The organism is Mesorhizobium sp. BR1-1-15, assembly GCF_020165475.1.
In the GTDB taxonomy this organism is placed as follows: domain Bacteria; phylum Pseudomonadota; class Alphaproteobacteria; order Rhizobiales; family Rhizobiaceae; genus Mesorhizobium.
Genome location: NZ_JAIUIF010000008.1, coordinates 229,433 through 275,506 on the forward strand (window position 1 = coordinate 229,433; position 46,074 = coordinate 275,506).

General features: G+C 64.0%; 43 protein-coding genes and 1 pseudogene (1 of these 44 running past the window's edge). 23 read left to right on the forward strand and 21 right to left on the reverse strand.

Going from position 1 to position 46,074, the window contains the following annotated elements; all coding sequences use genetic code 11:
- Positions 1-1,080: the 5' portion of a DUF445 domain-containing protein gene (locus LB541_RS16495; RefSeq protein WP_224619000.1), read on the reverse strand. 216 nt of this gene lie to the left of the window's left edge; only the first 1,080 of its 1,296 coding nucleotides appear in the window; its start codon is at positions 1,078-1,080; its stop codon lies beyond the left edge, outside the window.
- 398 nt (positions 1,081-1,478) lie between these two features.
- Here LB541_RS16495 and rirA point away from each other — a divergent pair, with 398 nt between their 5' ends.
- Positions 1,479-1,940 carry an iron-responsive transcriptional regulator RirA gene (rirA, locus tag LB541_RS16500; RefSeq protein ID WP_140495713.1) on the forward strand — a complete coding sequence of 154 codons (462 nt, stop codon included), beginning with the start codon at positions 1,479-1,481 and terminating at the stop codon, positions 1,938-1,940.
- A gap of 60 nt (positions 1,941-2,000) precedes the next feature.
- On the opposite strand, the gene LB541_RS16505 is transcribed toward rirA, so the two are convergent.
- From LB541_RS16505 to hemP, 5 genes are read right to left on the reverse strand one after another with little or no spacing between them, the layout of a single operon-like run.
- A complete protein-coding gene (locus tag LB541_RS16505) occupies positions 2,001-2,789 on the reverse strand; it encodes a heme ABC transporter ATP-binding protein (RefSeq protein ID WP_140555097.1) in 789 nt (262 codons plus the stop codon).
- A gap of 9 nt (positions 2,790-2,798) precedes the next feature.
- Complete coding sequence (locus LB541_RS16510) at positions 2,799-3,899, reverse strand: FecCD family ABC transporter permease (protein WP_140555095.1); 1,101 nt, start codon at positions 3,897-3,899, stop codon at positions 2,799-2,801.
- 5 nt (positions 3,900-3,904) lie between these two features.
- Positions 3,905-4,813 (reverse strand): hemin ABC transporter substrate-binding protein, encoded by a 909-nt coding sequence (locus LB541_RS16515; RefSeq protein WP_140555093.1) that lies wholly within the window; start codon positions 4,811-4,813, stop codon positions 3,905-3,907.
- A 10-nt stretch (positions 4,814-4,823) separates the two neighbouring features.
- Positions 4,824-5,885, reverse strand: coding sequence for a hemin-degrading factor (locus LB541_RS16520; protein ID WP_224619001.1), 1,062 nt, complete (start codon positions 5,883-5,885; stop codon positions 4,824-4,826).
- A gap of 18 nt (positions 5,886-5,903) precedes the next feature.
- A complete protein-coding gene (hemP, locus tag LB541_RS16525; protein WP_023757683.1) occupies positions 5,904-6,110 on the reverse strand; it encodes a hemin uptake protein HemP in 207 nt (68 codons plus the stop codon).
- Positions 6,111-6,311: 201 nt separating this feature from the next.
- Between hemP and LB541_RS16530 the strand changes: the two genes are divergently transcribed.
- From LB541_RS16530 to LB541_RS16540, 3 genes are all read left to right on the forward strand, one after another.
- Positions 6,312-8,501, forward strand: coding sequence for a TonB-dependent hemoglobin/transferrin/lactoferrin family receptor (locus LB541_RS16530; RefSeq protein ID WP_224619002.1), 2,190 nt, complete (start codon positions 6,312-6,314; stop codon positions 8,499-8,501).
- A 2-nt stretch (positions 8,502-8,503) separates the two neighbouring features.
- The gene (locus LB541_RS16535; RefSeq protein WP_140495707.1) at positions 8,504-8,947 is read left to right on the forward strand and encodes a hypothetical protein; all 444 of its coding nucleotides are present in this window, start codon (positions 8,504-8,506) and stop codon (positions 8,945-8,947) included.
- A gap of 71 nt (positions 8,948-9,018) precedes the next feature.
- Positions 9,019-9,333 carry an antibiotic biosynthesis monooxygenase family protein gene (locus tag LB541_RS16540; protein WP_023763446.1) on the forward strand — a complete coding sequence of 105 codons (315 nt, stop codon included), beginning with the start codon at positions 9,019-9,021 and terminating at the stop codon, positions 9,331-9,333.
- Positions 9,334-9,361: 28 nt separating this feature from the next.
- On the opposite strand, the gene putA is transcribed toward LB541_RS16540, so the two are convergent.
- Complete coding sequence (gene putA, locus LB541_RS16545; protein ID WP_224619003.1) at positions 9,362-12,973, reverse strand: bifunctional proline dehydrogenase/L-glutamate gamma-semialdehyde dehydrogenase PutA; 3,612 nt, start codon at positions 12,971-12,973, stop codon at positions 9,362-9,364.
- 164 nt (positions 12,974-13,137) lie between these two features.
- Between putA and LB541_RS16550 the strand changes: the two genes are divergently transcribed.
- Positions 13,138-13,590, forward strand: coding sequence for an Lrp/AsnC family transcriptional regulator (locus tag LB541_RS16550; RefSeq protein WP_140517216.1), 453 nt, complete (start codon positions 13,138-13,140; stop codon positions 13,588-13,590).
- Position 13,591: 1 nt separating this feature from the next.
- Here the strand turns inward: LB541_RS16550 and LB541_RS16555 are convergent, their stop codons facing one another.
- Complete coding sequence (locus tag LB541_RS16555; RefSeq protein ID WP_140517218.1) at positions 13,592-14,791, reverse strand: cytochrome-c peroxidase; 1,200 nt, start codon at positions 14,789-14,791, stop codon at positions 13,592-13,594.
- Between the two features lie 7 nt (positions 14,792-14,798).
- The gene (locus LB541_RS16560; RefSeq protein ID WP_140495703.1) at positions 14,799-15,248 is read right to left on the reverse strand and encodes a FixH family protein; all 450 of its coding nucleotides are present in this window, start codon (positions 15,246-15,248) and stop codon (positions 14,799-14,801) included.
- Positions 15,249-15,399: 151 nt separating this feature from the next.
- On the opposite strand from LB541_RS16560, the gene LB541_RS16565 reads away from it, so the two are divergent.
- Positions 15,400-16,320, forward strand: coding sequence for a sugar kinase (locus LB541_RS16565; RefSeq protein ID WP_140495702.1), 921 nt, complete (start codon positions 15,400-15,402; stop codon positions 16,318-16,320).
- Between the two features lie 3 nt (positions 16,321-16,323).
- Here the strand turns inward: LB541_RS16565 and LB541_RS16570 are convergent, their stop codons facing one another.
- From LB541_RS16570 to LB541_RS16580, 3 genes are all read right to left on the reverse strand, one after another.
- A complete protein-coding gene (locus LB541_RS16570) occupies positions 16,324-17,346 on the reverse strand; it encodes an aldose epimerase family protein (RefSeq protein ID WP_140495701.1) in 1,023 nt (340 codons plus the stop codon).
- Positions 17,347-17,431: 85 nt separating this feature from the next.
- Complete coding sequence (locus LB541_RS16575) at positions 17,432-18,889, reverse strand: NAD-dependent succinate-semialdehyde dehydrogenase (protein ID WP_140564124.1); 1,458 nt, start codon at positions 18,887-18,889, stop codon at positions 17,432-17,434.
- A gap of 228 nt (positions 18,890-19,117) precedes the next feature.
- Positions 19,118-20,068: an AEC family transporter gene (locus LB541_RS16580; RefSeq protein WP_140564125.1), complete on the reverse strand. Its 951-nt coding sequence runs from the start codon at positions 20,066-20,068 to the stop codon at positions 19,118-19,120.
- Between the two features lie 263 nt (positions 20,069-20,331).
- On the opposite strand from LB541_RS16580, the gene LB541_RS16585 reads away from it, so the two are divergent.
- From LB541_RS16585 to LB541_RS16610, 6 genes are all read left to right on the forward strand, one after another.
- On the forward strand, positions 20,332-20,880 hold the full coding sequence (locus tag LB541_RS16585) for a histidine phosphatase family protein (protein ID WP_140517227.1): 549 nt from the start codon (positions 20,332-20,334) through the stop codon (positions 20,878-20,880).
- A 305-nt stretch (positions 20,881-21,185) separates the two neighbouring features.
- Positions 21,186-21,467: an acyl carrier protein gene (locus LB541_RS16590; RefSeq protein ID WP_010909964.1), complete on the forward strand. Its 282-nt coding sequence runs from the start codon at positions 21,186-21,188 to the stop codon at positions 21,465-21,467.
- A gap of 17 nt (positions 21,468-21,484) precedes the next feature.
- Positions 21,485-22,672, forward strand: a complete 1,188-nt coding sequence (locus tag LB541_RS16595; protein WP_224619004.1) for a beta-ketoacyl-ACP synthase — start codon at positions 21,485-21,487, stop codon at positions 22,670-22,672.
- A gap of 41 nt (positions 22,673-22,713) precedes the next feature.
- A complete protein-coding gene (locus tag LB541_RS16600; RefSeq protein ID WP_140495696.1) occupies positions 22,714-23,985 on the forward strand; it encodes a beta-ketoacyl-ACP synthase in 1,272 nt (423 codons plus the stop codon).
- A gap of 37 nt (positions 23,986-24,022) precedes the next feature.
- Positions 24,023-25,051 carry a zinc-binding dehydrogenase gene (locus LB541_RS16605; RefSeq protein WP_140521074.1) on the forward strand — a complete coding sequence of 343 codons (1,029 nt, stop codon included), beginning with the start codon at positions 24,023-24,025 and terminating at the stop codon, positions 25,049-25,051.
- 39 nt (positions 25,052-25,090) lie between these two features.
- The gene (locus tag LB541_RS16610) at positions 25,091-26,032 is read left to right on the forward strand and encodes a lipid A biosynthesis lauroyl acyltransferase (RefSeq protein WP_181165334.1); all 942 of its coding nucleotides are present in this window, start codon (positions 25,091-25,093) and stop codon (positions 26,030-26,032) included.
- 44 nt (positions 26,033-26,076) lie between these two features.
- On the opposite strand, the gene LB541_RS16615 is transcribed toward LB541_RS16610, so the two are convergent.
- The gene (locus LB541_RS16615) at positions 26,077-26,505 is read right to left on the reverse strand and encodes a L,D-transpeptidase (protein ID WP_224619005.1); all 429 of its coding nucleotides are present in this window, start codon (positions 26,503-26,505) and stop codon (positions 26,077-26,079) included.
- A gap of 217 nt (positions 26,506-26,722) precedes the next feature.
- Between LB541_RS16615 and LB541_RS16620 the strand changes: the two genes are divergently transcribed.
- From LB541_RS16620 to LB541_RS16640, 5 genes are all read left to right on the forward strand, one after another.
- A complete protein-coding gene (locus LB541_RS16620) occupies positions 26,723-27,997 on the forward strand; it encodes an acetylornithine deacetylase/succinyl-diaminopimelate desuccinylase family protein (protein ID WP_224619007.1) in 1,275 nt (424 codons plus the stop codon).
- A 158-nt stretch (positions 27,998-28,155) separates the two neighbouring features.
- A complete protein-coding gene (locus LB541_RS16625) occupies positions 28,156-29,634 on the forward strand; it encodes an ABC transporter substrate-binding protein (protein WP_140817468.1) in 1,479 nt (492 codons plus the stop codon).
- Positions 29,635-29,935: 301 nt separating this feature from the next.
- Positions 29,936-30,883 carry an ABC transporter permease gene (locus tag LB541_RS16630; protein ID WP_140555073.1) on the forward strand — a complete coding sequence of 316 codons (948 nt, stop codon included), beginning with the start codon at positions 29,936-29,938 and terminating at the stop codon, positions 30,881-30,883.
- Positions 30,880-31,749, forward strand: coding sequence for an ABC transporter permease (locus LB541_RS16635; protein ID WP_140517241.1), 870 nt, complete (start codon positions 30,880-30,882; stop codon positions 31,747-31,749). The genes LB541_RS16630 and LB541_RS16635 overlap by 4 nt, the downstream gene beginning before the upstream one ends.
- The gene (locus tag LB541_RS16640) at positions 31,746-33,368 is read left to right on the forward strand and encodes an ABC transporter ATP-binding protein (protein WP_224619010.1); all 1,623 of its coding nucleotides are present in this window, start codon (positions 31,746-31,748) and stop codon (positions 33,366-33,368) included. Before LB541_RS16635 ends, LB541_RS16640 begins: the two co-directional genes overlap by 4 nt.
- Before the next feature lie 95 nt (positions 33,369-33,463).
- Here the strand turns inward: LB541_RS16640 and LB541_RS16645 are convergent, their stop codons facing one another.
- Complete coding sequence (locus tag LB541_RS16645) at positions 33,464-33,895, reverse strand: TerB family tellurite resistance protein (protein WP_140495687.1); 432 nt, start codon at positions 33,893-33,895, stop codon at positions 33,464-33,466.
- A 185-nt stretch (positions 33,896-34,080) separates the two neighbouring features.
- Between LB541_RS16645 and LB541_RS16650 the strand changes: the two genes are divergently transcribed.
- From LB541_RS16650 to LB541_RS16665, 4 genes are all read left to right on the forward strand, one after another.
- Positions 34,081-34,866 (forward strand): TSUP family transporter, encoded by a 786-nt coding sequence (locus LB541_RS16650; RefSeq protein WP_140517245.1) that lies wholly within the window; start codon positions 34,081-34,083, stop codon positions 34,864-34,866.
- A gap of 56 nt (positions 34,867-34,922) precedes the next feature.
- Positions 34,923-35,090, forward strand: a complete 168-nt coding sequence (locus tag LB541_RS16655) for a hypothetical protein (protein WP_181169595.1) — start codon at positions 34,923-34,925, stop codon at positions 35,088-35,090.
- Between the two features lie 84 nt (positions 35,091-35,174).
- The gene (locus LB541_RS16660; protein ID WP_140559635.1) at positions 35,175-36,014 is read left to right on the forward strand and encodes a helix-turn-helix domain-containing protein; all 840 of its coding nucleotides are present in this window, start codon (positions 35,175-35,177) and stop codon (positions 36,012-36,014) included.
- 85 nt (positions 36,015-36,099) lie between these two features.
- Positions 36,100-36,516, forward strand: a complete 417-nt coding sequence (locus LB541_RS16665) for a VOC family protein (protein WP_140675723.1) — start codon at positions 36,100-36,102, stop codon at positions 36,514-36,516.
- Here LB541_RS16665 and LB541_RS16670 read toward each other — a convergent pair whose 3' ends face one another.
- A complete protein-coding gene (locus LB541_RS16670; protein WP_224619012.1) occupies positions 36,517-37,992 on the reverse strand; it encodes a cobyric acid synthase in 1,476 nt (491 codons plus the stop codon).
- Positions 37,993-37,995: 3 nt separating this feature from the next.
- Positions 37,996-38,610, reverse strand: a complete 615-nt coding sequence (locus tag LB541_RS16675) for a dimethylsulfonioproprionate lyase family protein (RefSeq protein ID WP_140685869.1) — start codon at positions 38,608-38,610, stop codon at positions 37,996-37,998.
- Positions 38,611-38,754: 144 nt separating this feature from the next.
- Here LB541_RS16675 and LB541_RS16680 point away from each other — a divergent pair, with 144 nt between their 5' ends.
- The gene (locus LB541_RS16680) at positions 38,755-39,921 is read left to right on the forward strand and encodes an isobutyryl-CoA dehydrogenase (RefSeq protein WP_140495680.1); all 1,167 of its coding nucleotides are present in this window, start codon (positions 38,755-38,757) and stop codon (positions 39,919-39,921) included.
- A 26-nt stretch (positions 39,922-39,947) separates the two neighbouring features.
- Entirely contained in the window at positions 39,948-40,832 is an 885-nt protein-coding gene (gene mmsB / locus LB541_RS16685; protein WP_140665284.1) for a 3-hydroxyisobutyrate dehydrogenase, read from the forward strand.
- Positions 40,833-41,102: 270 nt separating this feature from the next.
- Here mmsB and LB541_RS16690 read toward each other — a convergent pair whose 3' ends face one another.
- The 5 genes and pseudogenes from LB541_RS16690 to LB541_RS16710 all read right to left on the reverse strand — a co-directional run.
- Entirely contained in the window at positions 41,103-41,747 is a 645-nt protein-coding gene (locus tag LB541_RS16690; protein ID WP_224619015.1) for a cytochrome c oxidase assembly factor Coa1 family protein, read from the reverse strand.
- Between the two features lie 122 nt (positions 41,748-41,869).
- A complete protein-coding gene (locus tag LB541_RS16695; RefSeq protein ID WP_224619018.1) occupies positions 41,870-43,249 on the reverse strand; it encodes an aspartate aminotransferase family protein in 1,380 nt (459 codons plus the stop codon).
- Positions 43,250-43,298: 49 nt separating this feature from the next.
- Complete coding sequence (locus LB541_RS16700; RefSeq protein ID WP_140495676.1) at positions 43,299-43,439, reverse strand: capsid protein; 141 nt, start codon at positions 43,437-43,439, stop codon at positions 43,299-43,301.
- Between the two features lie 67 nt (positions 43,440-43,506).
- Complete coding sequence (locus LB541_RS16705; protein ID WP_224619020.1) at positions 43,507-45,567, reverse strand: prolyl oligopeptidase family serine peptidase; 2,061 nt, start codon at positions 45,565-45,567, stop codon at positions 43,507-43,509.
- A gap of 104 nt (positions 45,568-45,671) precedes the next feature.
- Positions 45,672-46,074, reverse strand: a pseudogene (locus LB541_RS16710) (MFS transporter); the annotation flags it as partial.

Here is a 46,074-nt window from a genome sequence, read left to right on the forward strand (position 1 = left end):
GAATCCCTGGTTCATGTCGGCCCTGATCTTGGCGTCTCCAGCCAGATGCCGGCCGACCTCGACGAACATGTTGGCAAGATGCGCGCGGATGATCGATCGCGGCGCCTTGGCATCCTGCTCGATGAACAGCCTGAGGCTTTCCCACATGTCGCCGGCCAGCGCCTTGACTTCCGGCCTGGCGAGGAAATCGCGCTTCAGCTTCTCGGCGCGCCTTGCATACGGCTTCGACGTTCTCAACCGCTCGACGAAGGCTTGCGCGAAACGGTCGAATTCGGTGCGCATCGGGTGGTCGGGATCGGCTCTCACCTCGTCGAGCAGCGAACCGGCCGAGGCGACGATCTTCTTCAGGAGATAGGCGTCGGCCCTGAACAGCTTGAACAGCGACGGCAGTTCCTCGCGGATCTTTTCGCGCATGGTCGTCAGCGCCTGTTCATCGTTGAGGAACCGGCCGATCACCTTGATGAACTCATCGAACAGCCTCTGGTGACGGCGATCGTCGGTCAGGGCCGAGAGCAATTCGGCCGCCAACGGCGCCAGCGGCACTTTTTCGATCTGCTCCAGCATCCGGCTGGTGACGAAGCCGCGCAGCCCCGATTGCTCGACGGCGGCAAGCGTCTGCGGAACCAGGCGCACGACGAAACGCGACAGGCCCGCGGCACGTTCGGAATCGGCCAGCCAGTCGGCTACGAGCGCCGAGAAATCGACCTCGGCCAACTTTTCGCGCACCGGCTCGGGGGCAAGGAAATTGGCTTCGATGAAACGGCCGAGATTATCGGCGATACGGTTCTGGTTCTCGGGAATGATCGCGGTGTGCGGGATCGGCAGACCGAGAGGCCGCTTGAACAGCGCGACCACCGCATACCAGTCGGCCAGGCCGCCAATGGTCGCCGCCTCGGCAAAGGCGGCGACGAAGCCGAGCCAGGGATAGGTGCTCTCGAAGGACTTGGCCAGAGCGAACACGGCGACGCAAAGCGCAAGTGCCGCCGTGGCGACGAATTTGGTCCGCCGCAGCATTGTAAGCTTGGCATGCGCGTCGGCATCGTATCCGCCGGAAGCCAGGGCCGTGGCTGATTGTGACATGTCAGAGCCGCTCCTCGTCGATCTCTGATCTATTTAGAGCATTCCAGGAAAGGTGTGTAACGCTGTTCTCTGGAAAAGCGCCTGGCGCTTTCCCCAGGGAATTGCGTGAAAACAAAGAGTTAGGGCGGTCGGCCATTCTGCCAATCACTGGACCGCTCTGGTGTTTCGCCCGAGAAAATGCGCGTGACAGCCGATTCGGCCCGCGTCTTGCCGCCTTGCGCACACAAAGTTGACGGGAATATTCAGCTATTAGGCGAAGCTAGTCTGGAATTATTCCAAGGTATAGGCCATATTCCGCCGAGGCCAGTGTGGCGAATCCGAAAGCTCGGAGCAAAGCCGCACCAGCAAAGTTCAAAATCTGGCGTGATCGCAGCTCGCCGGCGCTTTGTGAGGACAAGATGCGACTTACCCGCCAGACCAATTACGCCATGCGCATCCTGATGTATTGCGCGGCCAATACCGATCGGCTGAGCCGCATCCCCGAGATCGCCGCCGCCTATTCGGTGTCGGAGCTTTTCCTGTTCAAGATCCTCCAGCCACTGGTCGAGAATGGCCTTGTCGAGACGGTGCGTGGCCGCAATGGCGGCGTCAGGCTTGGCCGTGCCGCGGAATCGATCAACCTGTTCGACGTCGTGCGCGTGACGGAGGAAAGCTTCGCCATGGCCGAGTGCTTCGAGAACGACGCCGCGGAATGCCCTCTGGTCGACAGTTGCGCGCTGAATTCCGCGTTGCGCGAGGCGCTCAACGCCTTCTTCGCGGTCCTTGCCCGCTATACGATCGCCGATCTCGTGGCGGCGCGTCCGAACGTGCGCAACCTGCTCGGCATTGACCTGCTGGAGCGCCGCGCACCGGCGGCCTGATCCGGTTTGCCGCAGGCTGGACCTGCGGCGAACGTCCAGAATCTAGGCCGCTGCCAGAATCTAGGCCGCTGATTGAGGCAGCACGAACGGCATATTGCCGGCTGGCAGGACTCCAACCTTTAAGCGGCAACCGAATACCCTTTCGATCAGATCGTCGCTCAGCACATCCTGCGGCGAACCGGTGGCGGCAAGCCGGCCGCGGTGCATGACGAAAATCCGGTCGGCATACATCGCCGTCAGGTTGAGGTCGTGCAGGATGGCAACCACGCCGCCGCCCCTTCTGGCGAAGTCGCGGGCAATGTTCATGATGATCAGCTGGTGCTTGATGTCGAGGCTGGACACCGGCTCGTCCAGGAACAGATAGCGCGGCTTGCCGTCGAGCACCGGCGCCCAGATTTGGCACAGCACGCGGGCGAGTTGAACGCGCTGCTGCTCGCCGCCGGAAAGCTCCTGATAGAAGCGGCCGGCGAAACCGTCGAGGTCGACACGCGCCAGCGCCCGTTCCGGCAGGCGTTCGTCCTCGCCCGGCAGCACACCCGAGCAGCCTCCGACAAGGCCGAGCCTGACAATCTCGCGCACAGTAAAGGGAAACGACAAGGTCGTCGCCTGCGGCAGCACCGCGCGCAGCGTCGCCGCCTCGACTGGCGTTATCGTCGAGAGCTCGCGGCCGTTGATGGCAATCCGGCCGGTATGCGCGAGTTCCCCCGACAGCGCCTTGAGGAAGGTCGTCTTGCCCGACCCATTGGGGCCGACAATGGCCGAAATCTCACCCGGCCTGACCTCGAAATCGACGCCGGCGACAATGCCTTTCCTGCCGATCGCCACCGAAACATCGCGCGCTTCGATCATGAAACACCCCTACAGGTCGATGACGCCGCGCTTGCGCAGCAGGATCCAGAGGAAGAACGGCGCTCCGGCGATCGCCGTGACGATGCCGATCGGCAGTTCGGCGGGCGCCACGATGGTGCGCGCGACCGCGTCCGCCAAAAGCAGCAGCGAGGCGCCGAGCAGCGCCGAGGCCGGCAGCAGATAGCGATTGTCGGGGCCGATCAGCAGGCGCAGCAGATGCGGCACCACGATGCCGATGAAACCGATGCCGCCGCTGACGGCGACGGAGGCGCCGACCGCCGCCGAGACGCCGACGATGGCCGTGTACTTAAGCCGCTGCACCGGAATGCCGAGATGGCCGGCGGTCGCCTCGCCCAGCGCCAGCGCATTAAGGCCGCGAGCCAGGAACGGCATCGCCGCCAGCGAAAGCACGATGACCGGGCCGACAGAGCCGATCTTCTGCCATGTCGCACCGGCCAGCGAGCCGAGTTGCCAGAAGGTCAGGTCGCGCAGTTGCCGGTCGTCGGCCATGAAGATCAGGATACCGGTCAGCGCCATGGCAAGTGCGGCCAGCGCCAGGCCGGCAAGCAGCATGGTGGCGACGGATGTGCGGCCCTGCCGCGTCGCGACCTTGTAGAGCAGCAACGTCACCGACAAACCACCGCCGAAGGCCGCCAGAGGAAGGATCAGCGCGCCGAGCGAGGCGGTCACCGGCGACAGCACGGTCGTGCCGAGCACGATGACGGCCACCGCGCCGAGGCTGGAGCCCGCCGAAACACCGATAAGGCCGGGGTCGGCAAGCGGATTGCGGAACAGCCCCTGCATGACCGCGCCGGAGACCGCGAGCGCGGCCCCGATCAGCACGCCGAGCACGACGCGCGGCAGCCTTATGTCATAGACGATGAGGCGATCTCGCGCGCTCATCGCCACGTCGCCAGGCGCTGCGCCGAACAGCCAGTCGCCGACCACCTTGACGGCGGACGCATCCGAGGCGCCGGAGGTCAGCGACAGCAATACCGCTGCCGCAAGCATGACGCAGGCGAGCGCGATGACCAGACGGGCGCGCCCGGAACGGTCACCGGCGCTGGCCATCTTCCTCTCCGCCGGCCCGGCGATCGACTGGTCGACCATGCCGCTCAGTCCGTAATCTGCGTGCCATAGAGCGCGACGGCAAGGTCGTGGACGGCGTCGGCCGTACGCGGTCCGAAGCCGAGCAGATACCCGCCGTCGATGCGGATCAGCTTGCGCGCGGTTCCGGCCGGCGTCGAGGCGATCGATGCGTTGCCGAACAGTTCATCGTCCGATACCGGCGGCCCGGCATTGCTCATCATCAGGATCGCGTCCGGCCTGGCGGTGACAACAGCCTCGTCAGACAGTTGCTTGTAGCCGGAGAAGCCTTCGATCGCGTTGACGCCGCCGGCCAGCTTGATGATGCCGTTGGCAGCGGTATCGCTGCCGGCCGCCATGATCTTGCCGCCCTGCATCGACAGCACGAACAGAACGCGCTTGCGCTCCTCGATCGAGGCCGTCTGCTTTTCCGCCGCCTGCAGCTTGGCATCGATCTCCCTGGCCAGCGCTTCGGCCTTGGCGTCGGCGCCGAGCGCCTTGCCGACCACGCGGACCTTTTCGAGGATGCCCTCACGGTCGTACCGGTCAGGCACTTCGATGAAGGGGATGCTCGTCTTCTTCAGCACATCGAGCGCCTCCTTGGGGCCGCTACCGTGCAGCGCCAGCATGCCCGAAGGGTTTACCGACAGCACACCCTCCGGTGACAGCTGGCGCATGTAGCCGACATCTGGCAGGTCGAGAGCTGCTTTCGGATAGCGGCTGGTGGAATCGCGCGCCACAAGATGCTTTTCCTCGCCGAGCGCATAGACGATCTCGGTGATCGAGCCGCCGATGGACGCGATCCTGGCGGGATCGGCGAAGACGGAGACACCGTCGCCGGCGTCGGCCGGCTGCAGCGCGCCGAAAGCAAGGGAAAAGCTGAGCATCGGGCCAAGCATCGATCCGCGCACAGCCGTCAATCCGGTGAGAAGACCCATCGTTGTTTCCTCAGGCTGCGGTCGGGCTTGGAATGCGCGGCAGGTTCTCGGCCAGGAAGCGCCAGTCGTCGCGCTCGCCCTCTCCTTCATGGCGCTTACCGAAGAACTGGATGATCATGTTGCCGTCGGCGTCGTAGACCTCCAGCGACGTGACATGGCCGTCCTTGGTCGGCTTGCGCACGGCCCAGACTTCATGGATGTGGTCGGTGCGCAGGTGCAGATGGAAGGTCTCGTCCAGCACATTGATCCACGGCCCCATTGGCTTGACCGACTTGACCGGACCGGAATGGATTTGGATACAGCCACGGTTTCCCACAAAGCACATGATCGGCATCTCGCCCTCGGCGGCACGATTGAACATGGCTCTCACCGCATCATTGTCGAGCAGCCATGCATAGTCCTGGCCCACCATGCGCACTGCCTGGCGGCGGCTGAGCTTCAACGTCTTCAGCATGCCGAAGAACTGATGCACGTCGGTCAGCCGGCTCCAGCGATCGCGCAGATCGTCGAGATTCGCGGTCGTTGTCACCGCCTCGCCTTCGTTCTCGGCGGCTGGCCCCGAAATGGCGACCAGTGGCTCCTGGTTCGGCGATTCCAGCGAAGCGACCAGTTTCTGATAGGCATAGAGGTTTGACCCCGGCCGCAGATGCACCTTGTGCACCGCCTCGCCCGCCGCGTCGAAGAATTGCAGGCTGCGGCGGATATCGTCGCCGTCGCGTTTTTCCACGGCAAAGCCGTGCGCCCATATTTTCGGGAAAATGCGCAGGTCGATGTTCTCGCCCAGCACCATGGCATTGTGATTGCCGGTGACGACCTTGTCGTAGGCGCCGATCTTTTCATGCACGGCGCTTTCGTTGCGGGTGAGCGCCATCACCTCGCCGACGACTTCGAGGCCGGTCAGAAGATCGTTGACGCGTGGCTCGACGCGAACGACACCGTCGCCGCAATGCGCGGCCACCAACTCAGCCTCCGAAATGCCAAGCTGTGCGGCCAGATCGCGCTCGCGCGTTTTCGGATTGTCCGTCCGCGCCCGCCGGATTTCGTGCGGGGTGGGTTTTACGCGCTGGTCCATTGTCCTGCTACCTTACGCTTACTTGTTGAGGATGAGCTTGCCCTGACGGGTGATCTTGAGCCGGTAGAGCGCGCCGTGATGCTCGATGCCGATCTCGTGCTCACCTTGGAACAGCGTGTTGCTCGACAGCGTCCGCACCGCCAGCGGAACGCGGTCGAAGCGGGCGGAGGCATCGTCGGAACGGCGGACGCGATAGCGGAAGTCGTTGGGATTGTGCGTGTTCATGTGGATCGGTCCCTTTCCTGTGCCGGGCGTCTGGCTAGGCGTTTGCGTCATCCGATTCATTCTTGACTTGAATAATCATGTTTACTAGTCAGTGCAATACCGGATTAAATGAGTCAAGATTTAAGACGGGAATGCGATCACAAATGCCAGCCAGCCCCAGGCCAGCCCGCATCGAACCTGGAAACTTTGGAGTTGGGGCACATGGGGTTAGCGATTTGGGAACGGCGCGGCTGGTCGGGGCCGAACGGTGCAGTGGCTTTGCTGGCGGGCGTGGCGGCGATTGCCTTGTTCGTGCCACCTGCCAACGCTCAGCAATCCGCACAGGCGGCGGGAGAGCAGGCCGATCAATCGAAGCAGGCTGAGGGGGAAAAGCCGGCGCCAGCGGGCGCAACGCTGCTCGACAAGGTTCTGGTCATCAGCCGCACCGGAGAAACGGCCATCCGATCGCTGGCCTCGGCCAGCCATATCGACCAGGAACAGCTCGATCGCCGCATGGCGACGACGCCGAACGAAATGCTGTTCGGCGTGCCCGGCGTCGCGGCGCAGACCGATGCCAGGCGCGTCAGCACCAGCGTCAATATCCGCGGCCTGCAGGATTTCGGCCGCGTCGCGATCATCGTCGACGGCGCGCGGCAGAACTTCCAGCGTTCCGACCATGGCACCCAATCGACCTTCTACGTCGACCCCGAGCTTATCAAATCCGTCGACGTCATCCGTGGTCCGGTCGCCAACACCTATGGTTCGGGCGCGATAGGCGGCGTGGTCTTCTTCGACACCAAGGACGCCCAGGACATCCTCAAGCCGGACGAGACATGGGCTGGTTCCGTCACCGGACGCTACGAGAGCAACGGCAAGGGCTGGACCACCAGCGCATCCGGCGCCTATCGCTTCAATGACGATTGGGATGCGCTGGGCAATATCGTTTACCGCAACTATGACGACTACAAGGATGGCGACGGCGACACGGTCAAGGGCACCGGCTTCGATGTATTGAGCGGACTGCTCAAGACCACAATCCATCCGAGCGACAATAGCGAACTGAAGCTCGGCTGGGTCGGTTCGAGCGACGGCTGGAAAGAGACCAGCGGCGGCATGCCGGTCAATGACGTCGACCTGAAGTCGAACACCTTCACCGCTCGCTACAATATTACGGACGAAGACAGGAGCTGGCTCGACCTCCACGTCAACACCTCCTACAACAAGACCAATCTCGACCTGACCGGCCTTGTTCCACAGCGCCGCTTCGATCCCGTCACCGGCCTTCCCGTGATGTTGCCGGCAGGTTCGACGTCGACCTTCGATGTCGGCACAGCCGCCATCGACATCTGGAACACGTCGCGATTCGAGACAGGCGGCCTCGCGCATGAACTGACCTATGGCGGCGACTGGGTGAATGACGACGTCGAGACTGGCGGCACGGCAGGCGGCGACAGCTTCTACACGCCTTCCGGCAAGCGCAACGTTTCTGGCGCCTACGTCCAGGACAAGCTCAGCTGGGATTGGCTCGAAGTCATTGCCGGGCTGCGCTATGACAATTACAGCCTCGAGGACGACACGCACGAAACGTCGGGCGACCGCCTGTCGCCGCGCATCACCGTCGGCGTCTCGCCTTTCGAAAGCGCCGGCCTTGCCGGCCTGCAATTCTACGGCACCTACGCGGAGGGCTACCGGTCGCCTTCGCTGACCGAAACCCTGATCAGCGGCAACCATCCGGCGGGCGTCAGCTTCCCGTTCCTGCCCAATCCCAATTTAAAGCCCGAAACCGGCAAGACCGTCGAATTCGGTGTCAATTACAAGCAGAACGACGTTCTCGAGTCCGGCGACGCGTTTCGGCTGAAGGCGGCCTATTTCAACAACGACGTCGACGATTATATTGACGGCGTTACGCTGTCGGCCTTCGATCCGACCAGTGGGTGCCCCTTCGGGCCGGGCATTCCGATCTGCTTCCAGTACCAGAACTTCGCCAAGGCAAAGATCAACGGCTTCGAGATGGAAGGCGTTTATGATGCAGCATGGGGCTACGCCGGACTTTCCGCCTCCATCATCAATGGTCACACCATATCCTACGAAGGCGATCGGGCGGACCTTGCCACGATACCGTCCGCGCAGGTCACCGTGCAGCTCGGCCTGCGCTTCCTCGAGGACAAACTCACTGTCGGCGGCGAGGTGCAGTACAATGGCAAGCCCAAGGGTAACCCGATCGCCGAGGACTATACGCTGGTCAACGCTTTCGCCAGCTACCAGGCGACCGACAATCTGAAGGTTGATTTCCGCGCCGACAATCTGTTCGATGTCAAATACGCCAATCCGTTGAACGGCAGCACCACGGTCGCGGTCTATGAACCGGGCATAACGCTGAAGCTGGCGGCAACGGTGCGATTTGGAGGATGATGATGACGAACTTGACGGCATCCCTTCGTCTGCTGACCTCGGCGCTGGCGATGTCGCTTGCAGCGGTTCCGGCGTGGGCACAAGAGTCCGCGCCGGCGCCTGCTCTCTCCCTCGAACTCAATGGCGCGCAACCGTCTGAAAAGGGCTGCCGCCTGACCTTCGTGGTCACCAACAATCTCGGCGCCGACCTTTCCAGGGCGGCGTTCGAGATCGCGCTGTTCAACGACGCCGGCGTCGTCGACCGCCTGACCGTGCTCGACTTCAAGGACCTGCCGGCCGGCAAGACCAAGGTGACGCGCTTCGATCTCGCTGGCACCAACTGCGCCAAGGTCAGCCGCGTGCTGATCAACAGCGCGACCGAATGCGTCGGCACCGGCGTCGAGCCGAACACCTGCATGCGAAAACTCAAGACAGATGCCAAGACCGGCATCGCCTTCGGGGTCTGAGCACGGCGTGGGGCCGCACGCGGCATCCTGCGGCACCACCCGTCTAAGTCCAGGAAATCGAAAGGAACTCCATGTACATCGCCATGAACCGCTTCAAGGTGCAGAACGGCTCGGAAGCCGATTTCGAGGCCGTGTGGAAAAACCGTGATTCCAGCCTTGCGGAAATGAAGGGCTTCCGGGAGTTCCATCTGCTGCGCGGCCCAGTCAACGAGACCGAAGGCTATACGCTGTTTGCCTCGCACACGGTCTGGGCAAGCCACGACGATTTCGTCGCCTGGACCAAGTCGGAGAACTTTCGCGCCGCCCACAGGAATGTCGGCACGACGAAGGTCCACTATCTCGGCCATCCCCAGTTCGAGGGTTTTTCGGTCGTCGAGGGCGCCTGAACGACCTCGCCCGCCGGATAAGGCGTCCTTAAGCGGCAGCAAGCAGGCTGGCATTGCCGCCCGCCGCGGTCGTGTCGACGCAGACGGCCCGCTCATGCGCATAGGCCCCGGGGTTGAGCACTTCGCTGACCAGCGGCACGATCGGCCCTGAGCGTTCGGCGATCACCTTGCGCACGATGCGCGCCGCCTCCGGCGTCCCCGAGAAGGCGACGACGTCGACGCGTAACGAACGCGCCTCAACCGGATCGGGGCGGCCGTCGATCGCCGCCAGCGGCAGGCCCTTGCCGGTCAGCGCCGAAAGTGCCGACGGCGCGCCCGGGGCCACCGCCAGCACCGCATTGCCGGCGGCGAGCGCCTGGATCGTCTGCGCAAGCAGCGTGTCGTCGTCCGGCCCCAGGCACAGCACCCGGCCGCGCGGCGACAGCGACAGCGTGTTGGCCTCGCCTGTCGGCCCGGGCAGGTCGATCTGGCCGAATTCGATACCGGCGGCTGCTCCGATCGCCGCGGCACCTTTGCCGCGCAAATGCTTGCGCAGGATGGCGATGCGGTCCGGCCGCGTCGACCAGCCGCCAAGCGCGGGATCGGGCAGATTGTCGGCGAGTTCGGTCGCCGTCACCTTGTGGCCGTCGCCAACAGGCGCGCCTGCCTCCGGTCCCTTGCGAAAGCGCCGGAGATAATGCGGTCCGCCGGCTTTGGGCCCGGTGCCGGACAGCCCCTCGCCGCCGAACGGCTGCGAGCCGACGACCGCGCCGATCTGGTTGCGGTTGACATAGATGTTGCCGGCATGGATGCCGTCGACGAAATGCTGCACGCGACCCTCGATGCGGGTGTGCAGACCGAACGTCAGGCCGTAGCCCTTGCGGTTGATGGCGGCGATCACCGCGTCGATCTCGTCGGCGTCGAAACTGGCGACATGGAGCACCGGCCCGAACACTTCGCGCTCCATCTCCTCGATACCCTTGACCCGGAACGCATGCGGCGCGACGAAGCGGCCGTCCTTGGGCGCTTCGAGCTTGGCGATCAGCCGTCCCTGCAAACCCATCGTCGTGCAGTAATCGCGGATCGAACCCTGCGCCTCGTCGTCGATGACGGGACCGACATCCGTCGAGATGGCCCAGGGATCGCCGACCTTGAGCGCCTCCATGGCGCCCTTCAGCATCTCCAGCATCTTCTTCTCGACATCCTTCTGCACATAGAGGACGCGCAGCGCCGAACAGCGCTGGCCCGCACTCTGGAAGGCGGAGGCGAGGATATCGCGCACCGCCTGCTCGGGCAGCGCGGTGGAATCGACGATCATGGCATTCAGCCCGCCCGTCTCGGCGATCAGCATGGCATCGGGCGCGGCTGTCTCGGCCAGTTGCTTCTCGATCAGCTTGGCGACCTCGGTCGAGCCGGTGAAGCAGACGCCGGCAATGCGCGGATCTGATGTCAGTGGCCCCCCGACCGAGGGGCCATCGCCCGGCAGAAGCTGGATGACGTCTTCCGGCACGCCGGCCTCGCGCAGCATTTCGACGGCTCGGAAAGCGATCAGCGGCGTCTGTTCGGCGGGCTTTGCAATTACCGAATTGCCGGTGACGAGCGCTGCGGCGATCTGGCCCGTGAAGATGGCGAGGGGGAAATTCCACGGCGAGATGCAGACAATGACGCCGCGCGCCTCGGTGCCCGCTTCGGCATTGGCCGCCTCGGCCGCGTAATAGCGCAGGAAATCCACCGCTTCGCGCACTTCGGCGACGCCGTCGGCCAGCGATTTGCCGGCCTCGCGGGTGGCCAGCGCGAAGAATTCGACGGCATTGGCCTCGTAGAGATCGGCGGCGCGATTGAGGATGGCCGCGCGCTCGGCAACCGGACGCTTTGCCCAGGCTGGCTGCGCTTCGACGGCGATGCGCACGGCGGTTGCCGCCTGCTTGGCGGTGGCTTCGCTGACCGTGCCCACCACTTCCGAAGGCCTGGCGGGATTGACGACCGGGCGTTGCTCGCCATAGCCGGCCGCGCGCGTGATCGGCTTGGCGTGCCAGCGGTTAGGGCCCGCGAAGGCTGTCCTCTCCTTCTCGATTGCTGCCAACGTCACCGGATCGGTGATGTCGAACCCTTTCGAGTTGCGGCGGCTTGCACCGAAGATGACGGCAGGCCGGGGGATCGCGGGATTGGCGGCGGGGCCTTGGCTCTCGACCGCTTCTAGCGGGTCGCGCGCGATGTCTTCGGGCTCGACATCCTCGTCGGTAAGCTGGTGGACGAAAGATGAATTGGCGCCGTTCTCCAGCAGCCGGCGCACCAGATAGGCGAGCAGGTCGGAATGCGCGCCGACAGGCGCGTAGATGCGGCAGCGCGTGCCTTCGGCCTTACGCACCGTCTCGTGCAACGCCTCGCCCATCCCGTGCAGGCGCTGGAACTCGAAGCTCTCACGGTTCTTCGTCATCGACAGGATGGCGGCGACAGTGTGGGCATTGTGGGTGGCGAATTGCGGATAGATGCGATCGGTCATCGACAAAAGCTTTCTCGCGCAAGCGAGATAAGAAACGTCGGTGTTGACCTTGCGGGTGAAGACGGGGTAGCCGGCGAGCCCCAGCGTCTGCGCCCGCTTGATCTCGGTATCCCAATAGGCACCCTTGACCAGCCGCACCATGATGGTGCGATCGTATTTCGTGGCAAGCGCATAGAGCCAGTCGATGACGAAGGCAGCGCGCGGACCATAGGCCTGGACGACGACGCCAAAGCCGTTCCAGCCTGCAAGCTCCGGCTCGGCAAGCACGCGCTCGATGACGTCGAGCGAGAGGTCGAGGCGATCGGCCTCCTCGGCATCGATATTGAGGCCCATGCGCGAATGGCGCGCCGCGAGCGCCAGCGAAAGGAGCCGCTCGGCCATGACAGGCAGCATCTCTTCCTTCTGCGCTTCCTCGTAGCGCGGATGCAGCGCCGAGAGCTTCACCGAGATGCCGTGGTTGTGGCGGATATCAGGCCCGTTTGAACCGGCATCGAGTGACGAGATGGCATCGGCATACGCCTTGTGGTAGCGCAGCGCATCGGCCTCGGTGCGGGCCGCCTCGCCCAGCATGTCGAAGGAATAGAGATAACCCTTCTGCGCCATCGGCCGGCCGCGCTTCACCGCTTCGGCGATGGTGCGGCCGAGCACGAACTGCTCGCCCATCTCGCGCATAGCCGCCGCCACCGCCTTGCGGATGACGGGCTCGCCGAGCCGGCGCACCATGGCGCGCAGCGTGCCTTCGATGCCGCCCTCGCCTTCATCGAGCACGCGGCCGGTCAGCATCAGCGCCCAGGTCGATGCATTGACGAAGATGGAGCTCGAGCCGCCCGAATGCGCCGACCAGTCGTGCGGCGCGATCTTGTCGGCGATCAGGTCGTCCATCGTCTCGGTATCGGGCACGCGCAGCAGTGCTTCGGCCAGGCACATCAGCGCCACGCCCTCCTTGGTGGAAAGGCCATAGGCGGAGAGGAAAACCTCCATCAGCCGTGGATCGGACGAGCCGCGCACTGCCCGCACCAGATCGGCGGCACGAGCCGAAATCGCCCGGCGATCCTCCGCCGAGAGGCCGCTCGCCTCGGCCAGCCGCTTCACGGCCTGATCCTCGTCGGGCAGATAGTTGGCGCGGATTTGCTGGCGGATGGCGTCGAGCGCTGGCATGGCGGGTCCTACTGGCAAGCACAAGGGAGCGGGCCGGCGGTCACCGGACCGAATGGCGCAAGCTAGCACAAGTCCCGATTTTCAGGCGGTCTGAAGAAATCGACATTGCAGTTCGATCGATCTATCATGTCACCGCAAACTACCCGAAGAAGGCTGCATTTTCGATGAGGGAAGACCAATTGGACCGCATCGACAGGAACATCCTGTCGGCGCTGGCAAGCGACGGCAGGCTTTCCATGTCGGAGCTCGCCGCCAAGGTCGGCCTGTCCAAGACGCCGGTGCAGGCGCGGGTGAAGCGGCTGGAGAAGGACGGCTATATCAGGGGCTACCAGGCGATTATCGATCGCGAGCGCATGGGCGAAGGCCATGTCGCCTTCGTCCAGGTGAAACTGTCCGACACCCGGTCCGCCGCGCTGGACGCTTTCAACCGCTCTGTCCAAGCCGTTCCGGAGATCGAACAGTGCCACATGATGGCGTCGAGCTTCGATTATCTGCTGAAGGTCCGCACCCGCGACATCGCCGCCTATCGCCGCGTGCTGGGCGAGCGCATCTCCGCCCTGCCCCATGTCGCCCAGACCTCGACCTTCGTGGCGATGGAGACTGTGAAGGATCGATAGTTCATTCCGCCAAGGTCTTCAAAAACGCCACCAGCGCCGCGCGCTCGCGGTCCGACAGCGCCAGCGGATGAATTTCGGATGTCCCCTCCACACTGGGGGCAGCCTTGGCATAATGCGCCACCACCTCGTCGAGCGACGCAAACTGACCGGCGTGCATGTAGGGCGGCCGCGTCGCCGCGCCGCGAAGCGAAGGCGTCTTGTAGGCGCGCACCAATTCCGGCGCATCCTTGACCATGAACCGCAATTCGCCGCAGGCGCCGACATCGCCATCGCGATAGGCGCCGAAGCAGTTGAACGGGTCGGCTTGAACTTGGCGTACCGCGTCGACGCGGCCGCGATCCGGCGGCAGCCCGTTGACCGGCGGCACGCCGGTGTTGTGGAACCCATTGTCGGTGAAGCGCGGCCCATTGTGGCAGGTCACGCAATTGGCCTTGCCGATGAACAGTTTCAGGCCGAGGATTTCCTCCCGGGAGAAGGCGGCGTCGCCTTTCGGCTCGGCGCCGGTCGCCAGGTCCAGCGCGAACCGGTCGAAGCGGGCCTGCGGCGGCTCGATCGAGCGTTCGAAGGCAGCGATTGCTTTGCCGATGTTGGCGAACACCCCGTTTATCGCGTCACGCTGCTGGTCGCTCATGGCGCGCCATGCAGCCTTCTCGGCATCGCTGCCGAGCGGACTGGCATTGGCTGGTATGTCGGACAGATCGGGCAGCGGGCCGAAGATGCGCTCATAGCGGTCGCCGAAGCGCGCCTTGATGTAATGCGCATAGGCGGCGCGGTTTCCCGCCTGCTCCAGGGGGTTCTCCAGCGGCGTCAGCGCCTGCGCCCACAGGCTGTCGCGCCGTCCGTCCCAGAAAAACCAGGGATCGCGCGCGATGCCGGCGAGCGGCATGGTACGCCGGTTCGTGCGGCCGACGCCAACCGCCTGCGGCAGGCCGTCCTGAAACTGCCTGTCGATCTTGTGGCAGGTCGAGCAGGACACCGTGCCGTCGCGGCTCATGCTGGCGTCAAAGAACAGCGTCGAGCCAAGGGCAGCGGCGGCCGGGACATCGGCGAACCGGTTGGTGGTGTCGGGTTTCAGCGCCGGCAGCCTCGACAGCGCCAGCGAGGCGATGGTCTTCTTCTCGGCATCGGAAAAGTCCGGCTTGCCGCAGCCGGCAAGGACGGCCATCGCCATCAAGACGAAAAAGCGCGCAAGACGCCTCATCTGCGGCTCACAGCACGACGTTGAAGACGACCGTATCCGACCCAGCCGTCGCGGAGATGGCAAAATGCAGCTGCCACCAGCCGCTCATGGTGAATTTCACGCCTTCGATGCGATAGCGCCCGTCGCCGAGATAGTCCGTCGCTTGCGGGCTGGTCGGCAGGCCGTGGCGGTGCTGCGGCATGCCTCCCGATACCGCGATCGCGGCCCCTTCCACCGGCGTCCCGGCTATCGTCTTCAACGTCAACAGCCAGGCTTCCAGTTCGCCTTGACGGACGACGCCGCGTTCCGGCGCGAAGCTCGCCATGAACAATCCGTTCTCGGTCTTTTTGGTTCGGGAGATATCCGGGCCGGCAACCTGCGCGGTTCGCGGTGCGGTCAGATAGACCACTGCCAGGATGCCAGCCAGCAAGGCTGCCAGACCAAGACCCGCCAAAAGATAACGCCATATCGAAGCCAAGCCGGTTCCTCTTCAGGGGATAACGTTTTGCCGCACCGATCGCATCCCGCCAAACCTGTTGGAATCGCAGGTGACGGAAAAAACCGCCCTTGCCAAGCATGGCGCTCTACTCTCCAAAAAGCTACAGCAGCATCGTAACAGGGGATGGATCATGATCGGCAAAGGTGTCGCCTCGATCGGCGAATGCATGATCGAGCTTTCGGGCCAAACAGGTTCGAACTGGCGCATGGGATTTGCCGGCGATACGTTCAACACGCTGTGGGCCCTGCATGCGCTGAGTGGAAGGCCAGCGACCTACGTCTCGGCTTTCGGAGACGATCCTTTCTCGCAAGACCAGATCGGCTTCTTCGCGGACAATGGCATCGGCATTGGCGAAAGCCCTGTTATCCCGGGGGCGCGGCCCGGCCTCTATGCCATCACGCTGACCGGCGCGGAACGCTCCTTCACCTATTGGCGCGGCGATGCGGCTGCCAGGCAGCTTGCCTCCAATCCGGCTGCGTTGGCAAAAAGCCTTGAAAAGCAGGCGCTTGTCTACTTTTCCGGAATCACTTTGGGAATTCTGGACTCCGCTGCGCGCGCCACGTTGCTATCGGCCGTGGCCGAGGCGCGATCCGCGGGGTCGCTGATCGCCTTCGATCCCAACTACCGGCCACGGCTGTGGCGCGATCGCGAGGAGGCGCAAGCCGCGATCCTGGAGGCGCTCGCCGTCACCGACATCGCATTGCCGACTTTCCCGGACGAGCAGATGCTGTTCGGCGATGAAGCGCCACAGGCAACGGCTGGGCGGCTCGGGCAACTGGTCGGCGAAGTCGTGGTCAAGAACGGTGAACAGCCGGCGCTGATCGTCGAGAACGGGACGCTGCGGGACGTTCAGGCGATCCATGTGGCCACGCCCGTCGACACCACGGGCGCGGGCGATTCCTTCAACGGCGGCTATCTCGCCGCGCGTCTCGCCGGACACACCCCTGCGGAGGCTACAAAGCGCGCGCACCGTGTCGCGGCCAGCGTGGTGCAGGTTCGCGGCGCATTGGCGCCATTCGAGACGTTGCGTGCGGCATTCGAAACGGATTGAGGGTCAGGGCAGCCGGAACCGATATTCCGTCACGTGATGGTAGATCGCACCCGGCCACAGTGTCGCCTGCGGGAAATAGGGCCGGTTCGGTGCGTCCGGCCATATTTGCGGCTCCAGGCAAAAACCACAGAAAGCTTTGTGGTTTCGCCCTTCCAGCCCCGTGCGCGGCGTCACATACTGGCCGGTATAGAGCTGGACGCCGGGCTCCGTGGTCCACAGTTCCATCTCGACGCCGGAGCTCGCTCCTTGCACCCACGCCGCCTGCTTGAGCGGCCCACGCGCCGAGGCGAGGCAGAAATTCTGGTCGTAGGCAAGCTGCTCGCCTTCGGTCTCCATGCGCAGCGGCCGCGCCTGGCGGAAATCGAAGGGCGTGCCGTCGACAGGCTTCACCGTGCCCGTCGGAATCATTTCGCCATCCACCGGCAGATAGGCGCCGGCATTGAGCATCATCCGGTGATCGAGGATGTCGCCCGTCCCGCCATCATCGAGGTTGAAGTAGGAATGCTGCGTGAGATTGCACAGCGTCGGCTCCTCGCACGTCGCTGATATCTCGACGCTGAGCGTACCGGGGATCTTCAGCCGGTAGGTGCAGGTGACGTCGAGTGCCCCGGGAAAGCCCATCGTGCCGTCGGGATCGTGCAGCGTCAGCGTGACGAAGTCCCGCCCGTGCAGCGAAACCGTCCACGGCCGATGGAAAAAGCCTTGCGAGCCTCCATGCAGCGTGTGCTTGTCGAGAAAATTGCGCTCGGTCTGGTAGCGCTTGCCGGCGATGGTGAAACGGCCGTCGCGGATGCGGTTGGCATAGCGGCCGACGACCGCGCCGAAGAAAGCCGTATCGGTTTCATAGGATGATAGATTATCATAGCCGAGCACGAGAGGCGCATCGTGGCCGGCTAGGCGCAGGTCCTGGATGATCGCGCCGAGCCCGAGGATATTGGCGCTAAGTCCGCCGCCTCTGATGGTGAAGCGGCGAATCGGGTCGCCCGCCTGGGTGGTGCCGAAAACCTCGCCGTCCTTCATTGCCATGCCCGCAAACGTCAGTTGATCCAGACGGCCCGTTTCGTAGCCGGGGCAGGCAGATCATAGGCCTGCCTGTCCCGGCGACAGTCTATCAGAGGCCGAGGCCGCCGATGCAGACATATTTGGTGTCGAGGTAATCCTCGATACCCTGATGTCCGCCTTCCTTGCCGAGCCCGGACTCCTTGACGCCGCCGAACGGTGCTTCCGGCGTGGTGATCAGGCCTTCATTGACGCCGACCATGCCATATTTCAGCCCTTCCATGACGCGGAAGGCGCGGCCGAGATCGCCGGTGTAGAAATAGCAGGCGAGGCCGAATTCGGTGTCATTGGCAAGCGCAATCGCTTCTTCCTCGGTCTCGAACCTGAAGACGGGCGCCACCGGCCCGAATATCTCTTCCTTCATGAAGCGCATCTTGGGCGTCGCATCGGCGATGACGGTCGGCTGGAAGAACGAGCCGCCGAGCGCATGGCGCTTGCCGCCAGCGACGACCTTGCCGCCCTTCGAAGTCGCATCGGCGATCAGTTCCTCGACCTTCTCGACCGCCTTCTCGTCGATCAGCGGCCCCTGCTGCACGCCCTCCTCCAGGCCGGAGCCGACCTTCAGCTTGTCGCTGGCGGCAGCCAGCTTCTCGACGAACCGGTCATAGACGCCGGCCTGGACAAGGAAGCGGTTCGTACAGACGCAGGTCTGGCCCGAATTGCGGTACTTGGCCGTGATCGCACCGGCGACGGCGCGGTCGATGTCGGCGTCGTCGAAGACGATGAACGGCGCATTGCCGCCGAGCTCCATCGACACCTTCTTCACGGTGACGGACGACTTCTGGATCAGGATCTTGCCGACCTCGGTCGAGCCGGTAAAAGTGATCTTCTTGACCAGCGGATTGGCGCAGATCTCATCGCCGATTTCGCCGGCCGCACCGGTCAGGATGTTGATTACGCCCTTGGGGAAGCCGACTTCCTCGGCCAGCGCGCCCCAGGCGAGACCGGAGTAAGGCGTCTGCGAGGCGGGCTTGACCACGGCGGTGCAACCCGCGGCGAGTGCCGGGCCGAGCTTGCGGGCCAGCATCGAGGACGGGAAATTCCACGGCGTGATGGCGGCGATGACGCCGACCGGTTCCTTGGTCACCAGGATGCGGCGGTCCGCCCACGGCGACGGCACGACATCACCATAGGTGCGGCGGCCCTCCTCGGCGAACCACAGGATGTAGGAGGCGGCCGAGCCGATCTCGCCCTTCGATTCGAACAGCGACTTGCCCTGTTCAATGGTCAGGAGCTCCGCCAGAACGTCCTGATTGTCCATCATGGCATCGTGCAGCTTGCGCAGCAGCTTCGAGCGCTCGAGCGCGGTGGTCTTGCGCCAGGTCTTGAAAGCTTCGTCGGCGGCTTCGATGGCGCGGCGGGTCTCGATCTTGCCTGCCTTGGGCACGGTGCCGATCTTGAGGCCGGTTGCCGGATTGGTGACGTCGACCGTCTGGCCGCTGTCGGCCTGCACCCATTCGCCGTTGATGAGATTGGCCTGGCGCATGAAATGGCTGGTTTTCTGAAGCATGGTCTAGCCTCCGTTCGGCGCACTGACGGGCCGCTATCTGGATGTCTTCGATTAGCGCATCGGCGCTGGGGCCATTGCTCTTATCCTAGGGAAAGCCCCGCAAGCAATCGCAAGATGGCATATAGGGGTTATGCCAGTGCAAGGCGAGAGCCGAGGTTTGATTTCACCGCTGAGACATCGCGTCAAACCGGATTCACGCGAGCGGCTCAGACCCCGGTTTTATTCATGTCAGCCGAAGACGTGCACGCTCACCGCGAGCCAGCAAGCCGTGGTGACGACCGCGCTCGCGGTCGCGATGGTCATCTGGTTCGAAGCCAGCGCCTGGCCGGTGTTGAACTGCACGGCAATGAGATAGGAATTGATGCCGGATGGCAGCGCCGCCACCACGACCGCTACCTTGGCGGTCAAGGGCGGCAGGCCGAGCAACCAGACGAAGATCAGAACCAGCGCCGGCATCAGGAACAGCTTCAGCGTCGATAGCGCCAGCGCCGGGCGGACATTGCCTGATATGCCGAAGCGGCGCAGGCTGAGCCCCATGGCGAACAGCGCCACCGGCCCGGCGGTGCCGGCCAGCGCGTCCACCAGCCGCATGACCAGTTCGGGCAGCGGGATGCCGCTGAAGCGCCATGCGAGACCCAAAAGAATGCCGATGATCAGCGGATTGATGAACAGCCGCCTCAGGAAATTGCGGACGACGCGCACGGGGTGCACATGCTCGCCGCCGCCGCGGCCGAACATCTCGAACAGCACGATCGAAGCCATCATCATGACAGGCAGATGCACGGAAACCAGAAGCGACAGCACCTCGAATCCATCCCGCCCGAATATGCCGAGAATGAACGGCGCGCCGAGCAGGACAACATTGGAATAGGCCGACGACACCCCGCCGACGACACCCGCGCGTGCGTCGCGTCCGAATATCCGCGTGGTAACGACATGGCCGGCGGCCCAGGTGATTGCCACCGCCGCGAAATAGGCCCCCCATAGCGACCACGGTGCCACCCCGTGGAAATCGGCATTCACCATCGTCTGGAACAACAGCAGCGGCATCGCAACGCTGACCGCGAAATCGGATATCCCCTCGCCGCTCGCCGGCTTCATATAACCGGTGAACCCGGCGAGGTAGCCGAGCGCCACGAGGCTGAAGACGAAAAGGACGGTTTCGGTAAGCGGAGACATTTTTCCAGGGATAGGCGAGCCAAGGTCGCGGTGCAATCGCGCCCGAATTTCTTCGACCCCGAATTTGTTCTGCCAAGCGGGGCATCGCCGAAGGCGGCTGGACTTTTCCCATCCCGCTCACGACCGGAAGACCGATCTGGTGAAGCAGCGGATGACGAAGGAGAAGTGAGACCGCGGAGACCGCAGGCCTTTCGCTTGTCTTTGTACCTGCTTTCCGATCCCTATATGCGGGTGGCCGGTACCCGGCTTCTGGAAGGATTACGATGATCCGATTTGCCTTGGCGTTGTTCCTGTTTGGCGTTCCGGCTGCAGCGCATGCGACGGATGCCGGCTGGGCGCTGCTGCGCGATGGCGGCCATGTCGTGCTTTTGCGCCATGCCATGGTCACCGGCACCACCGATCCCGCCAATTTTGATATCGACAGCTGCGCCACCCAGGTCAATCTGTCCGCACGCGGCAAGCAGCAGTCGAGCAAGATCGGCGCCTTGCTTGCCGCCCGCGCCGCGCCGATCGAGCGCGTGCTGTCCAGCCGCTATTGCCGCTGCCTCGACACCGCGCGCATCGCCTTCGAGACCGAGCCGGAGCCTTTCGCGCCGCTCGACCTGCTGAAGGGCGACGCGGCGCAAAAGGCGGCCCAGATCGCCGCGATCATGAAGGAAATCCGCGCCTATTCCGGCTCTGACAACCTGGTCATGGTCACTCATCTGGAAAATATCGCTGCGTTGACCGGCGTCTCGCCGCGCGAGGGCGAAGCCGTTGTCGTCGAGCCGCAGGGCGACGGTCTGCGTGTGCTCGGCCGGGTTACGTTCTAAAAATCGGGGCCGACCGGCGCATCCGCGAGCAGCCACGCGTCGATGAGGACTTGCGACAGAGGTAATGTTGCCAAAATACCACCCAAAAAAGATGCCGCGCTAGGGCCGCGACAATGAGGCCAACATCATCCGCGGTCGCCAGCCATGGAGGGGCCGCCGGGTTGACCGGCGGCCCGTCTTGCGTTTCTTGGGCACGCTACCCATCTGCGCCCGGCGTATCAGGCCTTTTCCTGCCGGGAAAAACCGATTAGACAGCGCCCAAACAAGATGCGGACAGATTCCGCCCGCAACCGAAGGAAAAGCCCTTGTCCACCACGTTCGACAAAGTCGCCAAGATCATTGCCGACACCAGCGAGATCGATATCGACACCATCACGCCCGAGAGCCACACGATCGACGATCTCGGCATCGACAGCCTCGATTTCCTCGACATCGTCTTCGCCATCGACAAGGAATTCGGCATCAAGGTGCCGCTGGAAAAATGGACCCAGGAAGTCAATGACGGCAAGGCCTCGACGGACGATTACTTTGTCATGAAGAACCTGTGCGCCAAGATCGACGCACTGGTCGCCGCCAAGACCGCCTGATCCGTACCCGATCATCCATGAGCCCCCGCGACGTCGTCATCACCGGCATTGGCCTTGTCTCCTCGTTGGGAGAAGGCCCCGATGAACACTGGCGCAAGCTCACTCAGCCGGGTCAGAAGCCGGTGCTCGAAGCCGAGCGTTTCGCGCCCTACACCGTCCATCCGCTGCCGGAGATCGACTGGAACCTGCAGATCGCCAAGCGCGGCGACCAGCGCCAGATGGAAACCTGGCAGAGGCTCGGCACCTATGCCGCGGGTCTTGCGCTGGACGATGCCGGCATCAAGGGCAATGACGAGCTCTGCACGACCATGGACATGGTCGTGGCCGCCGGCGGCGGCGAGCGCGACGAAGCGGTCGATGCCGCCATCCTGGCCGCCTCGGAAAGCCGCAACGACCGTGACGTGCTGCTCAACGAGAAGCTCACCACCGAACTGCGCCCCACCCTGTTCCTGGCACAGCTTTCCAATCTGCTCGCCGGCAACATCTCCATCGTCCACAAGGTGACGGGATCGTCCAGGACCTTCATGGGCGAGGAAGGCGCCGGCGTAGCCGCCGTCGAGACGGCTGCCGCGCGCATTCGTTCCGGCCAGTCGACGCATATACTGGTGGGCGGCGCCTTCCAGACCGAACATTCCGATATGTTGCTCGGCTATGAGCTTGCCGGCTACCTGCATCGCGGCGCCTGGAAGCCCGTCTGGCAGCGGCAAGGCGCCGAAGGTGGCGGCGTGGTATCGGGATCCGGCGGCGCTTTCCTGGTGCTGGAGCAGCGCGAACACGCGGCAAGCCGGGGGCGCAGGATCTATGCCGAGCTCGGCCCGGTCGTCTCCGGCCGTGCCAGGCGGCGGCAGGGCGAGCTCGATTCCGAGATCGCCGCGCTGCTCAAGAAGACCGCCGTGCCGAATGGCGGCTTGCTTTCCCTGTCTGGCGCCTCAGGCGCTCACGCGGCTACCGCCGCCGAGAAGTCGGCATTCGACGCCAATCCCGCGATCGCGGTGCGCGGCTTCGCGACGCTGACCGGCCACATGAAGGAAGCGCAGTTTCCCTTCGCCGTGGCGCTGGCGGCGCTCGCCGTCGACCGCAAGGCCGCTTATCCCGTTTTCGATGCCGCTGCCGAGAAACCGTTCGAAGGCATTCCAAGAAGCGTCCTTGCAACGGCGATCGGCTACCACCAATTCGAGGGCATGGCGCTGGTCAACGCCGCATAGAGCGGCCAGCCACATACAACGATAAAGGTTAGGGCTTCCGGATGGCCAATCTCAGAGATCACATGGGCAGGCCGATCGTTGCCGTCACAGGCATCGGCGTGGTTACTTCCCTTGGAGCCGGCAAATCAGACAACTGGACGGCGCTGACCTCGGGCAGATCGGGCATCCACCCGATCACCCGCTTCCCTGTCGACCACCTCAACACCCGCATTTCCGGCATGGTCGATTTCCTTGCGTCGAGCTCGAAGGGCGCCAGTCCCCTCACCTACGAACTGGCGGAGACCGCCGCGCAGGAAGCTGTTGCCGAAGCCGGCCTCAATTCCAGCGACTTCGGCGGACCGCTTTTTCTGGCCTCGCCGCCGGTCGAACTCGACTGGCATGAGCGGTTCGCGCTCTATAATTCCGACAAGCACGACGCCGGTGCCGAAAGGCTGCTTCGGGTGGCGCGCGGCTTGAAGGAGCTCGATACATTCGAGACCACGCAGTTCGGGTCGATCGCCGACCGGCTCGCCGACCGTTTCGGCACGCGCGGCCTGCCGATCACGCTGTCGACCGCTTGCGCCTCCGGTGCAACGGCCATCCAGCTTGGGGTCGAGGCAATCCGCAGAGGCGAATGCGACCGGGCGCTGTCGATCGGCGCGGACGGCTCGGCGACCGCCGAGGCGCTGATCCGTTTTTCGCTGCTGTCGGCGCTTTCGACCCACAACGACATCCCGGAAAAGGCTTCCAAGCCCTTCTCCAAGGACCGCGACGGCTTCGTGCTGGCCGAAGGTTCCGGCGCTCTGGTGCTGGAATCGCTGGAGGCAGCGCTCGCCCGTGGAGCGAGCGTTCTGGGCATTCTGCGCGGCTGCGGCGAAAAGGCGGACGATTTCCACCGCACCCGCTCCAAGCCGGATGGTTCGCCGGCCATCGCGGCGGTGCGCGCCGCCCTCGCCGATGCCGGCCTGGGCGAGGACGAGATCGACTATGTCAACGCGCACGGCACCTCGACGCCGGAAAATGACAAGATGGAGCACCTGTCGCTTTCGACGGTGTTCGGCGAGCGGATCGGCTCGATGCCGATCTCGTCCAACAAGTCCATGATCGGCCATACGCTGTCCGCCGCCGGCGCGGTGGAAGCGGCGTTTTCTCTCATGACCATGCGCGAAGGCGTCATACCGCCGACCATCAACTACGACAATCCCGATCCGGCGATCGTGCTCGACGTCGTGCCGAACAAGAAGCGCAATGCGCAGGTCGGCACCGTGCTTTCGAACTCTTTCGGCTTTGGCGGCCAGAACACTTGCCTTGTCATGGCGCGGGAACCGGTCTAAGCGAGCCACTTCCGCTAGAACAGAACCGACAGGCTCCATGCGCGCACTGCAACTTATCGAGGACCGCCGTCTTGAAACGGTGGACCTGCCGCCCCCGCCGCCGCCCGCGCTCGGCGAGGTGACGCTGCGCATCAAGGCAGTGGCGCTGAACCACATTGACGTCTGGGGCTGGCGCGGCATGGCTTTCGCCAAGCGCAAGCTGCCGCTGGTCGTCGGCGCGGAAGCCTCCGGCGAGGTCGAGACCGTCGGTCCCGGCGTTTCCGGCCTGCTGCCGGGACAGTTGGTCTCGATCTACGGCGCGCGCACCTGCGGCCTTTGCCGTGCCTGCCGCGAAGGCCGCGACAATCTTTGCGAACACGTCTCGGGCGTTCATGGCTTCCACCTCGACGGCTTCGCGCAGGAGAAGATCAACCTGCCGGCGCGCCTGCTGGTCCCCGTCCCTCCAGGCGTGAGCGAGATCGGCGCGGCTGTCGCCCCCGTCACTTTCGGCACCGTCGAACACATGCTGTTCGACAATGCCAGGCTCGAGCCCGGCGAGACGATCCTTGTCCACGCCGGCGGATCCGGCATCGGCTCGGCCGCCATCCAGCTGGCGAAGCGGATGGGCTGCACGGTCATCACCACGGTCGGCTCGAACGACAAGATAGACAAGGCCAAGGCGCTCGGCGCCGATCATGTCATCAACTACCGTGACGACCGGTTCGAGGGCGTCGTGCGCAAGCTGACCAAGAAGAAGGGCGTCGACGTCGTCTTCGAACATGTCGGCGCCGACACTTTTGCCGGCTCGATGCTGTGCCTGAAGCGCGGTGGCCGGCTCGTCACCTGCGGCTCGACGTCCGGCGTATCGGCGCAGGTCAATCTGATGCAACTCTTCCAGCAGCAGTTGAAGCTGCTCGGCTCCTTCGGCTGCCGCATGGAGAACATGGCCAACGCCATGCAGAAGATGGCGGCGGGACAGGTCGCACCCGTCATCGATACCGAAGTCGGCTTCGACGACATCGACGCCGCGCTGAAGCGCATGGAAGGCCGCGACGTCTTTGGCAAGATCATCCTACGCGTCGTCTAGGCCCTGACTTCTGTGTTGAAGAAGCTTCGCCGCGACCTGATGTTCCGCTACGGCCGGCAATTGCGCCGGTTCGAGCACTGGCTGGTCGCGCGCATTGCGATGATCATCATCTCGGTGCTGCGCCTGCTGCCCCCCGACAGCGCGCTGAATTTCGCCGACCGCGTCGCCCGCCGCATCGGTCCATGGGTCGGACGCCATAATGTGGCCGTCGAGAATCTGCGCAAGGCCTATCCGCACAAGAGCGAAGCCGAGATCCAGGCCATCGCCTCCGACATGTGGGGCAACATGGCGCGTCTCGCCGCCGAATACATCTTTCTCGACGCCTTGTTCGACTACGATCCAGCCGCCACCAGTCCCGGCCGTGTCGAGGTCAGGGGAGTAGACCATTTCGTCGAGATCGCGGCCGAAAAGAAGCCGCACATCGTCTTCACCGGACATCTCGGCAATTTTGAATTGCTGCCGGTGGCGGCGGCTACTTTCGGCATGAATATCACCGCGCTGTTTCGCCCGCCCAACAATCCTTACCTGGCTGACTACATCCTCTCGACGCGCCGCGCGACCATGGGATCGTTGCTGCCCTCGATGGCGGGCGCTTCGTTCGCGCTCGCCTCGGTATTGGAAAACGGCGGCAATATCGGGGTCCTCGTCGACCAGAAGTTCACGGGCGGCCTGGAAACGACATTCTTCGGCCGCCCCTGCCAGAGCAATCGCGTGCTCGGCACACTTGCCCGTCATTATGATTGCGACGTCTACCCGGCGCGCTGCGTCAGGCTGCCGGGCAACCGCTTCAGGCTCGAGATAGAAGAGAAGCTGACATTGCCCCGCACCGCCGATGGCAGTGTCGACGTGCGCGCCACCACCCAGCTTCTCAACGACGTGGTCGAGCGCTGGGTGCGCGAGGATCCCGGCCAGTGGATGTGGTTCCACAAGAGATGGGACATCAGCCGCAAGCGACGCAAGGCAAAGACCCGAAGCGCCTAGCCTGAATCCGTCCGATGCGCCTCCGCCACAAGCCGGCTTAGCAGTCAGTTCCTCACGACGATGCGCGTGTTGCCGAAGCCGACTTCTCGCACCATCGAGTAGAAAGCCGCCGCATTGGCCGTATGCAGCCGCACGCAGCCATGCGATGCCGGTCGGCCGAGCTGCCTCACCGCGCCCGTTCCGTGGATGGCATAGCCGCCGTGGAAGAACACGGAATAAGGCATCGGCGACATGTCGTATTTGCGCGAATACCACATCCGGGCCGTTCGCTGCGGCCGGTAGGAGCCGCGCGGTGTGAAGTAGCCGGACCGAGCCGTGGACACGCTCCACCGGTAAACCTCCTGGCCGTACCTGACCGTCATCGTCTGCGATGACACGTCTATATTTGCAATGAGGCTGGCTGCCCAGCTCTGCACCGAAGCACCGAACAGCATCGTGACAAGTGCTGCTGCCATGAGAACTGTCTTTTTCATGCGATCAAACCCCTTTGATTGCCCCTTGCCTGCCTTCACGTCGTTTTTCATCTCTTTAATGACAGGTGAACGGCATAACATATACCCTTGACCAATTCGCCAATCCAAAGCAGCGAATTTGAACGAATTCCCGCAAGAGTTGCCGTAACGACACGCCGCAACGGCCTAATTGCCAGCGGACTTGCAAAACGACGCCGATCGCTGCTCAACTCGGGCCATGAACGAGCGACTCTTCCAAGCGATCGATGACCGGCGTGACGATCTCGTCGCGCTGACCGCCGAGCTGATCCGCTTTCCCACCATCAACCCGCCCGGCGAAGCGTACCGGCCATGCGCCGAATTTCTTGGCGCGCGGCTGAAGAAGAGCGGCTTTCAGACCGAGTTCATCCGTGCCGAGGGCACGCCCGGCGACACCGACCGCTACCCGCGCGTCAATGTCGTCGCTCGCTTCGATGGGCGCTCGCCTGGCGCCTGCGTCCATTTCAACTCGCATATCGATGTCGTCGAGGCCGGCGACGGCTGGACCGTCGATCCCTTCGCCGGCATCGTCAGGGACGGCAAGGTCTACGGCCGCGGCGCCTGCGACATGAAGGGCGGCCTGGCTTCCTCAATCATCGCGGCCGAAGCCTTCATGGAGGTATTTCCCGATTTTCCCGGTGCCATCGAGATATCAGGCACGGTCGACGAGGAATCCGGCGGCTTCGGCGGTGTCGCGCATCTGGCGAGGCTCGGCTATTTCTCGAAACCCAGGGTCGACCACGTCATCATTCCCGAACCGTTGAACAAGGACCGCATCTGCCTTGGCCATCGCGGCGTCTGGTGGGCCGAGATCGAGACCAAGGGCGAAATCGCGCATGGCTCGATGCCGTTCCTCGGCGACAATGCGGTGCGCCATATGGGCGCCGTGCTGCAGGCATTCGAGGACGAATTGTTCCCCGCGCTCGACCGCAAGATGACGCGCATGCCGGTCGTGCCCGAAGGGGCGAAGCGTTCGACCATGAACATCAACTCCATCCATGGCGGCCAGACCGAGGATTTCCGGCCCGGCCTGCCCTCGCCCAACGTGCCCGATTCCTGCCGGCTGACCATCGACCGCCGCTTCCTGCTCGAAGAGGATATCGCCACGGTCAAGGGCGAGGTGACCGGCATTCTCGAGCGGCTGAAGCGCGATCGGCAAAAGTTCGACTACGAGATCCGTGACCTGATGGAGGTGCTGCCGCTGATGACCGAACGCGACGCTCCGGTCGTCAAGGCAATCGCGCAAGGCATCCACGCGATCTTCGATCGCGAGCCCGACTACGTCATTTCACCCGGCACCTACGACCAGAAGCACATTGCCCGCATCGGCCATGTCTATGATTGCATCGCCTATGGCCCGGGCATTCTCGATCTCGCCCACCGGCCGGACGAATGGGTCGGGATCTCGGATATGGTGGAATCGGCCAAGGTGATGGCGTTCGGGCTCAACATGCTGCTGCGCGGCGCCCGATAGCGCCGCACGGGCAAGAGCCAACGATCGATGCGGCCGTCCGGAGAAAAACATTCCCGGCTACGCCGCCGCGCGGCACGAAACGCAATTTACTCCCGTGCGAAATCACGCTTCTATTCGCCCGGTTTGAGCGCATGTTTGACCACACGGGGAGTAGCACCATGAAATTGTGGAAAACCATCCTGGCCGCCGCCGTCCTGGCGCTGGCCGTCGGCACTCCCGCGCTGGCGGCGCGAACCGATCTGGTCATTGGCATCCCGCTCGAACCGCCACATCTCGATCCGACCGCCGGCGCGGCCGCGGCAATCGACGAGGTTCTCTACGCCAACGTGTTCGAAGGCTTGACCCGCATCGGGCCAAATGGCGAGGTCCTGCCGGATTTGGCTGAAAGCTGGACCATCTCCGACGACGGCAAGACCTACACCTTCAAGCTGCACACCGGCGTGAAATTCCACGATGGCGCCGGCTTCAGCGCCGACGACGTGAAATTCTCGCTCGACCGCGCCCGCGCCGACAATTCGGTCAATGCGCAAAAAGCCCTGTTCGCAGCCATCGATATGGTCGACGTGGTCGACCCGGCAACGGTCAAGGTGACGTTGAAGAACCCGCAGGGATCCTTCCTCTACAATATGGGCTGGGGCGATGCTGTCATCGTCTCGCCGAAATCCGCTGACGCCAACAAGGAAAAGCCGGTCGGGACCGGCCCGTTCAAATTCCAGAGCTGGGCCAAGGGATCCTCGATCACGCTGGTGAAATCCGACAGCTATTGGGGCACGCCGGCTTACCTCGACAAAGTCGAGTTCCGCATCGTGCCCGATGCCGCTGCTAGCGTACCGGCATTGCTTTCCGGCGATATCCAGGCGTTCCCATTCTTCGATCCCGACAGTCTCGCGCAGGTCAAGGACGATCCGCGTTTCAAGGTGGTGATCGGTTCGACCGAAGGCGAAACCATCCTGTCGATCAACAACAAGAAGCCGCCCTTCGACAAATTGCTGGTCAGGCAGGCGATCTCCTACGCGCTCGATCGCAAGGCGATCATCGACGGTGCCTCGGCCGGCCTCGGCCTGCCGATCGGCTCGCATATGTCGCCGGCCAACAAGGACTACGTCGACCTCACCGGCCGCTATCCGCACGATGTCGCCAAGGCCAAGGAACTCTTGAAGGAAGCCGGGCTGGAGAATGGCTTCAAGGCGACGCTGAAGCTTCCGCCGCCCACCTATGCCAGGCTCGGCGGCGAGATCATCGCCTCGCAGCTCCGTGACGTCGGCATCAACCTCGAGATCATCCCGGTCGAATGGGCGCAGTGGCTGGACCAGGTGTTCACCAAGAAGGACTACGACCTGACCATCGTCTCCCATACCGAGCCCAACGACATCGGTATCTATGCGCGTAAGGATTATTACTTCAATTACGACAATCCGGCCTTCGACAAGGTGATCGCCGATCTGGACGTCACCTCCGATGAAGCCAAGCGCAAGGAATTGCTGGGGCAGGCACAGAAGATCTTGGCCGACGACGCCGTGGTCGGCTTCCTCTACGAACTGCCCAAGGTCGGCGTCTGGGACGCCAAGCTGCAGGGCCTGTGGGAAAACGCGCCGATCCAGGCCAATGATCTCACCAAGGTGAAGTGGAACGAGTGAAGCCGTTGGCCAAGAGGCGACGCTTGCGCTCCGCACCCCCCTCTGCCCTGCCAAGCTGCCTGACCCGAGCCGCAGGACGATCGCTTCAGGTTTGCGCCGCCCCTCATCGCCCTGCCGGGCACTTCTCCCCGTATAGTGACGGGGAGAAGGGGGCTGGCCGCAACCTCGGCACCCTTTCTGCAACGCTGAAGATTGGCGAAATCCTTTGCGAAGGCGTCCTTCTCCCCGTCTCTATACGGGGAGAAGATGCCGGCAGGCAGATGAGGGGCAGCGCCGATTTCGACTGTTGGCCGATCAAGCGATGACCGCCTACCTCCTCAGGCGTCTCGCGATCGCCGCCGCCACGTTGGCGCTGGCCTCCATGGTCGTCTTCGCGGTGCTGGAGATCCTGCCCGGCGACCCGGCGCGGCTGATGCTGGGCATGAATGCCAGCGCCGACCAGGTTGAGCTGCTGCGCAACCAGATGGGCCTCGACGCGCCCCTGCCCTGGCGCTACCTGCACTGGGCCGGCGGCCTGCTCTGCCTGGATTTCGGCCGCTCCTACACCTATTCGGTGCCGGTCATCGACCTCGTGCGCGAGCGTCTCGTCGTCTCATTGCCGCTGGCGCTGATTGCGCTCGCCCTATCCACCCTCATCGCCATCCCGGTCGGCCTGTTTTCAGCGAACCATCGCGGGCGGATGGGTGACACAGCGGCGATGGGCGCCGCGCAGCTCGGCGTCGCCATTCCCAATTTCTGGTTCGCGCTGATGCTGATCTATCTCTTCGCGGTCTGGCTGCGGCTGGTTCCGGCCGGCGGCTTTCCCGGTTGGGGGGCCGGTGCCTGGCCGGCGCTGAAATCACTGCTGCTGCCGGCTGTGGCGCTCGCATTGCCGCAGGCCGCGATCCTGGCACGCGTCACCCGTTCGGCACTGATCGAGGTGCTGAACGAGGACTATATCCGCACCGCCCGCGCCAAGGGCCTGCCCTATCGCGCGGTCCTGTGGCGGCACGCACTGCGCAACGCCATGATCCCGGTGCTGACCATTCTGGGCCTGCAATTCGCCTTCCTGCTCGCCGGCACCATCATCATCGAGAACGTCTTCTACCTGCCCGGCCTCGGCCGGCTGGTGTTCCAGGCGATCACCCAGCGCGACCTGATCGTCGTGGAAAGCGTCGTCATGCTGCTGGTCGCCGCGGTCATCGCCGTCAACCTCGTCGTCGACCTCTCTTATGCCGTCGTCGATCCGCGCCTCCGAAGCCGGCAATGATGTTGCATCCGGACATCCCCGAAGAGACGCTGGGCGGCATCCTCGTCAAGGCGTTCGGCAACCGCTCGTTTCTTGCCGGCTTCGCCGTCACGTTGTTCGTGGCGGCGGTGGCGATCCTCTCCTATCTCTGGACGCCCTATGACGTGACCCGGCTGGTGATATCCGACAAGACGCTGGCGCCGTCCTGGGCGCACTGGTTCGGCACCGACCATTTCGGCCGCGACATCCTGTCGATGATCATGGTCGGCGCCCGCAATTCGATCGCGGTGGCGCTGGTCGCGGTCGGCATCGGCATGGGCGTCGGCGTGCCGCTCGGTGCTTTCGCCGCGGCGCGCGGCGGCCTCGTCGACGAGGCCTTGATGCGCATCAACGATCTCGTCTTCGCCTTCCCTGCGCTTTTGTCGGCCATCATGATCACCGCCATCTTCGGCCCCGGCGCCATCAATGCCATTATCGCCATCGGCATCTTCAACATCCCGGTTTTTGCCCGCGTCGCCCGAGCCGGCGCCTTGGCGATCTGGCCGCGCGAATTCATCCTCGCCGCCCGCGCCGCGGGCAAGGGCAAGGCGCTGATCACCATCGAACATGTGCTGCCCAACATCGCCACCTTGCTCCTGGTGCAAGGCACTATCCAGTTCGCGCTCGGCATATTGGCCGAGGCCGGGCTTTCCTATCTGGGCCTTGGCGCCCAACCGCCGATGCCGAGCTGGGGCCGCATGCTGTTCGACGCCCAGACCCGCATGGTGGTGGCGCCCTGGATGGCGATCTTTCCCGGCATGGCGATCGTGATCACCGTGCTTGGGCTGAACCTTTTGGGCGACGGCATCGCCGACATCCTCGATCCGAAATCGCGGCGGCAACGATGAGCCTTCTGGAAATCGACAATCTGTCGCTGGCGATCGGCGACACGCCGATCCTCCGGAGCATCGAGTTCTCCATCGCGCCCGGCGAGGTAATGGGGCTGGTCGGCGAATCCGGCTCCGGCAAATCGATGACGGCTCTGAGCGTCATGCGGCTCTTGCCATATGCCGCGCGTGCCAGCGGGCGCGTCACCTTCGACGGTATCGACATCCTTGCGGCAAGCGAGGATCAGATGTGCGCCCTGCGCGGTGACGATATCGGCATGGTGTTCCAGGAACCGATGACCGCGCTGAACCCGCTCAAGACCATCGGCGAGCAGGTCGCCGAAGGCATACGCTGGCATGCCAAGGCAACACGTGCCGAGGCGGAAGAGCGGGCGCGAAAAATGCTCGACCGGGTTGGCTTGCCATCGGCAAAATTCCCGCTGTCGCGCTATCCGCACGAGCTGTCCGGTGGCCAGCGCCAGCGCGTCGTCATTGCCATGGCCTGCGCGCTGAAGCCGAAGCTGCTGATCGCCGACGAGCCGACCACGGCGCTCGACGTGGTGCTGCAGGCGCAAATCCTCACCCTCTTGCGCGACCTTGTCGCGGAGAGCGGCATGGGCCTGCTCCTGATCTCGCATGACCTCGCCGTGGTCACCGAGATGGCGGATCGCATCACCATTCTTCGTCGGGGCGAAGTCATGGAAGCCGGCGATACGGCCCGCACGCTCTCTGAACAGCTCCACCCCTATACCCGCCAGTTGGCGCTGGCCTCGATGCACGTGCCGGCCCGCGCCCGGCCGCATGGCGCCTCGGCAGCCCGGCCCTTGCTCGAGGTTGAGGGCGTGACGCGCGATTATCCCGGCCGGCGCACCTCGCTGTTCCGGCGCGCGCCTGACATCCGCGCCGTCAACGGCGTGTCGCTGTCCATGGCGCCGGGCCAGTCGGTGGCGCTGGTCGGCCGCTCCGGCTGCGGCAAGTCTACCTTGGCGCGCATGATCCTGGCGCTGGACCGGCCGAGTTCGGGAACCATCCGCTTTCGCGGCGAGCCCCTCACCGGCAAGAGCGAGGCGGACCTGAAGCCGGCGCGGCGCGACATGCAGGTGGTATTCCAGGACCCCTATGGCTCGTTCGATCCGCGCCAGACGGTCGAGAAACTGATCGCCGAGCCGCTGCACGTGCTGGACAGGAAACCGGGGCGCGCCGAGCGCCGCGAGATGGTGGCGCAGGCGCTGCACGAGGTCGGCCTCGACCAGCACGACATGGAAAAGTATCCGCACGAATTTTCCGGCGGCCAGCGCCAGCGCCTGTCGATCGCCCGCGCCATCATCACCCGCCCAAAACTGGTCGTCGCCGACGAGCCGGTTTCGGCGCTCGATGTTTCGATCCGCGCTCAGATCCTCGACCTGTTCGCCGAGCTCAACCAGAAACTCGGCATCGCCTATCTCTTCATCACCCACGACCTCACCGTCGCCCGCGCCATAACGGACGAAGTGCTGGTCATGCATGACGGCCAGATCGTCGAGCGTGGCCGGACGAGCGAGGTGCTGGATCACCCGCAATCCGAGGCGGCCAAGGCGCTTGTCGCCGCAGCGCCGGACCTGCACAGGGCAATTGCACGCCGTATGCAGGAGCAGGGGTGAGCGATCGGTTCGCGAAGCGAATCCGCCGTGTGAGTGAAAGGCCGCAAATGCCGGAGGCTGCCGTAGACAGCCGGCCCGGCTGGGATCCCATCAACCTACTGCTCAGATTTCACCACGTCGACCGGGCTGATGTCGAGCAGGTCGAGCGTGCGGCGCAGCAGGCGCACCTCGGTCTCGGCCAATTGCGCGTCCGCCTTGGCGATCTCGGCCATATGCTGCGCCAGTTGCTTGCGCCGCTCGACATCGAGGTCGCGGAACAGCGCGATGGCCTGTGAGCCATTGGTTTCGTAGCCGAATTCGTTGAGATATTCGATGACGGCGTCGATGCTGGTTTCCGGAATGCCGAAGGCATCCTTGCAGATGCGCCGGAAGGCAACCATCTCGCTCTCGCTGACCGTTCCGTCAGCCAGGATCATGCGGAACAGCATCAGAAGTTCCGCCGACAACACGGGGTCGTCCGCCACCTTGCGCACCCCGGGGTCGCCATCGAAGATCGAGCGTATCTGGTCGAGCAGTTCGAATGCCATCGGGAGCCCCTTTGCCGATTCCTCTAATCCATGTAGCCCAAAAAAGCGCAGCGGTTTTGGGATAATGACAGCACAACGCGAAATCCAGGCGCGACGCGCTTGGATAGAAGTAGCGTGAAATCGGTCTTGCGCAAACGGGGTGTTCGTGATCGAAGCCGGAGCATCTCTGGCTTGATTTCTCCCTGATGATCGACTTCACCTTAGAATCCGTCGCCATGCTCGCCTTCGCCGGTTTTGCCGCGGGCTTTGTCGACTCGATTGCCGGCGGCGGTGGGCTGATCACTATTCCCGCACTGCTGCTGGCCGGCTTCTCGCCGGTCGAGGCGCTGGGAACCAACAAGCTGCAGGGCATGTTCGGCTCGGGATCTGCGACCATCCACTATGCCGCGAAAGGCCATGTCGACCTTCGCCGGCAACTGCCTTCTGCGCTGCTGGCGCTTGCCGGCGGTGCCGTCGGCGCCTTGCTGGCAACGGTCGTGCCCGGCGATCTGCTGCGGGCGCTTCTGCCGCTGGTGCTGATCGCCATCGCGCTCTATTTCGCCCTGAAGCCCAACATGACCGACGTTGACCGCGCCGAACGTATGACGCCCTTCCTGTTCGGGATAACGCTGGTGCCGGCCATCGGCTTTTACGACGGCCTGTTCGGGCCGGGTGCCGGGTCCTTCTACATGCTGGCCTTCGTCGCGCTTGCCGGCTACGGCGTACTCAAGGCGACGGCCCACACCAAGCTGCTCAACTTCGCCTCCAACATCGGCGGCTTCGTCGTCTTCGCCGCGGTCGGTGTCATCTCCTGGAAGATCGGCCTGATGATGGGCGTCGCCCAGTTCCTCGGCGCCCGCCTCGGCGCCAGCCTGGCCATGCGCATCGGCGCCAGGCTGATCAAGCCGCTGCTTGTCATCGTCTGCGTCGCTCTGGCGGCGAAGCTCCTGGCCGACCCGGCGAACCCGCTGCGCGTCCTGATTGGTGTGTGACCCGCGCGCCTGATGGAATGCCGCTGTTCGAATCATGTCGAGGAGAGGACCCGCACATGAATCTCAGCGCACCTACCGAGATTGTTTTCATCATCTCCCTTGTCATCGCCTCATCGGCATTCTCGCCGCCCTCGGCCTCTTTCGTTCATCCACTCGCGTCGGTGTGGACCGTGCCCATTGCTTACCTCGTGCGTGCCGGCGGCTGCCTGATGCGCGGCGCCTGACATTCAAATCTCAGGCAATTCGGAGCGCCCGGCCAAAAGCCGGGCGCTTTTGATTCGGGTCCGGGCTCTGCTAGAGTCCTGTCGATGCCAATCGAGATGCCATGTCAGGAGGAACAGGACCGGTCAGTCCCCGGGCGGTTCGAGATGCGGCGGCGCCTTCCCAGCCCTGCCCTCGCGGGCATTGTGTCAGACATTTGCGGTTATCGCGAAACGGCGCCCGGCCATTACCGCAATGTCGAATATGCCTCCCTTACCGTGCCTCTGGTCATCAGCTTCGCCGAACCTTTCGCCATCGGCCTTGGCAAGCCGCCCGGCGACAATGATCGCTTCGCCAGTTTCGCCGCCGGCCTCTATGCCGGACCCGTGATGATCGAATCCTTCGGCGGCGCCTGCTGCGTCCAGGTCAATTTCACCCCGCTTGGCGCACGCCGATTCTTTGGCCAGCCGATGAGCGGGTTGACCGACCGCATGGTCAGCCTGGACGATGTGCTCGGCATCGAAGGCGTCGCCTTGCGCGAGCGGCTTGGCAACGCGGCGGACTGGAGCAAACGTTTTGCCCTTGTCGAGATGTTCGTCGCCGCCCGGCTGGCCGATGCGCCGGAAACGCAGGCCGGGGTTGCCTGGGCCTATGACAGGATCCTCGCCTCCGGCGGCCGCGTGCGCGTCTCGTCACTGGCCGACAGGCTGGGCTGGAGCCGCAAGCATCTGGCGGGGAAATTCGCGGACGCGACCGGCATCGGCCCGAAAACGCTGTCGCGCATCGTCCGCTTCAACCGCGCGCTTGGCCTGTCGAGGCAGCAAGCCTGCGATTGGGCCGACATCGCGGCCGATTGCGGCTATGCCGACCAGGCGCATCTGGTGCGTGAGTTCCGCGACCTTGCCGGCGAGACACCGACCGCGATCGAGGGTTCGGCACAGGCCTGAAGTCCCGGGTAACATTTCTTCAAGACGCCGGAACGGCTGTCGCTCAGACTGGGTTCATCGATGAGCTCGAATGAAGGAAGTTGCCATGCCCGCTGAAGCCCCCCGCCTCTACCCCGCCTTGCGTTACAGGAACGCCGCAAAAATGATCCGCTGGCTGTGCGAAGCCTTCGGCTTCAGCATCCGTGCTCGCTACGGCGAAGGCGATGTCGTGCACCATGCCGAACTGGTCTTCGGCTCCTCGATGATCATGCTCGGCAGCGCGCGCGACGACGACTACGGCAAAATGGTTGGCGAACCCGGCACAGGCGGCGGCAAGTCAATCTACATCACCGTCGACGACGCAGACGCCGCCTACGCCAAGGCGAAGAAGGCAGGCGCCACGATCCTCCAGGAATTGACCGACCGCGACTATGGCAGTCGCGAGTTCATCTGCCGCGACCCGGAGGGCAATGTCTGGTCCTTCGGCACCTATTGGCCGAAGGCGGGAGAAAAGAGCAGCTAGCTACCGCGCCAGCGAAAAGATCGCGTCGCAGTCAAGATGGCTCTCCAACTGGGCCGCGACCTCGTCGAGAGCCCTCTCGACCTCGGCGCGATAGTCGATGCCGCCGCCCTTGACGCCGAGGCTTTCGAGGAACCTCCCTCGAAAGGCGTCGGCGCCAAACAGCCCGTGCATATAGGTTCCGACCACCTTGCCATCCGCCGAGACCGCACCGTCCTCGGCGCCATTGATGATCGCCGACGGCCGCAGCATGTCCGGGCCGGTGGTGCGGCCGAGATGGATCTCGTAGCCTTCGAGCGGCAGGTCGAACGGCACCGAGCGGGCGCTGACGTTGCGCACCGTCTTTTCCGGTTCCATCACTGTTTCGATGTCGAGCAGGCCAAGCCCTTCCGCTTCGGTGACGCTGCCCTCGACGCCGTCGGGATCGCGCACGATGCGGCCAAGCATCTGGAAGCCGCCGCAAATGCCGACGACATGGCCGCCGCGCCTGCGATGGGCGAGAAGATCACGGTCCCAGCCATTTTCGCGAAATTTCAGCAGATCCCCGATCGTCGACTTCGAGCCGGGAATGACCACCAGTCCCGCATCCTGCGGCAACGGCTTTCCAGGCTGCACGAATACCACTTCCACCTGCGGCTCGGCCTTGAGCGGGTCGAGATCGTCGAAATTGGCGATGCGGTCAAGCATCGGCACCGCCACCTTCAGCGCACGCGACTCCCCGGAGGCAAGCCGTTCCAGCACCACCGAATCCTCCGAGGGCAGCCGCGCTGCCGCCTTCAGCCACGGCACGACGCCGAAGCAGCGCCAGCCGGTGAACCCTTCGATCGCCTTGATGCCGTCGTCGAACAGCGAGACGTCGCCGCGGAACTTGTTGATGAGGTAGCCGACGATCATGCGCCGGTCTTCCTCCGGCAGGATCAGATGCGTGCCCGCGACTGAGGCGATGACGCCGCCGCGGTCGATGTCGCCGACCAGCACGACAGGCACGTCGGCACGCGTCGCAAAGCCCATATTGGCGATGTCGCGGCTTCTGAGATTGATCTCGGCCGGTGAGCCCGCGCCCTCGACGATGACGAGATCGGCGCCCTCGCCGACCTTGCCCCAGGAGTCCAGCACCGCGTCCATCAGCCGGCCCTTCAGCGCCTGGTAGTCGCGCGCCCGCGCCTCGCCGAACACCTTGCCTTGCACGATGACCTGCGCACCGACATCGGTCTGCGGCTTGAGCAGCACGGGGTTCATGTGAACCGATGGCTGCACGCCGCAGGCGATCGCCTGCAGCCATTGCGCGCGGCCGATCTCGCCGCCGCCAGCCCTGTTGTCGCCGGGAATATCGGCAACGGCGGCATTGTTCGACATGTTCTGCGGCTTGAACGGACGCACCTTCAGCCCACGCTTTTTCGCGGCGCGGCACAGCCCGGCGACCAGCACGGTCTTGCCGACATCCGAACCCGTGCCTTGCAGCATAATGGCTTTAGCCATGGCTCAGCCCCTGCCCTGCGTCGCGGTCCCGGTGATCGTGGATTTCTGCGCCAGCGGCCCGCCGCGCCAGATATAGAGCGCCAGCAACGGCTCCTTGCCGGTGCGCATGGCGTGATTGACCTTAGAAGCGTGGTGGATGACCTCGCCGGCCTCTCGCTTGTGAAAGCTGTCCTCGCCCATGCGCCACTCGGTGCCGCCGGTCAGCGGGATATAGATCTCCTCGGCGACATGATGGTGGTCGGGATAGACGATATCAGGCCCAAGGATCAGCACGCCGGCGGCGACCTCGTCGTTGGCGAAGTGGCCGCGGGTGCCGAATACTTCGAGCCAGCCATAATTGTCGATGAACGCCTTGCCGAAATCCGACTCGCCGTAGGTCTGGCCCCAGCGCAATTCGCCGCGCTCCTGCGCCAGAAATTGCACCAGCTGCTTGGTCCGCGCCGGCGTCAATTCGGCGGCGCGATCGAGATGGCGCAGGCAGCCGAGTGGGTGCGGTTCAAGCTCGCGGGCGGGCATATCCCACCCTATGCGCGCCACCGCATCCTGCACCAGGAAGTCACCCACGGAAGCGAGATAGGTGTGGAACCGCTCTAGCAGCTCATCGAATTTTGTCGTCACATCTTGCTCCGGACATGCATTGACGCACAGCCGCTCCGCGGCGGCTCGGGTTGCGCGGCGGCATCATTGGTCTAGATTGGTGCGCGCGCAAAGCCAAAAACGACAGGCCAGCGAGCCAGCTGGCCAGTATATAGGGAGCACGCCATGGACGCCGCGGTCGATGCGAGCACCAGCCAGTTCGAACTCAACGAGGACCAGCGCGCCATCCAGGAAATGGCTCAGGCCTTCGCCGCCGATCGCGTCGCGCCGAATGCGCTAGACTGGGACCGCAACAAGCATTTCCCCGCCGACGTGATCCGCGAGACTGGCCCGCTGGGCCTCGGCGGCATCTATGTCAGGGACGATGTCGGCGGCTCCGCGCTCGGCCGGCTCGACGCCGTGCTGATCTTCGAAGCGCTGTCCCACGCCGACCCGGCCTTTTCCTCCTTCATCTCGATCCACAATATGGTGGCCTCGATGATCGATCGTTTCGGCGACGACGGCCAGCGCCAGCGCTTTCTGCCGAAGCTCACCTCCATGGAATGGCTGGCGAGCTATTGCCTGACCGAGCCGGGTTCCGGCTCGGACGCCGCTGCCCTGAAGACGCGGGCGGTGAAGAGCGGCGGCGACTACGTGCTGAACGGCGCCAAGCAGTTCATCTCCGGCGCCGGCGACAGCGATATCTATGCCGTCATGGTGCGCACCGGCGCCGAGGGACCGAAAGGCATTTCCACCATCGTCGTGCCGAAAGATGCGCCGGGACTCTCCTTCGGCGCCAATGAGCACAAGATGGGCTGGCATATGCAGTCGACCCGCCAGGTCATTTTCGAGGATTGCAAGGTGCCGGCTGAAAACCTTTTGTCAGGCGAAGGCGCCGGCTTCGGCATCGCCATGGCCGGGCTTGACGGCGGCCGGCTGAACATTGCCGCCTGCTCGCTGGGCGGCGCGCAGTCGGCTCTCGACAAGGCGCTGTCCTACACAGCCGAGCGCAAGGCCTTCGGTTCGAAGATCAACCAGTTCCAGGCTTTGCAGTTCAAGTTGGCCGACATGGAGACCGAATTGCAGGCGGCGCGCATCTTTCTTTATGCCGCCGCTTCCAAGCTCGACCGCAAGGCACCGGATGCCTCGAAATGGTCGGCAATGGCCAAGCGCTTCGTCACCGACACCGGTTTCAACGTCGCCAACGATGCGCTGCAGCTGCTCGGCGGCTACGGTTACCTGCACGATTACGGCATCGAGAAACTGGTGCGCGACCTGCGTGTGCATCAGATCCTCGAAGGCACCAACGAGATCATGCGCGTCATCATCGCCCGCGCGTTGATCGGTCGCTGAAGCGTGCAAACTCCGGGAGAGACACAATGACCACAATCGCCTTCATCGGCCTTGGGAATATGGGCAATCCAATGGCGGCGAACCTGGTCAAAGCGGGGTATGCCGTGCACGGTTACGACCTAATGTCCGAAAACCTCACCGTCGCCAAAGAACATGGCGTTACGATCATGGCCAATGCCTTGACCGCAGTGAAAGATGCGGATGTTGTCATTACCATGCTGCCCGCCGGCAAGCATGTCCTGTCGGTCTACGAAGAGATCGCGTCCAAGGCAAAGAAGGGCGCGCTTTTCATCGATTCCTCGACCATCGACGTCGAATCGGCGCGCAAGGCGCATGCCATCGCCGCAAAGCACGGCCTGCTGTCGGTCGATGCGCCGGTCTCGGGCGGCACCGGCGGTGCCGCCGCCGGCACGCTGACTTTCATGGCCGGCGGCTCGGACGACGCCTTCGCCGCCGCCGAGCCGATCCTGAAGCCCATGGCCGGGCGCATCGTCCATTGCGGCGGCGACGGCGCCGGCCAGGCGGCCAAGATCTGCAACAACATGATTCTCGGCATTTCGATGATCGGCGTCGCCGAGGCCTTCGTGCTGGCCGAAAAGCTCGGCCTGGCGCACCAGGCCCTGTTCGACGTTGCCTCGACCTCTTCAGGCCAGTGCTGGTCGCTGACCACCTATTGCCCGGTGCCCGGCCCGGTGCCGACCTCGCCCGCCAACCGCGACTACAAGCCCGGCTTCGCCGCCGCGCTCATGCTGAAGGATTTGAAGCTGTCGCAGGAAGCCGCACAAGCCGCGGGCGCGGTGACACCGCTTGGCGCCGAAGCGACACAGCTCTACGGCCTGTTCAACGCGCAAGGGAATGCCGGCGCCGATTTTTCCGGGATCATAAATTTTCTGCGCGGCGCCAATCAATAAGCAATTGATAAAACTCGTTTTTCTTTCGTACGCCCCGCCGGAGAACCGCAAAATTTAGGTTTGCTTAAGCTCTCGATAACTCCGCGGTAACGATGTCCCTATAAAACGGACTGCGAGGCGGATATCGCGTCCGCCCGGCGCTCCGGATCAGGTCTCGCGTACCGGAGCCCGTAAATTTCGCCAAGTGTTTGCGTAGCGAAACGCCAAGCGTATCTGGCAAAGCCGCGTCCCGGTGGGGCGCGGTTTTTGCGTTCCAGGATCCGACATCCCTCATATTCCGATTGCCGCGTTCGGGATCGGCACGTGATCTTCATTGGTCAGCACGATCGGCGCATCGGCGCCCTCGACCCGGACCACGAGCAGGCGCGTGCTCCACGTGCCTGCATTGCGAACAAGATGCGAAAACACCGTGCCCTTTCCCTTGGCGCCGTGGATGGGAATGCTGAACTGCGCGTCACCCGTCCCATCTGCGTTGACGTTGAGATGGCCGCCGACCCAGAAATTGGCGGTCACGTCGTCGCCGATAGCGGCTTTCACCCGGGTATCGGCGCGAACGACCTCCATGGTCATGTGATAGGCGTCACTGCCTTTGATCATGAAAGGGATGCCGCCGACCATCGTCGCGCAGCCCCCGATACTAAGCACCCAGACGGCAAGACCGGCGATCGCCCAGTTGCGCTGCGTTCTGCGGAACTGCTCGGCATCACGCCACGCCCGGTTCCGCCATGCCCAGCGGCTGCCGCGCGCGCCGAGCACGAAGATCATGACGATGTTGACGATCGGGATCAGCGCCAGCAGGGCGATGAAGGTGGAGTTGCCGATGCCCCAGATCCAGTTGAGGAAGAAGGCGCCCCAATTCCAGCGATCGAGCTCAGCCGGGATTTCGGCGGGCTGGTTGAGCGGTTGTCCGGCCATCGCGTTCCCCGTCGGCAAAACTGCCTTGGCGGGTTGTAACCGATAGCGCCGGCGACCGGAACCCTCAGTCTGTCTGGGGCCAGCGGCCGGGCGTCTCGATCACGAACGCCCGGCCATTTCTTTTACCGTTTGCGCAGATCCGCTTGCGCCAGGTCGAGCGCCTTGCCGATACGCTCGCAGGCCATATCGATCGTGTCGCGGGTCCAGATCAGCGGCGGTGACAGGATCATTGTGTCGCCGGTGGCGCGCAGCATCATGCCGTTGGCGATCGCATGGTCGCGCACGGTCACCGCGGCACTTCCAGCCGGCAGGAACCGCTCCTTGGTCGCCTTGTCCTTGACGATCTCGATCGCACCCATCAGCCCGATCGAACGCACCTCGCCGACCAGCTCGTGCCCGGCGATGCGCTCTTGCAGCGCCTTGGCGAAATAGGGCCCGGTGTCGCTCCTGACGCGGTCGACCAGACCCTCCCGCTCCATGATCTCCAGGTTCTTCAGCGCCACGGCGCAAGCCACGGGGTGGCCGGAATAGGTATAACCGTGATTGAACTCGCCGCCCTTCTCGATCAGCGTCGAGGCAATGCGATCGCCGACCAGCAGCGCCGACAGCGGCTGGTAGCCCGACGTCAGCGCCTTGGCGGTGGTGATGGTGTCGGCCTCGATGCCAAGCGTCTGCGCGGCAAACCATTCGCCCGTGCGGCCATAGCCGGTGATGACCTCGTCCAGCATCAGCAGCACATCGTATTTGCGGCAGATGCGCTGTACCTCGGGCCAATAGCTTGCCGGCGGTATCTTCACGCCGCCAGCTCCCATCACCGGCTCGCCAATGAAGGCGGCGACCTTGTCGGCGCCGGCTTCGAGGATGGCGTCCTCGACCGCCTTTGCCGCGCGCAGGCCGAAATCATGATCGCTCTCGCCCGGCAGCGACAGCTCATAGGCGTACGGCGTCATCACATGGACGATGTTGGGCACCTCCCCGTTGAGCTGCTTGTGCATGGCGTCCATGCCGCCGAGCGACGTGCCGGCGATGGTCGAGCCGTGATAGGCCATCTTGCGCGAGATGACGCGGTTCTTCTGCGGCTTGCCTTCGAGCACCCAATAGTGGCGCACGAGCCTGAGCGCAGTGTCGTTGGCTTCCGAGCCGGACGAGCCATAGAACACCTGGTTGACGTTCTTCGGCGCGATCTCCGCCAGCTTCTTCGACAGAAGCACAGGCGTCGGCGTCGAGCATTTAAAGAAGGAATTATAGTAAGGCAGCTCCTTCATCTGCGCATAGGCTGCCTCGGCGAGCTCGTCGCGGCCATAGCCGATATTGACGCACCACAGCCCCGCCATGCCGTCGAGCAGTTCCGTCCCTTCGGAATCATAGATGAAGGCACCGTTGGCGTGGGTGATGATGCGCGATCCGGCCTCGCGCAATTCCCTATGGTCGGTGAACGGATGCAGATGATGCGCGGCGTCGATCTGCTGAAGCTGCTTCAGCGAATAATTTTGATAGGTCATGGATCTGATCTTCCTCTGGAACCAATCCGGCTGCGCCGGGGCGGATTCTTCAGAGGATAGCGGGTGGCGAATAGCCTATGCGGGCGCAAAGCCGCAAAAGCTCGGCGCGCAACGTGCGCAGCGACGGCGTCACCGCGCCCCCAAATGCCCGAACCCCGAAAAGGCCGGCCAATGTCACCACGGGAGCCATGAAGGCACCTTAGAGCAAAGAAGGTTCGAGGTGAACCACCCTTCGCTCCGGTCCGAAGGCTTTCGGTTCAGCCCTTCCCGCCCAGCGTCCTCTGCAGGAAAACGTACTTCATCGCGGCCTGTGCCGCCTGCGGCCGGCGGTCGCCGCGGCCGCCATGGCCGCCCTCGGTTTCTTCGAAGAAGAGCGTCCCGGCGTGGCCGGCCTCCTGCAGGCGGGCGGCCATCTTGCGCGCATGGCCGGGATGCACCCGGTCGTCGGCGGTCGAGGTGGTGAGCAGCACCGGCGGATAGGCACCGGCCTCGACATGCTGGTAAGGCGAGTAGGCGGCCAGCCAGGTCGCATCTTCCGGCTTCGACGGATCGCCATATTCGGCCATCCACGACGCGCCGGGCGGCAATTCGGTGTAGCGCAGCATGTCGAGCAGCGGCACCTCGATGATCACGGCGCCGAACAGCTCCGGATGCTGCGTCAACGAGACGCCCGTCAGCAGGCCGCCATTCGAGCCGCCCTGGATGCCGAGCGAGGCAGCTGTCGCAATGCCGCGCCTGACGACATCCTGCGCGACCGCCGCGAAATCGTCGAAAGCGTTCTGCCGGTTGCCCTTGAGCGCTGCCTGGTGCCAGGCCGGGCCGAACTCGCCCCCGCCGCGGATGCAGGCCTGCACATAGGCATTGCCCTTCTCCAGCCACAGCCTGCCGCGCACGCCGGCATAGCCAGGCAGCAAAGGCACTTCGAAGCCGCCATAGCCGTAGAGCAGCGTCGGCACCGGGCCCTTCTGGTCACGCCGCCTGATGACGAAATAGGGAATCGTCGTGCCGTCCTTCGAGCGTGCCTCGAACTGTTCCGAGACGAGCTGCGAAGCATCGAATCGCGACGGCTGCGACTTCACTGTGGCGAGCGTCTCGCCATTGTCGTCGGACCAGATGATCGAGCTCGGCGTCAGGAAATCGGTGAAAGAGAAGGAGACGCTGGCGCCGAAATGTTCGGCATGGCTGATGCCTACCGTGCCGTTTTCCGGCAATGCAACCGGTTTCAGCGACCAGGCGCTGTCCCTGCGTTCGCAGGCCACAACCTTGCCGCGCACATTGTCCATCAGGCTGATGAACAGGCGGTCCTGCGTCCTGGCAAGAGTGGCGATGGACACGCGATGCGCCGGCGCGAGCAAGGTCTCGATGACGCCGAAACTGCCGGTCTCGATCCAATGCGCGAAATCGAACGAATAGAGCCCGTCCGGCCGGCAGGACGTGCCATCCGGCGCCGTCCAAGGCGTACGCACGCCAAACACCATCTGGTCCTTGAAAAGCGCCGTGTCGGTAACGTCGTCGGGCAACGGAATGCGTCTGTTTTCACCTGACGGGAGACGCAGGAAACTGTGCGATGCAAAGAAGTTGAGCGTCCGCGTTAGAAACAAATGCCGCTTCTCGCCATCGAACTCCAGGCCGGCGCCGACGGCGAGGTCTTCCTTCTGCGCTTCGAAGATCGGCGTCGCGTCTTCAAGGTCCGTGCCGCGCGTCCACAATTTGACGACGCGCGGGTAGCCGGATTCGGTCTTGTCGGCCTCTTCGAAGGCTGCCGAGACGATCACCGTATCCTTGTCGAGCCAGCCGAAGCCGGACTTGGAAGCGGGCGCACGAAAACCGTCCTCGACGAGCGATTTGGCGGCGATGTCGAATTCGCGCATCTCGCTGGCGTCGCCGCCATCAGGCGACATCGAAACCAGGCAGCGGTTGAAATCGGGGTAGAGCCGGTTGGCGCCGCCGAACACCCATTTCACTCCCTCCTTCGCCGCGAGCTGGTCGAAGTCGATGATGGTTTCCCAGTCCGGTCTGTCGGTCTTGTAGGAAGCCACCGTCGTGCGGCGCCACAGGCCCAACACATTGGTCTTGTCCTGCCAGAAATTATAGACGTAGCCGTTGAGCGCGGAGCCGACGGCTATGTTGTCCTCGGCGGTCATCAGATCGAGCGCGGTTTCGAACGACGCCTGGTAGGACGGATCGCCCTGCAATTGCGCCACCGTGACTTCGTTCTGGCGATGTACCCAGTCGAGCGCCTCCTTGCTCGTCCTTTCCTCCAGCCAAAGAAAGGGATCATCGGTCGCCAAGCCAGGCTTTGTCGTCGAAATGGTCATGGGGGTCTCCGAGAAATCGGGGGGCGGCCCTGCCTACATCGCGTCAAAGGGCGCCGGATTCAAGGTGTTGAAGCCGCGTCATCGCGGCAGATCGCTTCAGGCCGTCACACGATCCGCCGCCGGATGACGGTCGCAGCCGCCAGCGCCAGGCAGATCGCGCCGAGCGTCACCGGCAGGCCGCTCGCGCCGATCCCGTCCATCACGCCGCCCGCAAGCGGCGGGACGAGGATGCCGCCGACGCCCCACATCAGGGAGAAAGCGGCATTGCCGGCAATTAGCGCCGAGCCGCTGAAACGCTCGCCGAGTTCGATAATCGCCATCGTATAAATGCCGTAGGACACCGCGCCCCAGACGAAGATCATCGGCCAGACCAGCGGCGTTTCGATCAATAACGGCAGCAGCAGACAGCCGAGCAGCGTCAGCACCAGGCAGATGAACCGCACCAGGCGCGCCGTCAGCCCCGCGGCCCGCCGGCCGCGCGGCCCCTGCATGGCGCTGGTGGCGGCG

What these genes read in the sequence shown, in the direction of transcription:
- rirA (WP_140495713.1), top strand. Translation starts at nt 1,479, where the DNA reads ATGCGACTTACCCGCCAGACCAATTACGCCATGCGCATCCTGATGTAT.
- LB541_RS16505 (WP_140555097.1), bottom strand. Translation starts at nt 2,789, where the DNA reads ATGATCGAAGCGCGCGATGTTTCGGTGGCGATCGGCAGGAAAGGCATT.
- LB541_RS16510 (WP_140555095.1), bottom strand. Translation starts at nt 3,899, where the DNA reads ATGGTCGACCAGTCGATCGCCGGGCCGGCGGAGAGGAAGATGGCCAGC.
- LB541_RS16515 (WP_140555093.1), bottom strand. Translation starts at nt 4,813, where the DNA reads ATGGGTCTTCTCACCGGATTGACGGCTGTGCGCGGATCGATGCTTGGC.
- LB541_RS16520 (WP_224619001.1), bottom strand. Translation starts at nt 5,885, where the DNA reads ATGGACCAGCGCGTAAAACCCACCCCGCACGAAATCCGGCGGGCGCGG.
- hemP (WP_023757683.1), bottom strand. Translation starts at nt 6,110, where the DNA reads ATGAACACGCACAATCCCAACGACTTCCGCTATCGCGTCCGCCGTTCC.
- LB541_RS16530 (WP_224619002.1), top strand. Translation starts at nt 6,312, where the DNA reads ATGGGGTTAGCGATTTGGGAACGGCGCGGCTGGTCGGGGCCGAACGGT.
- LB541_RS16535 (WP_140495707.1), top strand. Translation starts at nt 8,504, where the DNA reads ATGACGAACTTGACGGCATCCCTTCGTCTGCTGACCTCGGCGCTGGCG.
- LB541_RS16540 (WP_023763446.1), top strand. Translation starts at nt 9,019, where the DNA reads ATGTACATCGCCATGAACCGCTTCAAGGTGCAGAACGGCTCGGAAGCC.
- putA (WP_224619003.1), bottom strand. Translation starts at nt 12,973, where the DNA reads ATGCCAGCGCTCGACGCCATCCGCCAGCAAATCCGCGCCAACTATCTG.
- LB541_RS16550 (WP_140517216.1), top strand. Translation starts at nt 13,138, where the DNA reads ATGAGGGAAGACCAATTGGACCGCATCGACAGGAACATCCTGTCGGCG.
- LB541_RS16555 (WP_140517218.1), bottom strand. Translation starts at nt 14,791, where the DNA reads ATGAGGCGTCTTGCGCGCTTTTTCGTCTTGATGGCGATGGCCGTCCTT.
- LB541_RS16565 (WP_140495702.1), top strand. Translation starts at nt 15,400, where the DNA reads ATGATCGGCAAAGGTGTCGCCTCGATCGGCGAATGCATGATCGAGCTT.
- LB541_RS16570 (WP_140495701.1), bottom strand. Translation starts at nt 17,346, where the DNA reads ATGGCAATGAAGGACGGCGAGGTTTTCGGCACCACCCAGGCGGGCGAC.
- LB541_RS16575 (WP_140564124.1), bottom strand. Translation starts at nt 18,889, where the DNA reads ATGCTTCAGAAAACCAGCCATTTCATGCGCCAGGCCAATCTCATCAAC.
- LB541_RS16580 (WP_140564125.1), bottom strand. Translation starts at nt 20,068, where the DNA reads ATGTCTCCGCTTACCGAAACCGTCCTTTTCGTCTTCAGCCTCGTGGCG.
- LB541_RS16585 (WP_140517227.1), top strand. Translation starts at nt 20,332, where the DNA reads ATGATCCGATTTGCCTTGGCGTTGTTCCTGTTTGGCGTTCCGGCTGCA.
- LB541_RS16595 (WP_224619004.1), top strand. Translation starts at nt 21,485, where the DNA reads ATGAGCCCCCGCGACGTCGTCATCACCGGCATTGGCCTTGTCTCCTCG.
- LB541_RS16600 (WP_140495696.1), top strand. Translation starts at nt 22,714, where the DNA reads ATGGCCAATCTCAGAGATCACATGGGCAGGCCGATCGTTGCCGTCACA.
- LB541_RS16605 (WP_140521074.1), top strand. Translation starts at nt 24,023, where the DNA reads ATGCGCGCACTGCAACTTATCGAGGACCGCCGTCTTGAAACGGTGGAC.
- LB541_RS16610 (WP_181165334.1), top strand. Translation starts at nt 25,091, where the DNA reads ATGTTCCGCTACGGCCGGCAATTGCGCCGGTTCGAGCACTGGCTGGTC.
- LB541_RS16615 (WP_224619005.1), bottom strand. Translation starts at nt 26,505, where the DNA reads ATGAAAAAGACAGTTCTCATGGCAGCAGCACTTGTCACGATGCTGTTC.
- LB541_RS16620 (WP_224619007.1), top strand. Translation starts at nt 26,723, where the DNA reads ATGAACGAGCGACTCTTCCAAGCGATCGATGACCGGCGTGACGATCTC.
- LB541_RS16625 (WP_140817468.1), top strand. Translation starts at nt 28,156, where the DNA reads ATGAAATTGTGGAAAACCATCCTGGCCGCCGCCGTCCTGGCGCTGGCC.
- LB541_RS16630 (WP_140555073.1), top strand. Translation starts at nt 29,936, where the DNA reads ATGACCGCCTACCTCCTCAGGCGTCTCGCGATCGCCGCCGCCACGTTG.
- LB541_RS16635 (WP_140517241.1), top strand. Translation starts at nt 30,880, where the DNA reads ATGATGTTGCATCCGGACATCCCCGAAGAGACGCTGGGCGGCATCCTC.
- LB541_RS16640 (WP_224619010.1), top strand. Translation starts at nt 31,746, where the DNA reads ATGAGCCTTCTGGAAATCGACAATCTGTCGCTGGCGATCGGCGACACG.
- LB541_RS16645 (WP_140495687.1), bottom strand. Translation starts at nt 33,895, where the DNA reads ATGGCATTCGAACTGCTCGACCAGATACGCTCGATCTTCGATGGCGAC.
- LB541_RS16650 (WP_140517245.1), top strand. Translation starts at nt 34,081, where the DNA reads ATGATCGACTTCACCTTAGAATCCGTCGCCATGCTCGCCTTCGCCGGT.
- LB541_RS16655 (WP_181169595.1), top strand. Translation starts at nt 34,923, where the DNA reads ATGAATCTCAGCGCACCTACCGAGATTGTTTTCATCATCTCCCTTGTC.
- LB541_RS16660 (WP_140559635.1), top strand. Translation starts at nt 35,175, where the DNA reads ATGCCAATCGAGATGCCATGTCAGGAGGAACAGGACCGGTCAGTCCCC.
- LB541_RS16665 (WP_140675723.1), top strand. Translation starts at nt 36,100, where the DNA reads ATGCCCGCTGAAGCCCCCCGCCTCTACCCCGCCTTGCGTTACAGGAAC.
- LB541_RS16670 (WP_224619012.1), bottom strand. Translation starts at nt 37,992, where the DNA reads ATGGCTAAAGCCATTATGCTGCAAGGCACGGGTTCGGATGTCGGCAAG.
- LB541_RS16680 (WP_140495680.1), top strand. Translation starts at nt 38,755, where the DNA reads ATGGACGCCGCGGTCGATGCGAGCACCAGCCAGTTCGAACTCAACGAG.
- mmsB (WP_140665284.1), top strand. Translation starts at nt 39,948, where the DNA reads ATGACCACAATCGCCTTCATCGGCCTTGGGAATATGGGCAATCCAATG.
- LB541_RS16690 (WP_224619015.1), bottom strand. Translation starts at nt 41,747, where the DNA reads ATGGCCGGACAACCGCTCAACCAGCCCGCCGAAATCCCGGCTGAGCTC.
- LB541_RS16695 (WP_224619018.1), bottom strand. Translation starts at nt 43,249, where the DNA reads ATGACCTATCAAAATTATTCGCTGAAGCAGCTTCAGCAGATCGACGCC.
- LB541_RS16700 (WP_140495676.1), bottom strand. Translation starts at nt 43,439, where the DNA reads ATGGCTCCCGTGGTGACATTGGCCGGCCTTTTCGGGGTTCGGGCATTT.
- LB541_RS16705 (WP_224619020.1), bottom strand. Translation starts at nt 45,567, where the DNA reads ATGACCATTTCGACGACAAAGCCTGGCTTGGCGACCGATGATCCCTTT.